This is a genomic window from Rhizobium sp. BK275, from assembly GCF_014193555.1.
In the GTDB taxonomy this organism is placed as follows: Bacteria; Pseudomonadota; Alphaproteobacteria; order Rhizobiales; family Rhizobiaceae; genus Rhizobium.
In genome coordinates this window covers 335,467-389,835 of the sequence record NZ_JACHZL010000004.1, presented here as the reverse complement: position 1 = coordinate 389,835, position 54,369 = coordinate 335,467, and the positions used below count along the sequence as shown (strand labels likewise).

The 54,369-nt window shown below is 59.8% G+C and carries 62 protein-coding genes, 1 tRNA gene and 1 pseudogene (2 of these 64 cut by a window edge); 25 read left to right on the top strand and 39 right to left on the bottom strand.

The window, feature by feature from the left end:
• The 3 genes from FHT82_RS15405 to FHT82_RS15395 form a co-directional block, all read right to left on the bottom strand.
• A protein-coding gene (locus FHT82_RS15405; RefSeq protein WP_183732147.1) for an NAD(P)-dependent oxidoreductase crosses the window boundary here: on the bottom strand, window positions 1–872 show its 5' portion. It extends 490 nt beyond the left edge of the window; only the first 872 of its 1,362 coding nucleotides appear in the window; its start codon is at window positions 870–872; its stop codon lies beyond the left edge, outside the window.
• 446 nt (window positions 873–1,318) lie between these two features.
• Window positions 1,319–2,314 (bottom strand): sensor histidine kinase, encoded by a 996-nt coding sequence (locus FHT82_RS15400; RefSeq protein WP_183732784.1) that lies wholly within the window; start codon window positions 2,312–2,314, stop codon window positions 1,319–1,321.
• Window positions 2,315–2,508: 194 nt separating this feature from the next.
• Complete coding sequence (locus FHT82_RS15395; protein WP_183732144.1) at window positions 2,509–3,303, bottom strand: response regulator; 795 nt, start codon at window positions 3,301–3,303, stop codon at window positions 2,509–2,511.
• Window positions 3,304–3,578: 275 nt separating this feature from the next.
• On the opposite strand from FHT82_RS15395, the gene FHT82_RS15390 reads away from it, so the two are divergent.
• Together FHT82_RS15390 and FHT82_RS15385 are read left to right on the top strand one after the other, a co-directional pair.
• Window positions 3,579–3,785, top strand: coding sequence for a NepR family anti-sigma factor (locus tag FHT82_RS15390; RefSeq protein ID WP_183732141.1), 207 nt, complete (start codon window positions 3,579–3,581; stop codon window positions 3,783–3,785).
• A 10-nt stretch (window positions 3,786–3,795) separates the two neighbouring features.
• Complete coding sequence (locus tag FHT82_RS15385) at window positions 3,796–4,350, top strand: RNA polymerase sigma factor (protein ID WP_183732138.1); 555 nt, start codon at window positions 3,796–3,798, stop codon at window positions 4,348–4,350.
• 108 nt (window positions 4,351–4,458) lie between these two features.
• Here the strand turns inward: FHT82_RS15385 and FHT82_RS15380 are convergent, their stop codons facing one another.
• The 7 genes from FHT82_RS15380 to hemP form a co-directional block, all read right to left on the bottom strand.
• Window positions 4,459–4,860 carry a hypothetical protein gene (locus tag FHT82_RS15380; protein WP_183732135.1) on the bottom strand — a complete coding sequence of 134 codons (402 nt, stop codon included), beginning with the start codon at window positions 4,858–4,860 and terminating at the stop codon, window positions 4,459–4,461.
• Between the two features lie 108 nt (window positions 4,861–4,968).
• Window positions 4,969–5,313 (bottom strand): DUF883 family protein, encoded by a 345-nt coding sequence (locus tag FHT82_RS15375; protein ID WP_183732132.1) that lies wholly within the window; start codon window positions 5,311–5,313, stop codon window positions 4,969–4,971.
• A gap of 133 nt (window positions 5,314–5,446) precedes the next feature.
• Window positions 5,447–6,241, bottom strand: a complete 795-nt coding sequence (locus FHT82_RS15370; RefSeq protein WP_183732129.1) for a heme ABC transporter ATP-binding protein — start codon at window positions 6,239–6,241, stop codon at window positions 5,447–5,449.
• Between the two features lie 10 nt (window positions 6,242–6,251).
• Window positions 6,252–7,361 carry an iron ABC transporter permease gene (locus FHT82_RS15365; protein WP_183732126.1) on the bottom strand — a complete coding sequence of 370 codons (1,110 nt, stop codon included), beginning with the start codon at window positions 7,359–7,361 and terminating at the stop codon, window positions 6,252–6,254.
• A gap of 2 nt (window positions 7,362–7,363) precedes the next feature.
• Entirely contained in the window at window positions 7,364–8,293 is a 930-nt protein-coding gene (locus FHT82_RS15360) for an ABC transporter substrate-binding protein (protein WP_183732123.1), read from the bottom strand.
• Window positions 8,294–8,304: 11 nt separating this feature from the next.
• Complete coding sequence (locus FHT82_RS15355) at window positions 8,305–9,354, bottom strand: ChuX/HutX family heme-like substrate-binding protein (protein WP_183732120.1); 1,050 nt, start codon at window positions 9,352–9,354, stop codon at window positions 8,305–8,307.
• Between the two features lie 20 nt (window positions 9,355–9,374).
• Complete coding sequence (gene hemP, locus FHT82_RS30680) at window positions 9,375–9,560, bottom strand: hemin uptake protein HemP (RefSeq protein WP_183732116.1); 186 nt, start codon at window positions 9,558–9,560, stop codon at window positions 9,375–9,377.
• Between the two features lie 180 nt (window positions 9,561–9,740).
• Between hemP and FHT82_RS15345 the strand changes: the two genes are divergently transcribed.
• From FHT82_RS15345 to FHT82_RS15325, 5 genes are all read left to right on the top strand, one after another.
• On the top strand, window positions 9,741–10,187 hold the full coding sequence (locus FHT82_RS15345) for a hypothetical protein (protein WP_183732113.1): 447 nt from the start codon (window positions 9,741–9,743) through the stop codon (window positions 10,185–10,187).
• A 55-nt stretch (window positions 10,188–10,242) separates the two neighbouring features.
• Window positions 10,243–11,610: an energy transducer TonB gene (locus tag FHT82_RS15340; protein ID WP_183732110.1), complete on the top strand. Its 1,368-nt coding sequence runs from the start codon at window positions 10,243–10,245 to the stop codon at window positions 11,608–11,610.
• A 107-nt stretch (window positions 11,611–11,717) separates the two neighbouring features.
• Window positions 11,718–12,125, top strand: a complete 408-nt coding sequence (locus tag FHT82_RS15335; RefSeq protein WP_183732108.1) for a DUF2325 domain-containing protein — start codon at window positions 11,718–11,720, stop codon at window positions 12,123–12,125.
• Complete coding sequence (locus tag FHT82_RS15330; RefSeq protein ID WP_183732105.1) at window positions 12,122–12,394, top strand: hypothetical protein; 273 nt, start codon at window positions 12,122–12,124, stop codon at window positions 12,392–12,394. The genes FHT82_RS15335 and FHT82_RS15330 overlap by 4 nt, the downstream gene beginning before the upstream one ends.
• Window positions 12,395–12,404: 10 nt before the next feature.
• Complete coding sequence (locus FHT82_RS15325; RefSeq protein ID WP_183732102.1) at window positions 12,405–12,719, top strand: antibiotic biosynthesis monooxygenase; 315 nt, start codon at window positions 12,405–12,407, stop codon at window positions 12,717–12,719.
• Between the two features lie 70 nt (window positions 12,720–12,789).
• Here FHT82_RS15325 and FHT82_RS15320 read toward each other — a convergent pair whose 3' ends face one another.
• Window positions 12,790–13,161, bottom strand: a complete 372-nt coding sequence (locus FHT82_RS15320; RefSeq protein WP_183732100.1) for a DUF423 domain-containing protein — start codon at window positions 13,159–13,161, stop codon at window positions 12,790–12,792.
• Window positions 13,162–13,163: 2 nt separating this feature from the next.
• Window positions 13,164–13,553 carry a group II truncated hemoglobin gene (locus FHT82_RS15315; protein ID WP_183732097.1) on the bottom strand — a complete coding sequence of 130 codons (390 nt, stop codon included), beginning with the start codon at window positions 13,551–13,553 and terminating at the stop codon, window positions 13,164–13,166.
• Between the two features lie 247 nt (window positions 13,554–13,800).
• On the opposite strand from FHT82_RS15315, the gene FHT82_RS15310 reads away from it, so the two are divergent.
• From FHT82_RS15310 to FHT82_RS15290, 5 genes are all read left to right on the top strand, one after another.
• Window positions 13,801–14,364, top strand: a complete 564-nt coding sequence (locus tag FHT82_RS15310) for a TetR/AcrR family transcriptional regulator (RefSeq protein WP_183732094.1) — start codon at window positions 13,801–13,803, stop codon at window positions 14,362–14,364.
• A 20-nt stretch (window positions 14,365–14,384) separates the two neighbouring features.
• Window positions 14,385–14,726: an SMR family transporter gene (locus FHT82_RS15305; protein ID WP_183732091.1), complete on the top strand. Its 342-nt coding sequence runs from the start codon at window positions 14,385–14,387 to the stop codon at window positions 14,724–14,726.
• Window positions 14,727–14,910: 184 nt separating this feature from the next.
• The gene (locus tag FHT82_RS15300; RefSeq protein WP_183732088.1) at window positions 14,911–15,696 is read left to right on the top strand and encodes a ThuA domain-containing protein; all 786 of its coding nucleotides are present in this window, start codon (window positions 14,911–14,913) and stop codon (window positions 15,694–15,696) included.
• A gap of 9 nt (window positions 15,697–15,705) precedes the next feature.
• Entirely contained in the window at window positions 15,706–16,749 is a 1,044-nt protein-coding gene (locus tag FHT82_RS15295) for a Gfo/Idh/MocA family oxidoreductase (RefSeq protein ID WP_183732085.1), read from the top strand.
• Between the two features lie 209 nt (window positions 16,750–16,958).
• Entirely contained in the window at window positions 16,959–17,798 is an 840-nt protein-coding gene (locus tag FHT82_RS15290) for an aspartyl/asparaginyl beta-hydroxylase domain-containing protein (RefSeq protein WP_183732082.1), read from the top strand.
• A 182-nt stretch (window positions 17,799–17,980) separates the two neighbouring features.
• Here FHT82_RS15290 and FHT82_RS15285 read toward each other — a convergent pair whose 3' ends face one another.
• The 6 genes from FHT82_RS15285 to FHT82_RS15260 form a co-directional block, all read right to left on the bottom strand.
• Window positions 17,981–18,376, bottom strand: coding sequence for a DUF1236 domain-containing protein (locus tag FHT82_RS15285; protein WP_183732079.1), 396 nt, complete (start codon window positions 18,374–18,376; stop codon window positions 17,981–17,983).
• A 238-nt stretch (window positions 18,377–18,614) separates the two neighbouring features.
• Window positions 18,615–19,727, bottom strand: coding sequence for an ABC transporter permease (locus FHT82_RS15280; RefSeq protein ID WP_183732076.1), 1,113 nt, complete (start codon window positions 19,725–19,727; stop codon window positions 18,615–18,617).
• 1 nt (window position 19,728) lies between these two features.
• Window positions 19,729–20,853 (bottom strand): ABC transporter permease, encoded by a 1,125-nt coding sequence (locus FHT82_RS15275; RefSeq protein ID WP_183732073.1) that lies wholly within the window; start codon window positions 20,851–20,853, stop codon window positions 19,729–19,731.
• On the bottom strand, window positions 20,850–22,589 hold the full coding sequence (locus FHT82_RS15270; RefSeq protein WP_183732070.1) for an ATP-binding cassette domain-containing protein: 1,740 nt from the start codon (window positions 22,587–22,589) through the stop codon (window positions 20,850–20,852). Before FHT82_RS15270 ends, FHT82_RS15275 begins: the two co-directional genes overlap by 4 nt.
• Window positions 22,586–23,593, bottom strand: a complete 1,008-nt coding sequence (hlyD, locus tag FHT82_RS15265) for a secretion protein HlyD (protein ID WP_183732068.1) — start codon at window positions 23,591–23,593, stop codon at window positions 22,586–22,588. Before hlyD ends, FHT82_RS15270 begins: the two co-directional genes overlap by 4 nt.
• On the bottom strand, window positions 23,590–24,279 hold the full coding sequence (locus FHT82_RS15260) for a CerR family C-terminal domain-containing protein (RefSeq protein WP_183732065.1): 690 nt from the start codon (window positions 24,277–24,279) through the stop codon (window positions 23,590–23,592). Before FHT82_RS15260 ends, hlyD begins: the two co-directional genes overlap by 4 nt.
• Window positions 24,280–24,455: 176 nt before the next feature.
• On the opposite strand from FHT82_RS15260, the gene FHT82_RS15255 reads away from it, so the two are divergent.
• Window positions 24,456–24,737, top strand: coding sequence for a hypothetical protein (locus FHT82_RS15255; RefSeq protein WP_183732062.1), 282 nt, complete (start codon window positions 24,456–24,458; stop codon window positions 24,735–24,737).
• 63 nt (window positions 24,738–24,800) lie between these two features.
• On the opposite strand, the gene FHT82_RS15250 is transcribed toward FHT82_RS15255, so the two are convergent.
• The 6 genes from FHT82_RS15250 to FHT82_RS15225 form a co-directional block, all read right to left on the bottom strand.
• On the bottom strand, window positions 24,801–25,688 hold the full coding sequence (locus FHT82_RS15250; RefSeq protein WP_183732059.1) for an SDR family oxidoreductase: 888 nt from the start codon (window positions 25,686–25,688) through the stop codon (window positions 24,801–24,803).
• Complete coding sequence (locus FHT82_RS15245; protein WP_183732056.1) at window positions 25,688–26,473, bottom strand: hypothetical protein; 786 nt, start codon at window positions 26,471–26,473, stop codon at window positions 25,688–25,690. Before FHT82_RS15245 ends, FHT82_RS15250 begins: the two co-directional genes overlap by 1 nt.
• 57 nt (window positions 26,474–26,530) lie before the next feature.
• Complete coding sequence (locus FHT82_RS15240; RefSeq protein WP_183732052.1) at window positions 26,531–27,118, bottom strand: protein-S-isoprenylcysteine O-methyltransferase; 588 nt, start codon at window positions 27,116–27,118, stop codon at window positions 26,531–26,533.
• Window positions 27,119–27,291: 173 nt separating this feature from the next.
• On the bottom strand, window positions 27,292–27,873 hold the full coding sequence (locus tag FHT82_RS15235) for a hypothetical protein (protein WP_183732049.1): 582 nt from the start codon (window positions 27,871–27,873) through the stop codon (window positions 27,292–27,294).
• Between the two features lie 157 nt (window positions 27,874–28,030).
• The gene (locus tag FHT82_RS15230) at window positions 28,031–28,153 is read right to left on the bottom strand and encodes an ABC transporter (RefSeq protein ID WP_113298940.1); all 123 of its coding nucleotides are present in this window, start codon (window positions 28,151–28,153) and stop codon (window positions 28,031–28,033) included.
• A gap of 167 nt (window positions 28,154–28,320) precedes the next feature.
• On the bottom strand, window positions 28,321–28,914 hold the full coding sequence (locus FHT82_RS15225; protein WP_183732046.1) for a L,D-transpeptidase: 594 nt from the start codon (window positions 28,912–28,914) through the stop codon (window positions 28,321–28,323).
• A gap of 224 nt (window positions 28,915–29,138) precedes the next feature.
• On the opposite strand from FHT82_RS15225, the gene FHT82_RS15220 reads away from it, so the two are divergent.
• Complete coding sequence (locus FHT82_RS15220) at window positions 29,139–29,894, top strand: SDR family NAD(P)-dependent oxidoreductase (RefSeq protein ID WP_183732043.1); 756 nt, start codon at window positions 29,139–29,141, stop codon at window positions 29,892–29,894.
• A gap of 163 nt (window positions 29,895–30,057) precedes the next feature.
• On the opposite strand, the gene FHT82_RS15215 is transcribed toward FHT82_RS15220, so the two are convergent.
• A complete protein-coding gene (locus tag FHT82_RS15215; protein ID WP_183732040.1) occupies window positions 30,058–30,354 on the bottom strand; it encodes a hypothetical protein in 297 nt (98 codons plus the stop codon).
• 10 nt (window positions 30,355–30,364) lie between these two features.
• The gene (locus FHT82_RS15210) at window positions 30,365–30,703 is read right to left on the bottom strand and encodes a hypothetical protein (protein ID WP_246698141.1); all 339 of its coding nucleotides are present in this window, start codon (window positions 30,701–30,703) and stop codon (window positions 30,365–30,367) included.
• A gap of 242 nt (window positions 30,704–30,945) precedes the next feature.
• Between FHT82_RS15210 and FHT82_RS15205 the strand changes: the two genes are divergently transcribed.
• Window positions 30,946–31,419, top strand: a complete 474-nt coding sequence (locus FHT82_RS15205; protein ID WP_183732037.1) for an Hsp20 family protein — start codon at window positions 30,946–30,948, stop codon at window positions 31,417–31,419.
• Window positions 31,420–31,472: 53 nt separating this feature from the next.
• Window positions 31,473–31,721 carry a hypothetical protein gene (locus tag FHT82_RS15200; protein ID WP_183732023.1) on the top strand — a complete coding sequence of 83 codons (249 nt, stop codon included), beginning with the start codon at window positions 31,473–31,475 and terminating at the stop codon, window positions 31,719–31,721.
• Window positions 31,722–31,817: 96 nt separating this feature from the next.
• Here FHT82_RS15200 and FHT82_RS15195 read toward each other — a convergent pair whose 3' ends face one another.
• Window positions 31,818–32,501, bottom strand: coding sequence for a hypothetical protein (locus FHT82_RS15195; RefSeq protein WP_183732021.1), 684 nt, complete (start codon window positions 32,499–32,501; stop codon window positions 31,818–31,820).
• Between the two features lie 78 nt (window positions 32,502–32,579).
• Window positions 32,580–32,729: a hypothetical protein gene (locus FHT82_RS15190; protein WP_183732018.1), complete on the bottom strand. Its 150-nt coding sequence runs from the start codon at window positions 32,727–32,729 to the stop codon at window positions 32,580–32,582.
• A gap of 328 nt (window positions 32,730–33,057) precedes the next feature.
• Here FHT82_RS15190 and FHT82_RS15185 point away from each other — a divergent pair, with 328 nt between their 5' ends.
• Both FHT82_RS15185 and FHT82_RS15180 read left to right on the top strand, forming a co-directional pair.
• Window positions 33,058–34,242, top strand: a complete 1,185-nt coding sequence (locus FHT82_RS15185) for a succinylglutamate desuccinylase/aspartoacylase family protein (protein WP_183732016.1) — start codon at window positions 33,058–33,060, stop codon at window positions 34,240–34,242.
• A gap of 429 nt (window positions 34,243–34,671) precedes the next feature.
• Entirely contained in the window at window positions 34,672–35,994 is a 1,323-nt protein-coding gene (locus FHT82_RS15180; protein ID WP_183732013.1) for a virulence-associated E family protein, read from the top strand.
• 453 nt (window positions 35,995–36,447) lie between these two features.
• Here FHT82_RS15180 and FHT82_RS15175 read toward each other — a convergent pair.
• A pseudogene (locus tag FHT82_RS15175) lies at window positions 36,448–36,573 on the bottom strand (DUF982 domain-containing protein); the annotation flags it as partial.
• A 927-nt stretch (window positions 36,574–37,500) separates the two neighbouring features.
• Here FHT82_RS15175 and FHT82_RS15170 point away from each other — a divergent pair.
• On the top strand, window positions 37,501–38,226 hold the full coding sequence (locus FHT82_RS15170; RefSeq protein ID WP_183732010.1) for a hypothetical protein: 726 nt from the start codon (window positions 37,501–37,503) through the stop codon (window positions 38,224–38,226).
• A gap of 49 nt (window positions 38,227–38,275) precedes the next feature.
• Here the strand turns inward: FHT82_RS15170 and FHT82_RS15165 are convergent, their stop codons facing one another.
• From FHT82_RS15165 to xylF, 6 genes are all read right to left on the bottom strand, one after another.
• Entirely contained in the window at window positions 38,276–39,397 is a 1,122-nt protein-coding gene (locus FHT82_RS15165) for a type I restriction enzyme HsdR N-terminal domain-containing protein (protein WP_183732007.1), read from the bottom strand.
• Between the two features lie 156 nt (window positions 39,398–39,553).
• The gene (locus FHT82_RS15160; protein ID WP_183732005.1) at window positions 39,554–40,573 is read right to left on the bottom strand and encodes an NYN domain-containing protein; all 1,020 of its coding nucleotides are present in this window, start codon (window positions 40,571–40,573) and stop codon (window positions 39,554–39,556) included.
• Between the two features lie 84 nt (window positions 40,574–40,657).
• Window positions 40,658–40,734 (bottom strand) — tRNA-Arg (locus tag FHT82_RS15155).
• 189 nt (window positions 40,735–40,923) lie between these two features.
• Window positions 40,924–41,706, bottom strand: a complete 783-nt coding sequence (locus tag FHT82_RS15150) for an ATP-binding cassette domain-containing protein (protein WP_183732002.1) — start codon at window positions 41,704–41,706, stop codon at window positions 40,924–40,926.
• A 14-nt stretch (window positions 41,707–41,720) separates the two neighbouring features.
• Window positions 41,721–43,031, bottom strand: a complete 1,311-nt coding sequence (locus FHT82_RS15145) for a sugar ABC transporter permease (protein ID WP_183731999.1) — start codon at window positions 43,029–43,031, stop codon at window positions 41,721–41,723.
• A 256-nt stretch (window positions 43,032–43,287) separates the two neighbouring features.
• Window positions 43,288–44,328, bottom strand: a complete 1,041-nt coding sequence (gene xylF / locus FHT82_RS15140) for a D-xylose ABC transporter substrate-binding protein (RefSeq protein WP_183731996.1) — start codon at window positions 44,326–44,328, stop codon at window positions 43,288–43,290.
• A 227-nt stretch (window positions 44,329–44,555) separates the two neighbouring features.
• On the opposite strand from xylF, the gene FHT82_RS15135 reads away from it, so the two are divergent.
• Window positions 44,556–45,779, top strand: a complete 1,224-nt coding sequence (locus FHT82_RS15135; RefSeq protein WP_183731993.1) for an ROK family transcriptional regulator — start codon at window positions 44,556–44,558, stop codon at window positions 45,777–45,779.
• Window positions 45,780–46,019: 240 nt separating this feature from the next.
• On the opposite strand, the gene iolG is transcribed toward FHT82_RS15135, so the two are convergent.
• Entirely contained in the window at window positions 46,020–47,012 is a 993-nt protein-coding gene (gene iolG / locus FHT82_RS15130) for an inositol 2-dehydrogenase (protein WP_183731990.1), read from the bottom strand.
• A 219-nt stretch (window positions 47,013–47,231) separates the two neighbouring features.
• On the opposite strand from iolG, the gene FHT82_RS15125 reads away from it, so the two are divergent.
• Window positions 47,232–47,510, top strand: a complete 279-nt coding sequence (locus FHT82_RS15125) for a hypothetical protein (RefSeq protein ID WP_183731987.1) — start codon at window positions 47,232–47,234, stop codon at window positions 47,508–47,510.
• Between the two features lie 125 nt (window positions 47,511–47,635).
• Here the strand turns inward: FHT82_RS15125 and FHT82_RS15120 are convergent, their stop codons facing one another.
• Window positions 47,636–48,520 carry a Hint domain-containing protein gene (locus FHT82_RS15120; RefSeq protein WP_183731984.1) on the bottom strand — a complete coding sequence of 295 codons (885 nt, stop codon included), beginning with the start codon at window positions 48,518–48,520 and terminating at the stop codon, window positions 47,636–47,638.
• A 278-nt stretch (window positions 48,521–48,798) separates the two neighbouring features.
• Window positions 48,799–49,248: a hypothetical protein gene (locus FHT82_RS15115; protein ID WP_183731981.1), complete on the bottom strand. Its 450-nt coding sequence runs from the start codon at window positions 49,246–49,248 to the stop codon at window positions 48,799–48,801.
• Window positions 49,249–49,405: 157 nt separating this feature from the next.
• On the opposite strand from FHT82_RS15115, the gene FHT82_RS15110 reads away from it, so the two are divergent.
• On the top strand, window positions 49,406–49,966 hold the full coding sequence (locus tag FHT82_RS15110) for a putative glycolipid-binding domain-containing protein (RefSeq protein ID WP_348647614.1): 561 nt from the start codon (window positions 49,406–49,408) through the stop codon (window positions 49,964–49,966).
• On the opposite strand, the gene FHT82_RS15105 is transcribed toward FHT82_RS15110, so the two are convergent.
• The gene (locus tag FHT82_RS15105; RefSeq protein ID WP_183731976.1) at window positions 49,963–50,973 is read right to left on the bottom strand and encodes a LysR family transcriptional regulator; all 1,011 of its coding nucleotides are present in this window, start codon (window positions 50,971–50,973) and stop codon (window positions 49,963–49,965) included. The genes FHT82_RS15110 and FHT82_RS15105 overlap by 4 nt on opposite strands.
• Before the next feature lie 270 nt (window positions 50,974–51,243).
• On the opposite strand from FHT82_RS15105, the gene chvE reads away from it, so the two are divergent.
• The 3 genes from chvE to mmsB all read left to right on the top strand — a co-directional run.
• Window positions 51,244–52,308, top strand: a complete 1,065-nt coding sequence (chvE, locus tag FHT82_RS15100) for a multiple monosaccharide ABC transporter substrate-binding protein (protein ID WP_183731973.1) — start codon at window positions 51,244–51,246, stop codon at window positions 52,306–52,308.
• Window positions 52,309–52,401: 93 nt separating this feature from the next.
• On the top strand, window positions 52,402–53,940 hold the full coding sequence (gene mmsA, locus FHT82_RS15095; protein ID WP_183731970.1) for a multiple monosaccharide ABC transporter ATP-binding protein: 1,539 nt from the start codon (window positions 52,402–52,404) through the stop codon (window positions 53,938–53,940).
• A protein-coding gene (mmsB, locus tag FHT82_RS15090; protein ID WP_183731967.1) for a multiple monosaccharide ABC transporter permease crosses the window boundary here: on the top strand, window positions 53,937–54,369 show its start. It continues 776 nt past the right edge of the window; the window shows 433 of its 1,209 coding nt (coding positions 1–433); it begins with the start codon at window positions 53,937–53,939; its stop codon lies beyond the right edge, outside the window. Before mmsA ends, mmsB begins: the two co-directional genes overlap by 4 nt.

Genomic DNA, 54,369 nt, shown 5'->3' with positions numbered 1-54,369 from the left:
ACGGCGGCGTCGATTGCCGTCATGCCGCCGCCGAGAACGACGACACGGCGGCCGATGGCGATCTCGCCCTTGTTGCCGGCCTGACGCAGCGCGGCGATGAAATCGACGGCGTCATCGACTTCAGGCAGATTTTCGTTGTCGACGCGCAGCGCATTGACGCCGGCGAGACCGAGGCCGAGGAAGACGGCGTCATACTGGCTCTGCAGGTCGGAGAGGGAGAAATCGCGGCCGAGCTGCTCACCGTGCTTCACTTCGATGCCGCCGATCGAAAGGACGTAATCGACCTCCTTCTGCGCGAAATCGTCGACCGTCTTGTATGTGGCGATGCCATATTCGTTGAGGCCGCCGGATTTCGGCCTGGCGTCGTAGATCACGACCTCGTTGCCCTTGACGGCAAGGCGATGGGCGGCTGCGAGACCGGCGGGACCGGCGCCGACAACGGCGATCTTCTTGCCGGTCGGTTCAGCGCGCCGGTAGAACTGCTTGTCGGCGGCCATTGCCGCATCCGTCGCATAGCGCTGGAGGCGGCCGATTTCGACGGGGCGTTCTTCGGCCGTGTTGCGCACACAAGCCTGTTCGCAGAGCTCTTCGGTGGGACAGACGCGGGCGCACATGCCGCCGAGGATATTCTGGTCGAAGATGGTCTTCGCCGAACCCAGGGGATTGCCGGTCGAAATCTGGCGGATGAAAAGCGGAATGTCGATCGAGGTGGGACAGGCCGTCATGCACGGCGCGTCATAACAGAAATAACAGCGGTCAGCGGCGACCAGCGCTTCGTGGTTGTCGAGGCGCGGATGAAGATCGGAAAAATTAGCCTCGTACTCGGCGGAGGAAAGCCGGCCGGCACGAATCCCAGTTTCCAGACGTTCCATTGAAGTTCCCTCTTTATTGGTAACGACCAGTGAGGGAATCGTAACTCAGGTTCAAAAATTTATCAAACGGTAAAATTTTGGCAATTTTCTTTCCTTCCTACACTATAACTTATTGATTTTATTCAATGTGAGGATTCTTTGAGCAATCTCTGCCTTCCCATTGAATGGACCGGAGCGACACTCGGATTTCGGGTTGCGGAAAAAAATTGACAAAAGTCGAATTTTTTTTCGAACCGGCGGAACCAAAGTTAACGAGCGTAGTTAATGCGATATCCGGATGATGACCGCATCGACCCAACATGCGCGCCCCCAACCCATCATTCGGACGAACTCACGGTCCCCTCCCGGTGAGTGGAAACAGCCAGTGCGCCGCCCTCGCACCGGCTGTTTTTCCGTCTGGGCCTTAAGCAATTCCAGCAGCAAAAGCGTGCAGCGGTTCTGCGTCCTCAGCTGCGCTTCAGGATTTCGAATTCCGTTTCCGGAACCCTCAGGTGGTATTCAATGCGACCGGGGACGAGCGTCAGTTCGGCCTTGCCGTTGACGGAGGAGGGCACGACACGCTCCAGCACCGTGCGGCCGAAGCTGTTTTCGCTGAATTCGTGCACATCGGCGCTGTTCGGGAGTGTCTCCACCCATGCCAGTTCGATCGCCCTGCGGCCGGAGATGTCAGCTTCCCGGCAGTTCAGGGTGATTGACGTCGCACCACCGGCAATCGCGCCATAGGAGGCGGAATTGACGATGAGCTCATGCAACGCCAGGCCGAGATGCACGGCGGCGTTCGGCGTCAGATGGGCGTTGATGCCATAAATCGGCATGGAGCCTGCAGTTTCCGGCCAATAGGGGGCGAACTGCTTTTCGGCGAGTTCGAAGAGGAAGGCTCCACGCCAGCTGGAGTCGGTGATCAGATCCTGAGAGTTGGAAAGCGACTGGAGGCGTCCCCGGAACTTCATCAGGAAAGCGTCGAGCGAAAGAGTATTGCGGGCCGTCTGGGTGGCAATACCCTGGATGATGGCAAGCAGATTCTTGGAGCGGTGGGAAAGCTCGCGCAGAAGAGATTTCAGCACCTTTTCGCGATGGCGGCTTTCCGTGACCTCGGAAATGACGGAGAGCAGGCCGTAATTGCCGCGCCCGCCGGTACGTTGAACTTTCAGTTCGAATGTCCTGACTTCGCCGTCGATCGCAACATCGACCTCGGCATTGCTGGAGGCGCCGGTCTCAAGCACCCTCCGCTTCATCACGGCAAGGGATTTGCCGTGTGTTTCACCAAACAGCGAACCGTCATCGCCGCCGGCGACAAAACGCTTCTGGAAATAAGGGAGAAGATTTTCGGCATAGAGGATGGCGAGGCCTGTATCCTGATACAGGATCGAGATAGCGGCGCTGGCGAGCGCGCGCTCCATCACGGCCGCCTTGCCTTCGGTAGTGAAAGGCGTTCCGGACAATGGTCCAGTCGTATTCACGCGGCCGCCTTTCTTCAGTCCCTTCGAACACATGGAGGGATGTCAGCCCTCCCGACAAACCTGCCGGTCATTCTAGAAGCAAGCGCTGCAAAAACCGTTAAAGCTACCAACACGCTCCGGCAGAGCCGGAACGCATCGTTGCCGGAAATGGTTCCGGCGCGGCCGAAATTCATGCTTCAGGCTGCCACGCGGGTCGTTTCGTTGAAGAAAAGCGCCTGGCTGATCAGGGCCTTGACCATGTCGGGGTTGAAAGGCTTGGTCACGAGGAAGGTAGGCTCCGGCCGCTCCCCGGTCAGCAATCTCTCAGGGAAGGCGGTGATGAAGATCACCGGAACGCTCGATGTCTTCAGGATATCGTTGACGGCGTCGATACCCGAACTGCCGTCGGCAAGCTGGATATCGGCCAGCACCATGTTCGGCTTCGTCCTGTTGTAGAGCGCGACCGCTTCCGTGTGAGTGCGGGCGATGCCGGTGACGCGGTGGCCGAGGCTTTCGACCATCTGCTCGATATCCATGGCGATCAGCGGCTCGTCCTCGATGATCATGATATCGGTCGCGACCTGGCGCGAGATTTCATGCGAGGCCTTGTCGAGCAGTTGCATGGTTTCCTCGTCGCTGATTTCTAAAATGTCCGCGATCTCGGAGACGCGGAAATTCTCGACTGAAGCGAGCAGGAAAGCCTGCCGGGCGAGCGGCGAAACCTTGGAAAGGTTCAGCGTCGCGCGCTGTTCCCAGGCATAGGGAGAGGAGGGTTCGGGAATCTCGACTGCAGTGGAACCAAACAGTTGCGTAAACAGTTTGTAGAGTGCGACGCGGTCATTCACGGTATCCGGGAAAATGGAGAGATCGGCGATGATCGCTTCCAGGACGGCGGCGACATAGGCGTCGCCAGAAGTTTGGGTACCGGTAAGCGCGCGGGAATAGCGACGCAGATAAGGAAGGTGCGGCGCAATTCGAGTGGAAAGTGTCATTAAAAACTCCCGTCTACAGGCCAGTAAATGGTCTCAATGACCTGACAACGCGATCTTCATAAAAAAGTTCCGGAAAATGAGGAACTATTTTTGCAGCATCGCATTATCCTAGCCGACAAATGAAGGGCGTTACATTTTGACCCATGTGAAGGGGATGGATCTGTTGCATCAACGGTTTGAAAGAACCGACTTGATCGGTCGGGTGTCCGTTCCATTTGATTTTCACAGCAGACTTTGCCTTTCATCCCGAGAAACAGGCAAGAAGTGATCAGTTGATGACGACACAAAAGACAGAGGCACTGGACGAGCGCCAGCAGGAAGTGCGGGCGAGCGACATACTGGATCCGAACAATCAGATCGGCGTCAGGTTGCGGTCACTCTATGCTGCCGCCCAGGAGGAAGCTATTCCCGATCGCTTCCTCGACCTGCTCGAAAAGCTCGACCGGGCCGAAATGATGGCTTCCGCAAAGATGGCCGAATAGGAATACCCGCATGGAAAAAGCGCAACCGAGCTTCAAGCGCGAACTCCTGGCGGCCCTGCCGAGCCTTCGCGCTTTTGCCATATCCCTGATCGGCCGGCACGACCGCGCCGACGACCTGGTTCAGGATACCATCATGAAGGCCTGGGCCAAGCAGGACCATTTCGAGATGGGAACGAACATGAAGGCCTGGCTCTTCACGATCCTGCGCAACGAGCTTTACAGCCAGATGCGCAAGAGCGGCCGCGAGGTGCAGGACAGCGACGGTTTGTTTACCGAATCCATGGCGACCCACCCGTCCCAATATGGCGCGCTCGACCTGCAGGACTTTAAGAAGGCGCTGGATCAGTTGCCGCCGGATCAGCGCGAAGCGATCATTCTCGTCGGCGCTTCGGGCTTCTCTTATGAGGAAGCGGCGGAAATCTGCGGCTGCGCCGTCGGTACCATCAAGAGCCGCGTGAACCGCGCGCGTCAGCGTCTGCAGGAGCTGCTGCAGATTTCCGGCGAGGCGGATTTCGGTCCGGATGCCACGTCGGCGCCGTTGACGTCGAAGGCCTTCGCCTTCTGATCAAAGTGTTTCCTGGGAGGAAGGATGGCCGGCAGCCCTATCGGGCGCCGGCTTTTTATATGCAGCGGGGCAAGTGGCTGCCTTCCTCAAAGGGGAGACGTGGCGGGTTTAGTCGTCCCGCCTCGAACCCACCAGATTGGCGGCGACAAGAGCGGCCACGATGCCGGCGGTCAGCAGCGGCTGGGCGCGGACAAGGCCGAGGCCGACGGTTGCCAGAGATTCCAACGCGGCGCGGCGTTCGCGGGCGCGGCGGGCTTCCCGGGCATTGATGATCGCCATGATAACGAAGACGACGATCGCGATCAGCAGCGCGCAGGCCGCCAGAAAGAGGGCTGCGCCGATGGCGCCGTAGATGCCGGCCAGCCAGATCGCTCCGGCGGTGACGGCAAGCGCATAGGCGGTCAGCAGAAAAAGCAACGCAACGGCGACGAAGATGCCGTTGCGCTTGGTGCGTTCCACCGTGCGGTGGACGCTCGTGCCCACGAGCAGGCTCAGGATTGGGAAGAGCATCGAGCCTCCTAAAGCAATTCCAGCAAAAGTGCGCAGCGGTTTTGCGTCCGGAATTGCGTTAAAACAAACAGATAGAGTATTTCCGTTTTCTAAAAGAGCGGGAATACTCTAGCGGCGAGCGAGCATGGCGACGAGCAGGCCGAAGGCGGCAGCGGCGCCCACCGTTGCCAGCGGGTGACGGCGGACCGTATTGCGCACTTCGCCGGCGCTACGCAGGTAGCGCTGCTGCAACTCGTTCAGCAGGTCCTCGCTGCGGCCGAGAATGTCCTCGAAGCTCGCGGATGCCTGTGAGCGCAGCGTTTCACCTCGATGGCGGGACGTCTTGCCGAGAACATGGGTCAGTTCGGCGAGTTCGTCGCGCAGGGCTTCGATCTGGTCCTCGATGCTGGTTTCGAGATTGTGGAGAGCGCCGTTGCGGCGACTGCGGCTGGACTGGAAGAAGGAATAGGCCATGACTGTCTCCATAGCTGGGCGCAAAAAATGCCGCCCGGTTTCTCACGGGGTCAGCACCATCGATGGCACGGAAGAGAGCGCCCGGCTTTGACCCAAATCATTGCGGACAACGCATTTGGATTGGAAAGGTTCCTCAGCCGGCGGGAAGCGCGCTGTGCGCAAGCACGAAGGGCGTGCCATCGACAGGCACCTTGTTGACGCGCAGCGGGCAGCCGAAGACGGACTGCATGGTTTCGTCCGTCAGCACCTCACGCACATTGCCGGACGCTGCCAGCCGGCCGGATTTCATCAGCACGATCCTCTCGGCGAAGAGGGCCGTCAGGTTGAGATCGTGCATGACGGCGATGACCCCGCCGCCGCGTTCGCAGAAATTACGCGCGAGCGTCATGATCGTCAGCTGGTGGCTGATGTCGAGGCTGGAGACCGGTTCGTCGAGCAGCAGCCAGCAGGGCTTGCCGTCCACGACCGGCTCGGCGATCTGGCAGAGCACGCGGGCAAGCTGCACGCGCTGCTGCTCGCCGCCCGAGAGTTCCTGATAGAAGCGCGCCTCGAAGCCGCCGAGATCGACTGATGCAAGCGCCTTTGCGGCTGTCTCATCGGCCTGATCGGCGTGCAGGTTGAGGCCGGAGGTCAGGCCCATGCGGACGATCTCGCGCACCGTGAAGGGAAAGGAGATGGCGCTCGCTTGCGGCAGGACCCCTCTGACGGAAGCGAGCTGCCAGGGTTTGAGCGCGCGTACCTCTTCGCCGTTCAGTCGTACGGAACCGTCATAGGCGAGTTCGCCGGAAACGGCTTTCATCGTCGTCGTCTTGCCGGAGCCGTTAGGGCCTGCAATGGCAGTCAGTTCGCCGGCCTTCGCAGTGAAGGCGACGTCGTGCACGATGGTCTTGCCGGAAAGGCGCACGCTGACGCCGGAAACTTCGATCATCGCAACACACTCAAAGGGCCAGGCGCGAGCGTTGCCGCAGCAGGATCCAGAGGAAGAAGGGGCCGCCGACCGCAGCGGTGATGATGCCGATCGGCAGTTCGGCGGGGGCGACGATGGTGCGGGCAAGTACGTCGGCGAAGATCAGCAGCGAGCCGCCGAGCAAGGCCGAGGCCGGCAGCAGGAAGCGATGATCCGGGCCGATCACCATGCGCAATATATGCGGCACGACGATGCCGACGAAGCCGATGCCGCCGCTGACGGCGACGGAAGCGCCGGTGGCGGCCGCAACCGCTACAATGGCGATATTCTTCAGCCGCTGGACGGGTACGCCCATGTGAAAGGCCGCGGCTTCGCCAAGGGTGATCGCGTTCAATCCGCGGGCCATGAAGGGCAGCGTGGCAAAGGACAGAAGGATGATGGGGCCGGCTGCTGATATCTTGATCCAGGTGGCGCCCGCAAGCGAGCCCATGCCCCAGAAGGTGAGGTCGCGCAGCTGCTGGTCGTTGGCCATATAGATCAGCACGCCGGTCAATGCGCCGGCCAGGGCGCCGAGTGCGATGCCGGCGAGCAGCATGGTGGCGACGGAGGTCCGGCCATTGCTGGTGGCGACCCGGTAGAGCAACAGGGTGGTGGCGAGGCCGCCGCCGAAGGCTGCAAGCGGCAGGGCATAGATGCCGAGTGCAAGGTAGGGAGGCGCTGCGATCGTGCCGCCGAGCACGATCATGACGACTGCGCCAAGACCCGCGCCCGAGGAGACGCCAACGAGGCCGGGATCGGCCAGCGGGTTGCGGAACAGGCCCTGCATGACTGCGCCGGAGACGGCGAGCGATCCGCCGATCAGGAAGCCGAGGATGGCGCGGGGGAGGCGGATATCGAAGATGATGATCCGGTCGCGGGCGCTGAGTGCCGTTTCGGAGCCCGTCATGTTTCTCATGACATCGAGAACGGAAGCGTCCGACGCCCCCGTCGTGATGGAAAAGAGCAGGGCGAAGACGGAAGCCACGACGAGGAAGGCGATGCCCGCGAGGGCGAGGTTGGTTCTATCGCCCGCCTGCCTGCTTCTGCGGAACGCCACAGAGAAGGATCGCCTGTTTTCCATCATGGCTTCCGGAACGGCCATCGTCAGCCCCCGTAGATCGCCGCGTTGAGTTCACGAACGGCGCTTGCCGTGCGCGGGCCGAAGCCCAGCAGATGCATGCCGTCCATGCGGATGATCGCCTTTTTTTCGCCGGCCGGCGTCAGCGCGATCGATGGTTGGGCAAGCAGATCCTCGTTCCTGGTGCTGGCACCATCGCCGCGGTTCATCATCAGGATTACGTCGGGCTTGGCGCTGATGATCGCCTCATCGGTGAGCGGCTTGTAGCCGGGGAATTCGCCGACAGCATTGATGGCGCCGGCAAGCTTGATGATGCCATCAGCAGCAGTGCCGGTGCCCGAAGCCATGATGCGGCCGTTCTGGGCACTGAGGACGAAAAGAACGCGCTTGCGCTCCGCCTCGGGGCGCTTTCCGGCGTCTGCGACGGCGGCGTCGAGATCGGCGCCGACCTTTTCTTCAAGCGCCCTTGCCTTATCCTGAACGTTCAGCAGCGTGCCGACGCGATCGATCTTGGCGATGATGCCGTCGCGCGTATAAGCGTTCGGCACGGTCTCGAAGGGCACGCTGGCATTCTTCAGGACGTTCAGCGCTTCCTGCGGGCCTGAGCCCTCGACGGCGATGATCGCCGTCGGGTTCATGGCGAGAATGCCTTCCGGCGAAAGCGCGCGCATGTAGCCGACGTCGGGCAGCTTCAAGGCGGCCTCCGGATACGTGCTCGTCGTATCGCGGGCGATCAGCCTGCTTTCCTCGCCGAGCGCGTAGATGACCTCGGTGACGTCGCCGCCGACCGAAACCAGCCGCGAGGTGTCGAGCTTCTTCTCCTCAGCCTGGGCGGCGCGCACGAAAGCAAAGCTTTTGCCAGCCGGTGCTGCCGGGATCAGCGGCAGGGCCATGACGGCCGCCGTCAGGGCCAGTTCCCAGAGGCGGATCCGGCGCAGGTTGTTACGCATCTTCATCGCTCTGATCCTTATGCGGCGACGCTTGTTGCCCGCGGCAGGTTTTCCATAATCTCACGCCATTCGGCATTCTCGTCGGAGCCTTCCTTCCGCTTGCCGAAGAACTGGATGATCATGTTGCCATCAGCATCATAGGCTTCGAGCGAGGTGACGTGGCCGTCCTTGGTCGGCTTGCGCACGGCCCAGGTCTCGGCAATGTGGTCCTGGCGCAGATGCAGGTGGAAGGTCTCATCCATGATATTGATCCATGGACCCATCGGCTGGACGTTGAAGATCGGCCCGGCATGGATCTGCACGATGCCGTTATTGGCGACGAAGCACATGATCGGCAGGCCTGATTTGACAGAGGCATGCATCATGTCAGCCGTCGCCGTGTTGTCGAGCTTCCAGGCATAGTCGTCTCCGACGGTGCGCACAGCGGCCTGGCGGCCGATCTTCAGGCGCCTCAGCATGCCGAAGAATTCATGCGTGTCGGTCATCTTGCTCCAGTTGTCGCGCAGCTCTTCGCGGCTGACATTGCCGTCCTCGTCAGAAGCGGAGGACGCTTCTGCCTCGACGATTTCCTGCGACTGGTCCTCGAGCTTCAGGTCGGCGACGATGCGGTGATAGGCTTCGACGTTTGACGCCGGGCGCAGGTGGATCTTATGGACGGCGTTGCCGGTCTTGTCGAAATACTGGAGGCTGAGGCGTTCGGTGTCGCCGTCCTTCTTGGTGACGGCAAAGGCGTGGACCCAACGGCTCGGGAAGACGCGCAGATCGATGTTTTCGCCGAGCACGATCGCATTGTGCTCGCCGACCTTGATGTTTTCGTAGACACCGATCTTCTCGTGTACGGCGCTCTCGTTGCGCGACAGGGCCATGACTTCACCGAGGTCTGCGACGCGCTCCAGGAGTTTTGCGGCGCTGGCATCGATTCTGACAGCGCTGATGCCGACTTCGGCGGCGACGAGGGCCGCCTCGGAGATCTTCAGCTGCGCGGCAATATCGCGCTCGCGCATCTTCGGATTTTCGGCGCGGAATGCGCGGATTTCGGATGGTGCCGGTCTGGTCTGCTCGGTCATGTTCTACCCTGCTTATCAAGCTACTTGTTGAGAATGAGTTTGCCCTGACGGGTGATCTTCAGGCGATAGATCACGCCATCGTGCCGAATCATGATCTCGTTGGTGCCGGCAAAAAGATCGCCGCTTTCGAGAACGCGGATCTCGGCCACCGCAGGATCGTTCCGCAGTGGTGCGAGCTTAAAGGTATCTGGCTTTTCAACCATCATTTCGGTTGGCTTATTCCGTGATTGCGGGGGTCAAGATCCCGGTTCCGGTGACAATTATCTTGACTCTCATACTCATAGTTTTTTAAAGACGCAATAATTGAAGACAAAAGCAGTCAAGTTTTTGATGCTGCTGTTTGAAGCCGCCTGACGGTGGTCAATTTGATTTATGGAGAGACGATAATGATGGGTCGGTTTGCTGCGATTGCGGCCGGTGTGCTGTTTTCGGTTTCGGGCGTGGCACAGGCCTATGCGCAGGACGCGGCAGCTGCCACCAAGCTCCCCGGCGCCAAGCTCGATGTCGAGCTCAATGCGCTGGCGCCCTCGCAGAAGGGCTGCATGATGACCTTCGTTGCCGAGAACAATCTCCAGGCGCCGATCAACAAGGTTTCCTTCGAACTCGCCTTCTTCAACGACAAGAATGCCGTCGACCGTATCACCGTGCTCGATTTCCGCGATCTGCCGCAGGGCAAGAAGCGCGTGCGCCAGTTCGATATGCCTGGTGTCAAGTGCGAGACGGTTACGCGCATCCTCATCAACGATACGCCGGTCTGCGATGGGCCGGCCACCGGCGAATGCATGAAGGGTCTGGTGACCCGCTCGCAGATATCAGTTCCTTTCGAAGGCTAAGACCCAGGCCGGGATGAAGCCCGGCGCGCATGTTTCAGGCTGTCCGAGGCGCAAAATGGCTATTTCAGCGAAGTCCAGATCGAGACACGTGCTCATCGAGGAGGAAGGCGCTGGCGAGAGCCTGAACGACAACAATCCCGGCATGCATCCCGGCCACGAGCTGTCCGATCTGCGCAATGCGCAGCGCCAGCCGGCGGGCGAGCAGGTTATTCATTACGCGCGCTTCGCGCAGATCTCGTCTTTTCCCGATCATCCGGAAGCAGCGCCTGCCGCTCCGGTCACGCCGTTACCGATGGATGCGGCAGTAGAGAAGCAGGAGGATGAGAAGGCGCCGGTGCGGCGGCGTGTGGCGCTGACGTGCATCGGATCATTCTTTTTCCACGCCGGTTTGGTGGTTGCTCTTACTATATTCGCTCCGCAACCTTCGTTTGAGGCGATTGAAGATGCCGGCGAAGCCGTTAGCGTCGTTGTATACGGCGATTCCGATCTGACGCAGCAATTGGCGGGTGACCCCGATTTGGAAGTTAAGCCTGAGGAAATTGCCGCAGAAGAGGTTGAGCCGGATACGGTTCAAACAGCTACGCAGACTACCGAACTTCAGCCTACGGAAACAGAGCCAGAGCAGACGCAGCCAGTGGACGCCGAACCTGTAGAGGCCGTGCAGCCTTCGCAAGAAGTCACACATATCTCGCCTGAGATGGCTGTAGCCGCAGAACCAGAAATTCTTGTTTCCGCAAATCCTTCGGAGACATTCGTGGCTCAACCTATGGCTACCACGGTGCCCGAACAGCCTCTCCCGGATGAGATGCCGACGGCGGTAATGCCAGAGCATGCCGAAACGGCCGCAGTCCAGCCGACCGAAGTTCAAACGGTAGAAGTTCAGCCAGAGGAAGTGAAGCCGGTAGAAACTGCTGAAATTTCCCCAGAGCCGGAACAGAAGCCTTTACCGACGCCGAAGCCGAAGCTCGAGAAGCCAAAGGTCGCGGAGAAGAAACAGCCTAAAAAAAGAGTTCAGCCCACTGGTGGAAAAGAAGGCTCGGATCGCCAAGAGTCGACTAAGGGAGTCAGCTCGGGGCAGGACGCCCCAGAAACCGATGGCACGTCAGTCGCCGCTGGCAGAGGCGACGGCATGGGAAGTGCTGCCGTAGCCAACTACCCCGGTAAGGTACAAAAGCGTATTCGCCGCTCGGTTCGGGTACCTAACGAATATAAGGAGATGAAGGGAGTAACTGTGAGCGTCCGGTTGACTATCAATGGTACCGGTAGAGTGGATGCGCTTTCCATCGCCCGGAGCTCGGGTATTGCAGAGTTGGATAGGGTTGTTCTCGATGGCGTACGCCGAGCCGCACCTTTTCCTCCCCTACCGTCGGAGTGGGGTAAGGCGACCTGGTCATTTACCCAGAGCGTCGAGGTTTCGAGATAATATGATAAAAATAATCAACTTTATACTTTACTACAAAAATCAAGTTTAATAAGGTCCGTTCGCACACGCAGGAATCGTGTGACGATCAACGAGCGAACGGGTGGTAAATGGCTCGAAAGGCGAAGAAGGGGGCGAACCGGGAGATCCGCGTTCAGGCCGATCAGGAGACGAAAGAACCTTCCTCCGGACGCTCCAAGCTGGATGGCCGCAGTTTCCTCTATGTCGGCGGCCGTGATTGCCAGGTGGCGCATCTGCGCCAGATCGCCAGCAATTTCGGCGCAGAGCTCATCCATCACGATGGCGGGCTTCGCGAAGCCGTTTCCCGCATCGATACGGTGCTTCCTTCGGTCGACTGCGTGTTCTGCCCCATCGACTGTATCAGCCATGATGCCTGCCTGCGCGTGAAGACCGGCTGCAAGAAGTTCGGCAAGGCTTTCATCCCGCTGCGCAACGGCAGCAAGTCCAGCCTGGAACGTGCGCTGAACACGATGAACGAACGAGACAATTCCCGATGAATGATGGGCGCCCTGACGGGTTCACGATGATCGGCCTGCATAAGCTCGCCGCTCACGGCGGCGACGGCCTCGTGCCGGAGCTGTATGAAGTTTTTCTGGAAAATGCCGCGCGCCAGCGCAGCTATCCCAATGTAGTGCTGTTTCCCGCCTGGGAGGCGCGCATGCCCGGTGAAGCGGCTGCAAGGCCCATTGGCGCGAATGCTGCCAATGGCAATAATATCGTCGCCTTTCCGCTTTATGCGGAGCGAGCGAACAAGAAAAAGGCGTGAGGAGCTTTCCATGTATATCGCGATGAACCGCTTCAAGGTCGCAACCGGCGCCGAGGGCGATTTCGAGACTGTCTGGCGCAATCGCGATTCCAGCCTTTCCGAGGTTCCAGGCTTCGTCGAATTCCGCCTGCTGCGCGGCAAGGCCAATGCGGAGGAGGGCTACACGCTGTTTTCCTCGCATACGCTCTGGCGCAGCGAAGAGGATTTTCTGAACTGGACGAAGTCGGAGAATTTCCGGGCTGCGCATCGCAATGCGGGGGAGCGCAGGGAGATGTACAAGGGGCCTCCGGTGTTCGAGGGGTTTAATGTGGTGGAGGGTATTTAAGGGCCGGTACCCGGTACTTGTGGGGTGCCGTCGCGGCTTGTTCCTCCTTCTCCCCAGCGGGGAGAAGGGATTACGCCCGCACCCGCCAAAACGCACTCGCGGAAACTGCCAGCCAGCCCAGCATCATCGCCCAGCCGCCCGTCGGCGCGGCATAGGGGAAGAGGCTCCTGCCGGTAAAGCGCAGGGTGACAAGATCGCCGGCAAAGAGCAAAGTCCCCACGATCATCAGCAAACCGGCCAGCCAGGCGGTTTTGATTTTGCCGGCACCAAGCGCCAGTGCCAGAAGGGCAGGGGCGTGGGCGAGGCACATGGCGGATGCCGAGGCGGCCAGATGCGCATCACCGCCGCCGTGAGCGGCGAGGGCTGCGAGCGCCACGCCTGCGAAGCCGAACAGGCCGGCGAAGAGGAAGAGCACCGGCTCCAGACGCGCGTTCAGGCTCATGACTATTCCTTGTTCTGCATATGATGGGCGAGGCGCTCGACCGGCGTCCAGATGAGGTCGCGCAGCGCCTGGCTGGCGATGGTTTCATCCAGTGCTTGGCGGAAGCAGAGCAGCCATTCGTCGCGTTCGACAGGGCCGATCTGGGCAACGAAATGACGGCTGCGCAGGCGGGGATGGCCGCGCTTGTCGGTATAGAGCGGCGGGCCGCCCAGATAACCGGTCATGTATTCGTAGAATTTCTCTTCGCTGCCTTCGAGGCTTGGCGGGTGCACGGCGCGCACGTTTTTCGCCTCCGGCAGCGCGTCCATCAGCTCGTAGAAACGATGCGTCAGTGCCCGGACGGTCGGATCGCCGCCGATTGCCTCGTACAATGTAATGACTTCTTCAGGCACGAAACCATCCCTAAAATACCCACCCCGGAGCGGCGGCGTCCCCTCCGTCGCTCCGGGTTTTTGTTCAAGCATCGGAATATCCGAAAACCGCTTCGCAGTTTTCGGTCCTGCCCTCTAGATGCACCCGATCAAAAAGGATCGCAACTGTCATCAAAACGCCGCGTCATTTCGCGCATAATCCCTTGCAGGGCAGGGTCTCCGGCAGATTCTTCTTGACAAAACCGTCCGGACGGTATCTTTATAATCCATGTCAAACGCTCATCATCGCAAGAAACAACCCGTGCTCGTGCGTCAGCAGTTGCTGGAGGTCGCCGCGCGTCTTGCCGGTGAGAGCGGCATGAGCGCTGTCACGCTCGATGCGGTCTCGGCTGCGTCGGGTGTCAGCAAGGGCGGGCTGCTGCATCACTTCCCCACGAAGAATGCCCTACTGGACGCCCTGTTCGAAAGCCTGCTGGAGAAGTTCGACGCCGATATAGACGAGTTGATGCGCGGCGATCCGCTGCCGCAGGGACGTTTCTCCCGCGCCTATCTGCAGGCGGTGTCCGGGCTGAAGGATCGCCCCGACGATTCCAGAAGCTGGACGCAGGTAACGATCGCGCTGCTTGCCGAACCCCGGCTGCGCCTGCGGTGGCGCCAATGGGTGGCGGCAAGAGCCGAGGAATATATCGGCACCGACTCCGCGCTCGACACCCTGATCGTGCGTTTTGCCGCCGACGGTCTGTGGTTCGCAGATACGTTGGAAAGCCATGATATCGGTGACGCTCTGAGGCGAGAGCTGATTGCCCGCCTCATCGAGCTGACCCACAAGTAGAACACGAAGGAAATACCGCCATGAACCCGGCTGCCGTCTATGGGCTGCTCGTTGCAGCCATCGTGCTGGAAGTGATCGGCACGACAGCGCTTCAGCTTTCCCAGCAGTTTACCCGCCTCGGGCCGACGGCGCTCGTCGTTGCCTGTTATGGGGCTGCCTTCTACTGTCTGTCGCTGACGCTAAAACACATCCCTGTTGGCATCGCCTACGCGATCTGGAGCGCTTTGGGAATCGTGCTGATTTCCTCTGTCGGTCTCGTGTTTTTCAAGCAGCGGCTGGATACGCCCGCCATCATCGGCCTCGGCCTGATCATCTCGGGCGTGGCCGTCGTCAACCTGTTCTCCAAGACCGTTTCCCATTGATGTGAAAAGGGGTTTTTCCGGGTCGCTAAGCCCGGAAAAATCCCCTTTGTCAAAATACCGACAAAGGTCTATGTCTTCCTCTGATGCGGAGGAGGGACTGCTTTGGCTGCCCATCTTTCCAAAGCGCTTTGAATACCTGCCTTCCTGCTTGCCAAAAATCCAAAGGTTCCAGAGGAGTACCACCATGGCCATCCGCACCGTCGTATGGGGAGAGAACATCCATGAGACTACCAATGAAATCGTCCGGAGCATCTACCCCGAAGGCATGCACACGACCATTGCCAAGGCGCTGAACACCGATCCGGCGATTTCGGCGACGACGGCGACGCTGCAGGAGCCCGAACATGGCCTCACGGAAGCCCGGCTTGCCGAGACCGACGTTCTGACCTGGTGGGGTCACAAGGATCACGGCGCGGTCTCCGACGTCGTCGTCGAGCGCGTCGCCAAGCGTGTCTGGGAAGGCATGGGCCTGCTGGTGCTGCATTCCGGCCATTTCTCGAAGATCTTCAAGCGGCTGATGGGCACGCCCTGCGCGCTCAAGTGGCGCGAGGCGGGTGAGCGCGAGCGGCTGTGGACGATCAACCAGCGCCATCCGATCGCAGCCGGCATCGGGGAGCATTTCGAGCTTGAGAACGAGGAGATGTATGGCGAACAGTTCTCGGTGCCGGAGCCACTGGAAACGGTGTTCATCTCCTGGTTCCAGGGCGGCGAAGTCTTCCGCTCGGGCCTGACCTGGCGCCGCGGTGCCGGCAATATCTTCTATTTCCGCCCCGGCCACGAGACCTATCCGACCTATCACGATGCGAATGTGCAGAAGGTGCTGATCAACGGCGTGAAGTGGGCCTATAACCCCGAGGGTGCATTGAAGAGCATCAGCGATGCTCCAAATGTGCCGGTAGAAAAAGCACTGGAGCCGATCGTCGAACGCGGCCCGAGACTGCATCAGGCCGGCGAAGCCGGTTACCGCTGAGGAGCATCCATGCGACTACTCGTTCTTGGTACGGGCGTGATGGCAAAGAACCAGCTCGCCCACTTCATGAATATCGACGGCGTGAAAGTGGTCGGCGCCGTCGACACGGATTCTGACCGGCTTGCCGCATTCGCCGATAAGTTCAATATCGAAAAGCGGTTTCTGACGCTGGAGGAGGCGATCGCCTGGGGCGAGTTCGATGCGGCGACGAATATCACGCCCGACCGGATTCACCACCCGACCACCATGGCGCTGATTGCCGCCGGCAAGCATGTGCTTTGCGAGAAGCCGCTGGCGGAGAACTATCCAAAGGCGCTTGAGATGACGGAAGCGGCCGAGGCCGCCGGCGTCATCAATATGGTCAACCTCACCTATCGCAACGTCGCGCCGCTGCAGCGCGCCCGTGAGATGGTGCTATCAGGCGAACTCGGCACCATCCGCCATGTCGAAGCTTCCTATCTGCAGAGCTGGCTGGTGTCGCGCGCCTGGGGCGACTGGCGCACGGAATCGACCTGGCTGTGGAGGCTTTCCACCGGTCACGGTTCGAACGGCGTGCTCGGCGATGTCGGCATCCACATTCTCGATTTCGCCGCCTATGGTGCTGCGACCGATATCGACCACGTCTTTGCGCGGCTCAAGACCTTCAACAAGGCGCCGGGCGGCCAGATCGGCGAATATATGCTCGATGCGAATGACAGCTTCACCATGTCGGTCGATTTCGCCAATGGCGCGCTCGGCGTCATCCATGCCAGCCGCTGGGCGACCGGGCATCTGAACGAGCTGAAGCTGCGCATCTATGGCGAGAAGGGCAGCCTCGAGGTCATACACCGTCCAAGCGGTTCCGAATTGCATGGCTGCCTTGGCGACGATGTCGAGACGGCGACCTGGAAGCCGGTCGAGGTGCCGCCGGTTCCAACCAACTATCAGCGCTTTGCCGAGGCCGTGGCTACGGGCGTGCAGCTCGACCCGAACTTCCGTCATGCGGCAAACCTGCAGAAAGTGCTCGACCTTGCCATGGTCACCGAACGCGAACGCCGCGAGCTGAAGGTCTGATATTCTCCCCGTATCAGTCATCGAGATCGTTACCGCCGCCCTTCGTGCGCGGCGGTAACATGCGGCAATTGACCGCTAAAACCTGTACTTAAGTGTACTTGAGCCACGCCCGGCACCATCCATATTTGTTCAATGGTCAGCGCGCAAACGTCGTGTCGGCTCTTGCGCAGCAGGCCATGCAATTTCCTTGAGCCCCCAATGGAAAATCCATGACTGACGGTATCGCCAATACAACTCTTCCCGAAAAATCCGCATCCACTCCCCAAACGCAGGGCTTTGCCACTGCCGGGATCGCCCCTATGGATCGCCCCAGCGCCATCACGCGCTTTTTCATGGGCATCGTCGCCTGGGCCGAAGGCCTGAACTTCAAATATGCGAAGCTCGGCAATCCGCCGGTTTATGACAACGCAGTCTTCCCGTGGGCGAAGGAGGTCGAAAAGGCCTGGCCGCAGATCCGCGCGGAACTCGACCGTGTGCTGGTGCGCCAGAGCGAGCTGCCGAGCTTCCAGGAAATCTCCACCGACGTGCAGACCATCTCCAAGGATAACAGATGGAAGACCTTCTTTCTCGTCGGGTTCGGCGTGAAGTCGGAGCAGAATATTAGGGCTTGTCCGGAAACCTGGAAGGCGGTGCAGAAGATCCCCGGCCTGAAGACGGCGATGTTTTCCATCTTCGAGCCCGGCAAACACCTGCCGGCCCATCGCGGACCCTATAATGGTGTGCTGCGCCTGCATCTCGGCATGATCGTGCCTGAACCTGCCGATAAGCTCGCCATCCGCGTCAAAGACCAGATCTGCCATTGGCAGGAAGGCAAGGCGCTGATCTTCGACGACGCCTATGAGCATGAAGCCTGGAATCACACGGACAAGACGCGCGTCGTTCTCTTCATCGATTTCGTCAAGCCGTTGAAATTTCCGGCACGGCTGATCAACTGGACCTTGCTCAATCTTGCGATTTTCACGCCGTTCATCCGCGAAGGGCTCGATAATCACAAGGAATGGGAAAAGAAGTTCTATGCGCAGGCGGAAGCGCTCAGGAATCGCGGATAAGAGGGGCCTGCGGGCCTCACTGCTTGCTCTACGTCATCCTCGGCCCCTGTGCCGAGGATCTGCTGATGTTGACGATAAATGCGACGGCTTAGATCCTCGGGACAAGCCCGAGGATGACGAGGGCGGGGTCGGCAACCGCGTCAACAAGCAGAAAGCCCCGCAAAAAACGGGGCCAACTGCTATTATTCGATCACCTGAACCACACGATGGGTCTGCGGCTCGACGATCACATGGCGATTGTTGATGACCGTATAGGCATAGCGCGGATTATCCGGCACCGGGATCACCTGGACGTCTGCGGGCAGCGGCTTGCCGACCACGATCGGCTGCTGCACCACCACTGCTGACGGCGGGGCCGGCTGCTGCTGGACGTAGGTCACGACCTCGCGCGGCGGCGGATCTACCACAGCACCGGCTACACCGCCTGCCACGCCGCCGATTGCAGCGCCCACGGGGCCGCCGACAATGGCGCCGGTGATTGCGCCGCCGGCAGCACCCGTCACGGCTCCATCGGCCATCGCATTCGTGGCGAGGGACGAGAGCGCAAGCGCGCTCGATACAAGAATGATCTTGTACATTTTGCTTCTCCTTAGCTCTATGTCTTTGTTTCACGCAATTCCGGGCGCAAAACCGCTGCGCACTTTTGCTGGAATTGCTTGATGTTTTCACGCAACTCCGCACGCAAGAAAGCTTCGCGTTTCTGCTGGAATTGCTTTGGTTTGCATTGAGGTAACGAGCCCATCCTGCCGATGTTCCGGCCGGAGAAGCGTTTCGGAGTCACGGTTTGGAAGCGCAGTTCACATAGTGTGAGGTGGGCTATTCCAACCTGCGGCGGAACAGCCAGGCGGCGGCACCAAGCGTCGCGCAGGCAATCAGCGCCAGAGGAATGGTCTGGTTCAACACCTCGGCGGCGGGGATATCCTTCAGGAAAACGCCTTTGACGATGATGAGGAAATAGCGCAGCGGGTTGATGATCGTCACCGGCTGTAGCCAGTCCGGCATGTTCTCGATCGGCGTTGCGAAACCCGAAAGCAGCATGGCCGGCACCATGAACAGGAAGGCGCCGAGGATCGCCTGTTGCTGTGTCATCGACAGCGCCGAGATGAAGAGGCCGAGGCCGGCGACGGAACCCAGATAGAAGATCGAGCTGCCGTAGAGCAGCAGGACCGATCCGCGCAGCGGCACGCCGAAGATGAAGACCGCCGCCAGGATATAGAGCGTCATGTGGAAGAGGCCGATCATCATCGGCGGAATGAGCTTGCCGATGAGGATTTCATGGACGCGCAACGGTGAGACCATCAGCTGGTCGAAGGTGCCGAGTTCCCTCTCGCGGGCGATGGAGAGGGCCGTGACGATGAGGCCGATCAGGAGCGCGATACTGGCGATCAGGTTCGGCACCATGAACCATTGATAGGTGAGGTTGGCGTTGAACCAGTTGCGCGGCACGGTCGCCACCGTCGTCGCCATGGCGCGCTGGCCTGCCGGCGTTTCGGCTGAAAGCGTCATGCCGATCTGGGTGAGATAGCCGGAGACGATCTGGGAAGCGTTGGAGCGGCGGCCGTCGAGGATGATCTGCAGATCGGCTGATATACCGGCCTCGATATTGCGGGAGAAATCGGGGCCGATTTCGATGGCCGCGATCACGGCCTGACCGTCGATCGCTTCGCGGATATCGGTCTGGCTATCGGCGGCCTCGATGCGCCGGAAGGTTGGGGAACCCTGGATGCGCTGGATCAGTTCCTGCCCCCAATGGCCGCTGTCGCGGTTCAGCACCATCACATCGACATTGCGCACTTCGAGCGTTGCCGCATAGGAGAAGATCAGGAGCTGCATGAGGGGCGGCACGATCAGCACGAAGCGACCTTTGGGGTCGCGCATCACGGCGAGCAGTTCCTTTGTTATGAGGGCTTTCAGCCGCGTCCACCACATCTCAGCCGATCCTCTTTCTGGTGCTGCGGGCAGCCAGCACAAACATGATGCCGCCGATCGTGAGCATGACGGCAATGGAGCGCGCGAACATCGGCCAGATATCGCCTGCCAGGAACACCGTCTGCAGGCTGGGGATGAGGTAGCGGGCCGGCACGATGATGGTGATCCACTGGATGATCCGAGGCATCGAATTGATCTCGAAGAGAAAGCCCGAGAGCAGGAAGGCCGGCAGGAAGCCGCTGGTCAAGGCGATCTGCGAGGCGAGGAACTGGTTCTTCGTCGCCGTCGATATCAGCAGGCCCTGGCCAAGCGCCGGGATCAGGAAGGCGGCCGACAGCGCGTAGAGGGCTGCGACCGAGCCGCGGAAGGGCACGCCAAAGAGGAAGACCGCCAGCAGCACGCAGAGCGTCATCGAGGCGAGACCAAGCAGGAAATAGGGGAGGATCTTGCCGGCCAGCAGTTCGGCCGCCGTCACCGGCGTCGCCATCATTGCCTCCATCGTGCCGCGCTCCCATTCGCGTGCGACGACGAGCGAGGTGAGCAAGGTTCCGACCAGGGTCATGACGATGGCGATGGAGCCGGGGACGAGGAAGTTGCGGCTCGTCAGCTCCGGATTGAACCAGAAGCGCTGCTCGATGGAGATTGGGGGACCCGCCGCAACCGTTTCGGACCGCCGCTGCCGCTCCCAGTTGGCGACCGCGCCTTGCGCATAGTTCTGCACGAAATTGGCGGTGTTCGGGTCCGAACCATCGACGAGAACCTGGATCTGCGGGCGGTTGCCGGCGGCATAATCAGTCGCGAAATCGGCTGATATGACGACGATGCCGCGCACCTTGCCGAGCACCAGATCATTCTCGAACATGCGCCGGTCGCGGCCAACAGTGACGGAGAAATAGCGCGAGGCCTGGAAGCTTGCTGCAAGATCCTGCGTCAGCGGCGTTGCCTGCTCCAGCACGAGGGCGATGCGGGTGCGGGTCGTATCCAGCGATACGCCATAGCCGAAGAGGAAGAGCAGGATCAGCGGCAGCACGAAGGCGATGAGAATGGTGCTGGGATCGCGGATCGCCTGATAGCTTTCCTTGCGCACGAGGGCGGCGAAGCGACGGGCTCTGGAGGAGGTGCTCATGCGACTTCCCCCGTTTCGGAGTCCTGAACCAGTGCGATGAAAGCATCCTCCATCGTCGGATCCGGTTGTTCCTTCGTCGCCACGCGCGCCTTGAGTTCGTCGGGCGAGCCGAGGGCGATCGAACGGCCGCGATAGATCAGCGAGATTCGGTCGCAATATTCGGCCTCGTCCATGAAATGCGTCGTCACCAGCACCGTGACGCCCTTTTCGACGAGCCCATTGATATGCGTCCAAAATTCGCGCCGCGTGATCGGGTCGACGCCCGATGTCGGCTCGTCGAGGAAGAGGGCGCGCGGCTCGTGCATGACGGCGCAGGCGAGCGCCAGGCGCTGTTTCAGGCCGAGCGGGAGGTCCTTCGCCGAATAGCCCGCGTGGCGGCCGAAATCGAAGATCCCGGTCATCAGCTCTATGCGTTCGCGGCGCCGACTGCCGGAGAGGCCGTAGACGCCGGCGAAGAATTCGAGGTTCTGCATGACGGTGAGATCGCCGTAGAGCGAGAATTTCTGCGCCATGTAGCCGAGCTGGTTGCGGGCAACGGCGGCATCCTTGCGCAGATCGAAACCGGCGACACGGCCTTCGCCCTCCGTCGGCTTCAACAGGCCGCAGAGCATCTTGAAGGTGGTGGACTTGCCCGCACCATTCGGCCCGAGCAGGCCGAAGATCTCGCCGCGGCTGATATCGAAGGTGATCTTGTCGGCGGCGGTGAAATCCCCGAAACGCTTGGTCAGGCCACGGGCCTCGATGACGGGACGGTCGCCCGTTTCGCTCGGCGACCCCTGAGCCTCCGCAAGTTTCGAGCGCCCGCCGGGGCCGCCGCCCAGCATATCGATGAAGGCGTCTTCGAAACGGGGAGGAGTGGGCGTCAGTTTTGCCTGACTGCCGTTGCCGCCGATATCAGGGATCTCATCCTTTGATGTCACGAGGCGGATGGCATCGCCCTGGATGACGCCGTCGATGACGCCTTTCGTCTGCAGCAGCTCGGCCAGCACCTGCCGCCTGCGGCCGGCAACACCAGACACCTTGAAGACGCGGTCTTCCACGCGGCCGGTCAGGTCATGCGGCTTGCCGGAAAAGAGCAGCTTGCCCTGATTGAGCAGCAGGACATGATCGCAGGCCTCGGCCTCATCCAGATAGGCGGTCGACCAGAGAACGCCGATGCCTTCCTGCGTCAGGTTCTCAACCATCTTCCAGAGATCGCGGCGCGAGATCGGATCGACGCCGACACCCGGCTCGTCGAGCAGCAGCAGGCGTGGCTTCTTCAAAAGCGCGCAGGCAAGGCCGAGCTTCTGTTTCATGCCGCCTGAAAGCTTGCCAGCAAGGCGTGTGGTGAAGCGCTTCAGGTCGGTGAAGGTCAGAAGCTCGTCGAAGGCGCTCGCGCGCTCGCGCTTCGGCAAGCCACGCAGATCGGCATAGAGATCCAGATTTTCCTGAACCGACAGATCCTCATAGAGGCCGAAGCGCTGCGGCATGTAGCCGATCGAGGCCTGGATGGCGGCCGGGTTCTTGACGGTATCGAAGCCCAGCACCTCGACCGTGCCGCTGTCCGGCAGCATGAGGCCGGTCATCAGCCGGATCAGCGTCGTCTTGCCGGCGCCATCGGGGCCGACGAGACCGGTGATCGAGCCGCCCCTGACCTCGCCGGAGACGGTATCCAGTGCAGGCGGGCCATCGCCGAAATGCTTGGCGACATCGGTCAGCCGGACCAGTACCTCATGCGTTTGCGGGGAAGGGCTCATCGCGCGGCCAGTGCGGGAAAGCGCACGGTGACCGGCATGCCCTGGCGCAGATCGGGGCCGGGCTTGTCGATGACGATGCGCAGGCGATAGACGAGGTCGGTGCGAAGCTCGGGCGTCTCGACCGATTTCGGCGTGAATTCGGCCACCGGCGAAATGAAGCCGATCGTGCCGTCATAGGGCTTGTCGGGTTGCGTATCCGAGGTCACTTGAACCTTCATGCCGGGATGCAGGCGGCCGAGATCGCCTTCGGAGACATAGCTGCGCACCCAGACCGGCTCTGTCAGCGAGAGCACGAAGACGGTATCGGCCGGCGAGACGATGGCGCCGGGTTCCCGCACGCGGGACAGGATGACACCGTCATTCGGGGCGAGCAGTTCGGTATCGGCAAGCGAGATGCGGGCGGCGGCCAGCGAGGATTCCGCGGCCTTCAATTGCGCCTCGGCATTGGCAATATCTTCCACGCGGCTGCCCTCCTGCAGGAGTTTCAGCGCTTCATTGGCGGAATCCGAACGTGCGACGGCCATCGAGCGGTTGGCGGTCGCCTCATCGAGATTCGCCTCTGATATCGTGCCCTGGGGACGGAGTTGGCGGGCGCGGTCATAGGCAATGTTGGCATTGCGCAGCGCGGCAAGGCTTTCATCATAGGCGGCCTGGGCTTGGGCGATCTCCGTCGGGCGCGGACCGGCTTTCAGCTTGTCGAGCGTTGCCTGCAGGGCCGCGACATTGGCTTGCGCCGAGGCAGCGGCCGCCTGAAAAGGCGCGGCATCGAGTTTGCCGAGCACCTCGCCGCTTTTGATCATGTCGCCTTCATCGACGGCAAGCGAGGCAATCCGGCCATTGACGCGGAAGCCGAGAGAGACCTGGCGGATGTCGACATTGCCGTAGAGCGCGAATTCCTTGCTCTTTTGCGGCAACCAGCCGAGCTTCTGGGGCAAGCCGTACCACCAGGCAGCGGCACCGGCGGCAACCAGAATAATGATGGCAAGGGAGAGTATCCGTCTCATCGGGTATTTCCTTTCGCCTGATGCAGCTGGCCGACAAGTTCTGCAACGAGATTCCGCAGGGTCTGGAGTTGTTCAGGGCCGACCGACTGCCACTCCATCTGGGCGAGAACGGCGGCGTGGGCGAGACGGAAAACCATGATGTTGCCGACGAAGGCGAGGGTGCGCAGCCGCACATGTTCGGAGGCCGGGTCTTCGCGCAGGATGGTGCCGATCATCTGCCGCGCCATCTCGATCATCGGGCGCATCAGGCCCTGATAGACACGGGCGAAGGCCTCGGTCGGTTCCATCTGTTCGCGGATGATGAAGCGTGCCCAGGGCTCGGATTCCTTGCTGACCAAAAGGCCGACCATGGTCGTGGCCATATCCGTCAGAAAGAGCCGTGCCTGCTCTTCGCTAAGCCCCTGTCCAGCGGCAGCCAGTTCCATGAGATGAGTACCAATGCGCTGCCGCAGGCCGCCGATATGGCGCTCGATGCGTGTCACCAGATATTCAGCGGTTGCGACATAGAGCCCTTCCTTGCCGCCGAAATAATAGGGAATGGCCTGCAGGTTGACGCCTGCAGCCTCGCTCAGCTGGCGCGTCGAGGTGCCGTCGAAGCCGTAGCGGCCGAAGACATCGAGGGCTGCGGACAGCAGCTTTTCGCGGGTGATTTCGGCGCGGTTTGGTTGCGGTTGTTCATCAGTCATCGCTCATGTATAGCGCATGTCGCGATTTCAGTCAATCGAATGAATGTTTGTCTTGTCAGGCCGGTCCTGATGTGCATGAGGGTTGGGGGCGCGAGCCGCCATTATATTTGGCTTTACTGCCGCGCATTGCCGTTTTCGTACTTCCGAAAAAGCTAATATTCTGGCTGAATGGGCTGATGGGAAACCAGCGCGTCAGCATCGGACGACATGCCTGGAGAGCGCTCGTCACCGGCGCTGCTCTTGCTCTTTCCGTGACCATATCCAGCGCCGACGATGGCCGGGCGCAAAAGGGCGGCCGTCTGCGCAACGAGGTCGTGAAGCCGGCGCCTCACAACGGGCAGTTGACCGCGCCGCACCTGACGATGGACTGGTGGCTTCGGACCGAACGCGGTGCATCGCAAGGCGACAATAAGGAGAGTTTGAAGCAGGTTTTCACGCGCCAGGAAGAGCGGCAGTGATGCAGGCTGGCGCTGCCGATCTTGTCGTGACGCCCGTGGCGCGCCTCTGCCGGTGCGATTGGCTTACTTGATGCCCGTCCCCGATCCATGCGGGCTCGGATCTTTGCTTCGGCGCTGGACCAGGCCGATCAGCCGGCGTGCAGCCGCTGATGGCAGAATCCTGGCGATAAAAGCAGTCAGCTTGGCGGAGAAGCCGGGAACGACGAGGCTGCGCCCGGACTTGAAGCCGCGCCAGGCCTGTTCGGCGACATAATCGGCCTTCAGCTTCGGCAATACTTTGAAGAGAGCGGCGCGATCCGCGCCGGATTTTTCAAGAAAGTCGGTCGATACCGGCCCGGGTGCCACGCATGTCACGGTGACGCCGAAGCGGCGAACTTCCTCATGAAGGGAAGCCGAAAAGGAGCGCACGAAACTCTTGCTGGCATAGTAGAAGGCCATATAAGGCCCCGGCGTAAAACCCGCGACGGAGCCGAGATTGAGCACGCCGCCACGCCGGCGGGCGACCATTCCCGGCAGGAAGCGAAGGGTCATGTCGGCGAGCGTCCGGATATTGAGATCGATGATTCCGAGCTGATCGTCTGCCGGCAGCGAAGTTGCCGCGCCGCGCAATCCGTATCCGGCGCTGTTGACGAGGACATCGCAAATCAAACCGTTGGCTTCCAGAAAGGCTTCCAAGCGTGCCGAGGCGTCCGATGCCGTGAGGTCGAGTTCGACCGTGAAGGCTTCTCCGCCGGCCTGTTTCACATCGGCGGCGGCCGCCGCCAGCCCCTCGGAAGAGCGGGCGACGAGCACGACGATATTGCGTTCACGCGCGGCAACCCTGGCAATTGCCCGCCCGATGCCGCGGGAGGCGCCGAGGACGACCACAACAGGGCGAAGCCCTGTTTCCTTGTTTTCATGCAATTCCGGACTCAAAACCGCTGCATGCCCCTCGTCGAATTGCTCCGCCATTATAGAGAGCCTCCCGCGATCGACGTGCGGGCGGAAATTCCGTCCTGGCCGAGCCCTCGTATCTCGTCGGCGACCGCGCCGTTCAAGATCCTCTCGAACCGCTCCAATGCCCGGGCGATGCTGGCTCCATCCATAACCCTGTGGTCATAGTGGATGCGGACGGTAACCGATCCGTTCTCATCAATCGGCCCGTAATTCATGAGCGTGGTCACGGGACTGAGCGGGTTAAGGGATTCCGCGCCGAGGCCCGAATAGACCGACAGCTGGAAGGTGCCGAAATAGCGCGCCCGTTTTCGCCCTATATTGAGCCCGAGCCACATGAGCGACCACCTGAGCAGGGCCGGTGCGCGCGCAAGCTTCAGCGAGCGGCGAAATTCCTTGATCTCCAGGACGGGGCGTGACCTCGCCTCGCGGATCTGCATTTCCAGCTCGGGGATGGAGCGGTCTTCGGGGGCCTTGATCGTGCTCAGGAGAACGATCCGCTCGCCTTCATAGTCACGCTCGTGGGCAATGGAGGCCACGCTTGCCGGATATTCGTAGAGCTGATGGCGTGGAAATTTGATGTAAGCGCGCCGGAGATCCGGGATCTCCTTCGAGAGGAGGGCGTATCCTTTCAGGAAAAGCGCGGTCCAGGAGGGGCGGGGATTGGACGTTCGCCTGGCATCGAGAAGGGGGCGGATGTTCATCTGCCGCTGAACGGTCACGCGCGGTATGCCGATCGAAAATCTCATGAGATCTCCAACCAGCCGCCTTGCTGCGGAAAGCCTGATTGTTCGTCCCTTCATCTTACTCCCCCCTCATCTTTCTCCCCCCAGAGATTCAAAGTGTCAGAGCGTCGCGCCCTAATAGAGATAAGGGATGATGCGCTTGGTCTTGTCCATATAGGCGCGGTATTGGGGGCCGAAGACATCCAGCATCATACGCTCTTCCTTATCGACGCGCAGAAAGAACAGCACGGCGAAACCGACGATGCCCGCCAGGCCTGCCACCCAATTCGGCAGCAGAAAAGCCTGGGCAAGCCCCATCAGGAGGAACGAGGTGTACATGGGGTGGCGGACATGCGCGTAAGGCCCGGCGCAGATCAATTCGTGCTTCTGGCGGATTTCGAGCGTGATGGACCAGTTTCGTCCGAGTTGCTTGTGCGTTCTTCGAAAGACCCACATTGCGAGGCAGAAAATTGCCGCCCCGATCACGACCGCCCACAGAGGCAAAGAATGGTCGGCTGCCTTGGGAATACCTGTCGCGACGTAAAATGCCGGCACGATCGCCAGCCCGGCAAGTGCTGCGGCCAGTGCCACTCTTTCCGAGACGCTGCGCCGGCTGCTGGCGACGGGCACGCGCCTGCCGCGACGCTCGAACGGGTATCGAATGATGTACCAGGCAATAATTCCGAGGACCCAGACGATCTCGCCAATGATATTGACTGACACGTTCAAGTCGGCACCAGAACCTTTCCACGATCCGGCTTCCGCGATCGTCAACGGTTGAGACTACAGCATCGGCCCGAAAATCGGAATCGATTTTCGGAAAGCCCGTGCGTAGATTCAAAGAGGTAGAGCGTCCTTTGTGCGTCCGAATGGACGCACGGCGCTCTATGCCCGCTTCAGGTATTCATCTCCCGCAGATTTGTAACGAATTGCTGCGGTCTCATCCAGATGCCGGGTGTCTTATAGCCCATGTGTTTTGCTATATCCGCGACGAAGGCGTTGCAATTGTAGACCGTCGCCTCCCAGAGACGGCTTCGCGCCTGCAGCTTGCGTATATAGGCAACCGTATCGTTATATTCGGCATCGGTCAGCATCACGCGCCAGCTCGCCGAGCGGTATTGCTCCTCCAGGTCGCCGTCCGTTGCGCCGGTCGAGGCGGGAACCGGAACGAAATGGCCGAGGACGTAAGCCCCCGGATCGGGTGAAGCCGGGGCAAGACCTGCCACCTCCGGATTGATCATGTTGCCGTTTTTGTCCGCGCGCCCGAAGACGACGTAGGTATGGCCGTAGGTGAGCGCATAACGCGAGCGGAACTCGATGAAATTCCGACCTGATCTGCTCTGATTCGTCGCTGATTTCGTCAGGTCGCGGCTATCCGATGTATAGTGCGGCAGGGGGCTTTTATCTTCCGTCTGGCACGACGATGCCACAATTGCCAAAGCAACGACCAGCCACAGGCGGCCTCTTCCAAGCGCCATTACCACGCTCCATATGCAAGCTCTGCCCGAGGCGGATTCGACGCCGGCAGATATGCCATTCTTTCGCCCTGAATTGCAGGCGGGGCCAATCCTGGGCGGTTTCGGATGTCAAGAAAAGGGAAGGGCTGAAAGAGCCCTTCCTTAGAGTTATGCGAACTTACTTGTAGACGGCTGTTGCCGCAGGCGGCGGAGCTTTCCCCTTGCCTTTGCCAATCGACCCGCAGGCACTCAGATTGGCCACCGCAAGTACTGCGAGGATGACGAATAAAATTCTGCTCATCAACAAGTCCTCTCCTCATCTTGGCATGGCCCAGGACAGGCTATGCCTCAAAGTTTGACGATAATCAGCACCTTGGACAGTGCGGGAGTGATGCAACGTGCAACGAATCTACATTAGCAGATACTTACTGGTGTGGCCAATCCGGCAATTTCGAATGGTAAATGCCATCAAATGACCACCACCCGCGTTCCGACACGCGTGCGCGCGTAGAGATCGACGATGTTTGCATTGGTCAGGCGGATGCAGCCGTTCGAAACGGCATTGCCTATCGACCAGGGAGCATTGGTTCCGTGCAGCCTGAACAGCGTATCCTGTCCGCCCTGGTAGAGATAAAGGGCGGCCGCACCCAGCGGATTGTCCGGTCCGCCCGGCACGCCTTCGGCATATTGGGCGAGATGCGGCTTGCGCGCGATCATGTCGTCGGTGGGCTTCCAGGATGGCCACTCGGCCTTCCGGCCGATCGTCGCCTCTCCCTTGAAGCTCAATCCTTCTTCCCCGACCGCGACACCATAGCGCGTGGCAAGGCCATCGGCCTCGACGAAATAAAGATAGCGCGCCCCGGTATCGACGACGATGGTTCCGGGCGGCTCACTTCCCGAATAGGCGACCTCTTGGCGCCGATAGCGGGGATTAACGTCCGGGTCGCTGCCGAATACGCGATAGCCGAGCGGCGGGCCATCCGTCGTGGTGCTGCATCCCGAAAGCATCAGAGCCAGGCTGCCCAAAACGAAGCCCCGGCGTTTAACGGCTCGTCCGTTCATTTCCATCTGCCCAAGTCGTTCTCCCAAGTCGTTTCGCTCCCTCAGTCCTGACGATGCCCGATCGGCAGCGTGCCGATGAACCGGGTTATTCGAATTTTGCGGATTATGTGCTTGTTGGGCGGACAAGGTGCGCAACTTGAAATAGCGTGTCCCTCACTCGCGAAACCCCTTGCATGAATCATGCGTTTGGTCTGAACATTAGCATATTTAAATGGATGGAAACGATGAAACTTTGCCTGGAGGGAAAAGTCGCTGTCGTGACGGGGGCAGGTTCCGGAATTGGGGCCGCTGTTTCCCGGCAGCTCGCTGTCGAGGGGGCCGAGGTCGTTGTTGCCGATATCAATGCCGATGCCGCGCATGAGAGTGCCGACGCAATTCGGGCGGAGGGGGGACGTGCGCGCCCGTTTGTCGTCGATGTGAGCGAGCCGGCAGCCGTGCAGAGCCTTGTCGACTTCACCGTCGAGACATGCGGCAGCCTCGATCTCGCCGTCAACAATGCCGGGATCGATGGGGTGCGGGCGCCGGTTGCGGATTGTCGGCTCGAAGACTGGCACAGAGTGATGAACGTCAACCTGAACAGCGTCTTCTATTGTGTGAAATACGAGATCGGCGCGATGCTGAAGCGGGGCCGGGGCGCAATCGTCAACATGTCCTCGACGCTCGGCACCGTCGGTCTGCCGACCGCGGGAGCCTATACCGCCGCCAAGCACGGGGTTGTCGGACTGACGAAAGTGGCGGCGATGGAATATGCGCGATATGGCATCCGGGTAAACGCCGTCGGCCCCGGCTGGATCGATACGCCCCTCCTGTCGGAGCATCTCGAAATGGCGAGCACGCGCCGCATGGCGGCGCTCCAGCCGATGGGCCGGCGCGGGACACCGGACGAAGTGGCAAATCTCGTCTGCTTCCTGCTGTCGGAACAGGCGAGTTTCGTTACCGGTGCCCACTACCTCGTGGATGGGGCCTATACCGCGCATTAGAGCGCCGTGCGTCCGTTCGGACGCACAAAGGACGCTCTAACTCTTTGATTCTACGCATCAGGCTTTCCGAAAATCGATTCCGATTTTCGGGCCGATGCTGTAGAGCGCTTCCGGCTTAAGCGGAATCGGCGGAAGCGCTCATGCAGTCACATTGATCGCGCGCTCAGTGCAGGATCGACGCCTTTGCCTTGCGGTCGACCAATGCTTCCACGATGCCGATAAGGCGCGCCGCGCGTCTAAGGACTTCGACACCCGCATCGTGGACCGCGATGTCGTAGCTCATTCGGTCCATGCATCTGGCGATCTCCATCAGCTTCTCACCGAGATCGGCGTGATGCAGCCGGTCAGCGGCGCGCGCAAGCCGGCGCAGACATTCCTGATATCTCGATGCGAGAACAAGCCTTTCGGTGATCGGGTTGCCTTCCACAGCGGGCGGAGACTGGGATGTCTTCTGTCGCATTCCGCTCTCCTTATCCGAAGGTGCCGGTTGGCTTGCGGGCTGGCCCCTGCCTTCTCATGGTGAAATCCTGCCGGCCCCTATCCAGGGATTTCAGGGCAGCGAGAATGTCCCGGTAGCGGATCGAGCAGGGAACACCGGGAGGGTGGCGCAGCTCGGGACAGGATTCGACCGCGTGAAGGTCGGACGCCCACGATGCGAGGATCGCGCGCTTCTCTTCGGTCGTCATCCTGTCCGAAGCGAGGACTTCGTCCGGATGCGAAAAATGCTGATGGGGATGCAGGATATGTGACGCCGAGATGGCATCGAGGGTCTTGGCCGAGTTGACCGATGTCTTGCCTTCGATAGTCATGTTCGATCTCCTAAAAACTTTCGACAGGTGAAGAAAATCTCCAGGCGGATAAGAGATTGTTTCGGTGTTTTCGGGGTTCAAGTGGACCGCTGCCGAACGTTCAAAAAAATTTTCGAAGCCCCTTGAAAGGCAAAAAAAGCCAAACCAAATCGATATTCGCCGGCAGCCCAAAGGGGGCCGGAAGCCGGGGACGCAGTTTCCGACGCGTCTCCTTTCCAACTCGCTTTACGGAGGATTTGGTCATGAGAAACGAATTCGACTTCGCACCCTTCTACCGCTCGAGCATCGGCTTCGACCGCGTATTCAACCTTCTGAACAATCCACAGCGTCTGCAGGCCATCGACGCATGGCCGCCCTACGATATCGTCAAGTCCGGCGACGCCGATTACCGCATTCAGATGGCGGTTGCAGGTTTCGCCGACGGCGACCTCGACATCACCCAGGAACGCAACGTGCTTGTGGTAAAAGGCCAGAAGGCCGAGGACAAGCAGGGCGACTATCTGCATCGCGGCATTGCCGGGCGCTCCTTCGAGCGGCGTTTCGAGCTTGCCGACCACGTTCGGGTCGAGAACGCTTCGCTGACGAACGGCCTTTTGACGATCGAGCTGAAGCGCGAAATCCCTGAAGCGATGAAACCGCGCAAGATCGCGATCGGCGCCGCGGAGGGTTCTGAGGCGCCGATGCAGATGATCGAAGGCGAGAAGAACGTCGCTTAACCGGAGGGGAGGGAGGAGCCGGCGCCATCTGACGGCGCCGGCTTTTGAACGACATGAAAACGATCGATGTTCGAAAACCGCAGCCGTTCGACGCGCACGATCTTTCGGTATGTCAGCCTGTTTTCGATATCATTGTGAAAGAGGCGGGCGTCGATAAGGCCTCGGAAGAGGCCGCGCGGATTGCCGCAATCTTGGTGGAGCTTTATCGGCAAGGCGTGCGCGATCCCGAGCATCTGCGGATCATGGTGGAAGCCGCGCGAGGTCTCTTCGATCGCCAGCGGGGCGCCAACGCAATCGCGTGACCTGGCTGGCGTGTAGAGCAATATCGAAGGCCGCCTTGCCCAGGTTCTGAACGAGATCGGTATGGATGTCGGCCACCGCCGCCAATTCCGATCCGTTCAACCCTCGCCGTCACCCAGCATGTGATCCGCCAGCCTGTAGCAGTGGCTCGCCTGATAGGCGTTCCGGCCGCGGTTCATATGTGTCAGGTTGAATGCCCGGATCGCCTGCAGCGCGCGGGGCGTCGCCATAAATTTGCCGATCGAGGCGAAGCCGCGGACCTTGACGCCGAAAATGTCCTCGCCCCTCGGGAAGACATAGCTGACGTCATCAGGCGTCATGACACAGCGCTCGAGGAAATCCTCGTCCACCTGGCCCTGATCGAGCGAGTGATCGGTGGTGAAATCGGAAAGATGCACCAGGAACAAGGCGCGGATGTCCTCACCATCAGCATAGAGCGAGAAGAGCTCCATCCAGCTTGCATTGACGCGAATGAGCGCCTTGCCGGGTGTCGACGGCAGGCAGGAAACCGACCAGTAGTGCCGCTCCGTCCGGCGCGGGATCGGGATGCAGTCGCTTCCGTAGCGCCTGAGAATATCCAGAACTTCTTGTGCCTGCGGCCGGCGCAGCAGCTTTTCGAACCTGGCGACGTATTTGAGACGCAGTTCCAGGGATTCCGAGCGCTCCTCGGCGTCGCGCAGGAACGTCTCGCCCCGCATCCAGTTGCGCTGCTGCTCAAGATCGAGAAACCGGCGCAGGCCGGCAATGGTCTGGCGGCGCGGCGCGCCTATGTCATCTACCATGAAAACAATCCCAGGCTCCGCTTCCGAACAGCGCCTCGCCTTGTCGCGGTGACTGCTCTCAATGGAAATCAGCAGCTACTAATAATAGCCGCCGATATTGCCGCGAACGGGACCAATCCCCAGCGGAGTTGCGTAGGTCGTGTTGTCGCCGCCGGTGCCGGTGGTTGCGCACCCTGAAAGGCTCAGAAGCGCGATCGTTACCGCGGCCAAAAGGTATTTTACAGGCATGACATTGTCCCCCTTATCCGTCACAGCGCAGGCCTTCAGGGCCAGAACACGAATATTCACCAAACCATCGGCATCGGCAACTGCGGCGAGTACCTATTCGATGAAATTGTCTCAACGATATCGGGGCTTGGAATAAGTCGGTTCACTCTCGGCCCGATAGGCCTCTGCGGTTCGCATCCGACCGCTCCGATCCGCTTGGACTTGCGAACTCGGCAGCGTGCCCTAATTTTCAGCAGCATACCCTGGGTTGAAGACGTGCGGAACTTTGCGACCGATGCGCATGCCATTGTTCTAACTGAACTTTTCAAATCACAGAGGGGCTTCCATCATGTCGGACAAATCGAAGAACGGCATCGATCGCCGTGATTTCATGATTGCATCACTGGCAACGGTCGGCGCGTCGGCTGCTCTCGCCGTCAGCGCGGATGGCGCTGATGCCGAGGACACTGCTTCCGCTCCAGCATCGGGAACGGTCTATACCGGCGATACAATCGAGGGGAAAAAGGTCGTGAGCGCGCTCGACGTCGACGACCTCGAGCCCGGGCAGAAGCACTTCCTGTATTTTCAGGGTGCGCAGATGCCGACGGGGCAATCCTGGTACGTGTCGGTGACGGTCGCCAAGGGGGCGAGACCCGGCAAGCGCGGCATCCTGACCAGCGGTGTACATGGCGACGAAATGAGCAACATCCATACGGTCCAGACCGTGATGAACCAGCTCGATCCGGCGCAGATGTCGGGCACGGTCATGGCGGTCACCGACGTGGCGCGCCCGGCCATCGAAAGCATGCAGCGCAGGTGGCCCAATCAGGGCAGGGGCGTCGATCTGATCGATATGAACCGGGAATGGCCGGGAAACGAGAACGGTCTTACCGCGCCCAGCCGGCATGCCGGGCTGCTGTTCAACCGGCTGCTGCGGCCGAACGCCGATTTCGCGATCGACTTCCACACCGGAACAACCGGGTTCGAAGTCACCGCATTCAACATCGGCGGCATGGATGTGCCCGAGGTCAAGGCCATGGTGGAACTCTATCCCGTCGGCCAGATCTTCGACAACCATGTCTATCCCGGTGTCCTGCACAATGCATTCATGGACGTGGGCATCCCCTCCTTCACGCCGGAGATCGGTGCTGCCCGCGTTCTGGACCTCGAGATGATCTCGCTCTTCGTGGAAGGCACGATGAACGTGCTGAAGCATCACGGTATCGTTGCCGGGCCGATGGGCCGGACGGGCAAGGACGTGACTGTCTTTACCGGCAACAGCGCCTTCCCGATCCTGGCGACACAGGGCGGGATCGTCGAGCATCTGGTCAAGCTCAACGACAAGGTCGCACCCGGACAGAAGGTGGCCATTCAGCGCAACAGTTTCGGCGAAGTGGTTGCGGAATATACAAGCGGCGTGGCCGGAGAGATAACGGGCCAGCGCAGCGACGCCATGTCCGAGCCCGGCAACCCCCTGGTCTTCATCCTCTTCCACAAGGCGGCGCTGGAGGGCGCTGAGGCCTATCCCGAATAATCTGCCGTTTCCGCATATCGGTTCCTGGCTGAAAAGACCTCGCCAATCCTGCCGGCCGCGCAGGACGCGCTGACCGCCGATGAGGCGCGAAGGGGCTGACCGGCCGGCTGTTGCGCCATCCATCCGGCTCTGGGCGTCGAGCCTTGTCTCGCAGCGCGATTCTATCTGCCAACCGTTTTGCGAATAGGTCTGGCTATGTCCTCAGCCTCTCCGGAAACGAGACATCAGCAATGTTCGGTCGCATCATCCGCCAGCACCCGTGGCCCCCTCATCCGCCTGCCGGCACCTTCTCCCCGCTGGGGAGAAGGCATTTGCCGCAACGTCTCCGTTCCCTTCTCCCCAGCGGGGAGAAGGTGGCCCGAAGGGTCGGATGAGGGGGCCACGGGTGCCGACAGATATCGTTACCCCCCATCCCACGCGGAAAATCTCATGCCACAAATGACTGCACACGAGCCGCCGCGCGACTGGCTCGCCATGCTCAAGACCAATGACAAGGGCAATCCCCTTCCGGGCCTCACGCTCAACTGGACCGTGATGCTGGAACACCACCCCGACGCGCGGGGAATGCTCGCCCTCGATGAATTCAGCGGCCGGACGATGCTGCTGCGCCGGCCGCCGTGGGATGTGCGGCAGGGCGACTGGAGGCCTCGTGTCGTCGGAAACAACGACCTTGCCGAAATGGTGGAATGGCTGGAAGGGTTCGGCCTGACGCCGAAGGTTTTCAACATCAATCCCGTTATCGACAAGGTCGCCGGCCGGCATTCCTATCACCCCGTGAAAGACTGGCTGTCGTCGCTGCCGGCATGGGACGGAACGCGGCGTGTCGACACGTTCCTGACCCGTTATCTCGGTGCCGAGGACACGCGGCTGAACCGCGCCTTCGCGCGCAAGTGGCTCTCCGCGCTTGCCAGACGCGTCTTTCAGCCGGGGTGCCAGTTTGACCACGTGCTGACCCTGCAAGGCAGGCAGGGCCTCGGAAAATCGTCGTTCGGCTGGGCGCTCGTTCCGATCGCGCAATGGGTGACCGACGGCGTGACGGTGGGCGAGGGCGCGCGCGAAGTGATCGAGAACACGCGTGGGCGCTGGATTGTCGAGCTTGCGGAGCTTGCTGGCCGGTCGACTCGGGAGATCGAGACGATCAGGAAGTTCATCACGGTTCGCGTCGATACCGCGCGCGGGGCGTATCAGCAGAGGCCCGACGACGTGCCGCGCCAGTTCGTGTTCTACGCCACGACGAATGCCGACGAGTTCCTGACGGATACGACGGGCAATCGCCGCTGGTGGCCGGTCAGGCCCACGGCGATCGATATGGCGGCTATCCGGGCCGATCGCGCGCAGATCTGGGCCGAAGTCATGACGATCTACGAGCATGAGCCGCTGTGGCTGGACGACCCGGCATTGGAGGCCGACCTCGAAGCCCTGCACCAGGGCGTGATGGATTTCGGCCCCACCTACGAGATCATCCGCGACCTGATCCCTGATGGCGACATGATGGTGCCCTGCGCGGACATGCGCAGGCTCTTGACCGGCGGAAGCGAGGATGCCAGCCGCCTGCCCACCGGCTGGCGCGCCAACCTGCAGAGGGCGCTTGTGGGGCTCGGGTTCGAACCGGGCTCGAAGCCTGTCAATCGCCGTGGGCGCACTGTGCGCGTCTATCGTCGCGGCGATGCGGACGCCCAGCCCTGGGCGAGATGGATCGGTGGCCGCATCGAGTTCGAGCACGGTCCGCGAAGACGGGAGGCGAACTTTTAAAATATGTTCTGCGAGTGCACGACGCCGCCCTTCGGGGCGGCTTTCTTTTTTGGGCGAGCTCGCGGGACGGCCGACAGCGGTTACGAATGCACACGCAGATATTGTAACCTCAATTCTCTAGCCTTCTCAATAGGTTATGGGCGCTATTACGCAATTACCAAGATAATGGTGAAATATGGTGGAGAGGCAGAATGACGTTCCGGTGCGCCGTTTCATATCTTCATGAGAAGTTGGAATGCATCGTAAACTCGCAATTCTGTAATATTTTCCCCTAAGATACTGAATTCATTGCATGAACGCTATTACGAAATCTGCCGGCAAATGCAGTAATTACACAAGTGGAGATCGCCGCATTCCCTCGAAAGCAAAGCCGGCAAGGGGCGGTTAGCAGCTTGGAACTGACCACGGGGCGACGGGTTCTGCGCAGCTCGTCAGGCCGGAGGAGACGGCAGTTCAGTGAAGCACGGTGATGGCGGTAATCCCGGCCTCGGCTGCAGCGCGAATGATCGCCGCTCTCAATTCCCCGGGCTCGGCGGTGCCGTGGACGACATCCAGACAGACCTTGATCGCCGCAAGAGATTCCTCCCGGTCACAGCCTGTAAAATCCTGTTTGCCTTCTCCCGGCCAGCCAGGTTCACGTCATTTGTATTTCGGTTGATATTCGTGACCGATCTTGTCCGCTGGCGTTGGAACCTAAGTCTTCATACCGAGTTAAAAGCCGGACCGTGCGGCCGGGGGACTGATTGAGCCCTAACCCCCACTAAAGTCGGCTGTGCGGTCCGCCTGCATCAATCGCTCCGCGCCAGTCGTCTTCAGTCCGGTTTTGATCGCCCGGCTCCCCGTTCTCCGTTGACACCGCAGAGGACGCCATGAATTCTATGTTTCGGGCTATCGCTGCAGGGTGATCGTGATGAGAAGAGTTCGGACACTTATGATCGCTGGCCTGGTTATCGGATTGGAAATCCTGGCTTCATCGTGCACGACGCACCGAAGCTCGAATAGCGCCGATTTCCAGTATCAGCCTGGGCATTCGAGGAACCCGGCGTGCCGCCAGGGGTTCAGGCCGACCAACGCGCTGTCCTGCAGGTATTGAGCTGGGGCATAGTAAGGTGGCCCGAGCTGCATTGTCACGAGAGTAAGGCCGGCAAGGGGCGGTTGTCGCTTCTGTAACTGACTTTGGGCGCGACGGGTTCTGCATGGCTCGTCAGGCTTGCTGGTCAGGAGACGGGCAGTTCAGTGAAGTACGGCGATGGCGGTAATCCCAGCCTCGTCTGCGGCGCGAATGATCGCCGCTCTCAAACCCCCGGGCTCAGCGGTGCCACCCCATGACGCAATACTCCCGATGGGATGGCGTATTGTTAACGATGCAAGGGGTGTGCCAAGGGCTGAGGTGTATCCGGAATAGGCATAGCAGAGAGGTTCCGCCGGCTTGAGCTGAGTTTACACTCGTAACGGCTTAGATATTCTGATGGGCAATCTATCGACAACAAAAGGTCTACAATATCGATGCAATATGAGCTCATCTCAGATGGCGAGTACGAGGCTCTACCTGTTGACCCCTTGAAAAAATTTGTTGCGCTTGAGCAAATTTGCCGCCGCAACATGACGGCTCTTATAACAAATGAAACGCCTGGGCAGTTCGATGAGCTAGTCCGTATGCAATACATGACGATTGTAGCTGCGGCTGCAGAGGAACTCGGGATCGAAGGTCTGACATATCAGGACAATAGTTCGTCAGTATTCGATAACCTTCAAGAGTTCCTTCGCCAGACAAGCGGGGTCGTTGCGAAGATACGACTAAGGGGAAGCTCCGGTAGAGACGCCCACTCTGTGCGACTCGCGAATAAGACGAAAGGGATTATCGAACACGAACTTGGCAAGCTACGAAACGCGGTTAACAACGGTGATCTAGACGATAGGAAGAGACAGAAGCTACTGGCGAAGATTGAAGAGTTCCGCACCGAGTTGCACAAGGAGCGCTTAGCGTACGGCGCTGCGATGGCCGCACTGGCCATTCTCGGCGCGGGGCTCGTTGGAACAACGTCTTTCTTAGCGGATGCGCCGGATGCCATCACGACCATTACGAAACTGATCGGTCAAGATAAGGAGCATGAAGAAGCCGAGCAGTTGCGTCTTGGAGAGCCTTCGAAACCTAAGGCTATTTCCGCTCCGGCCAAGACAAGCCGCCTGCCCGCCGCTCGCGAATGGAGCGACGATGATATTCCCTTCTAAGCGAGGCCGGAAAAAGCAGAATACACCATGTACCCTATGCCGGTCTGACTTATCTTCCAACGAGTAAACGCAGATCGGCTACGCCACCAATGTCTAGCTCGAAACGGACCTTGCCAAATCCGGGGAACTCAGTGTGGTAATCTGCGAATGCATAGTAGTCGCCCTTCACCTCGCCATTAGCCAGGAACATTCTAGCTTTGATGTAGGTGTCGAGTTTGACGTCTAGGGCTACCGGGATCGCGTCGCCAAACATGGGTGGAAACTTTGTCCCCTGGCGGACATTAAGATCGGCCGTTGATTCAAAGATGCTTGGCTTCTCTAGATCAATGGAAACGAATTCGTCGCTCGTGGCAAAGATCATCTTGTCCAACCCAATCAACTTCATGGCAGCATCGTTGTTCTTAGTGGCGCCTATGAATGTAACCTTGGCTACAATCTTGCCTTCCTGGTCTCTCTCCACAAGGCCGTCTCCGACGCGCAGTTCGAAGTTCCGCTGTAATACATCCATTTGCTGATCAACTTGAGCGAAGAAAGGCTTCAATTGCTCGGTCATGTCGACATCATCGACGAAAATCCGGTATTCCCAATGGCTCATACCGTAAGTACCGTCTCGAATTTGAACGGATGATCCTAATCCATCTGCCAATTTCAAACTCAGATCGTAAGTCTTTCGGCAATGGCGCGCCAAGTTTGAAGGTCCCAATATATTCTCAATTTCGTGGAAGCGTTCGTTCAATTGCTCCACGGCAAGCTCGACGATCGGCGCAGCGTTAGCTCCGCCAAGGGTTTCATAAACGTGAAGCTGCAATCCGTTGCAGAGAACGAAGTATTCAGCTCCGACTTCAGCATGTGCGGCGTAAGAATGAGCTTGCTCCATGTCGTTGCGAGATAGCTCAATGTCCGCTGCTTTTGCTTCGATGATGAAGCTCCCACGCGCACCCAAAACGCCGGCGCGGTAATCGGGAAATCCGAGGGGAATGTCTTTCTTTTTGCTTTTTCTTCCAATGAAGTAGTATGGATAATTCAGTTTCTCTTCAAGTTTGAGATAAACATCTCCTCCTGAGGTATATCCAAGCGCGTGGATTATGGGGTCAATGATATGAAATCGGACTTCCGCCTCGTTGTACCTCGCGGCGGCATATATGACTTCTTGGCTAACTATCTCGTGCATGGTGATTCCTCGCTGCCGCTATCATTAGTTCTAAATGAACTGGCAACAAGCGAATTTGTGATTGCTGGTCAATCTGCTAGGCTGGTTACCCTGCCGAAGGGTGCCGGGAGTAGCCGCCTAGGGTGGGCGCCGAAACCGTCCGTTGGTCAGCCATAATCATTTGTCGTATAATTTCCACCATCTCTTGTTCGCGTCACTTCCCGCAATTCTAATCCAGGGATAGCTACTATTGTGCCCGTTGAAGTGTATCTCGCACATGCCGTCGCGAAGCACATAAGGGAGATTTCCTTTTACGCTTCCATCAGAAATTCGTTGACGAAGTTCGGAGAGGTCGTCTGTGGCGTAATAACCACTATATATATTGTAGGCGTCCTCATCTGCCATTTTCCAACTAAGGCCAAGGTTTCTTAGAAGGAATGTCAGATCCTTATCAGCAATCTGATCTCTTTTTGTAACGTCGATGACTTGAATCTCATCACGCGGAACAGGGGCTGCGTCTAACACTTGTTCCAACTCGTTCGCGCACGGCGGGGCAGTCAAAATAATGTACCCATCGCCTCTAACCCGGCACAGCCTTGGATAATGTTCTGACAGACTAATCTGTGTCCATGTAATTGAGCGAATTTCTCTGTCAGGACTTCCTGTCGCGACATGCAATACCCGTTGCCCCTGATCTCTCAGGTAGGATAACAACGGCACAAAATCACGATCGCTGGATACTAAACCAAGATATTCATGTTCGCGCATGGCCGCGTGTTTAATCATTTCGACTGCTAAGAGAACATCAACTCCACTTTCAGAACGGATTTTCATTGGTTCGCCACATTGCGAGCACGAGACCGAGGTCTGTTTTGCTACACGCTCAGCGAAATTGAAGAAGAGGCCGGGTTTTGAACCGTATTCGTCGATAATACGCTCCACGAACTTTGCTTCTTGTCCGTTCGACTTCGATACAGAGCCAAAAATATAGCAGCCCGCCAATTCACCTGTCGTCTCGTCGAAATAACCTTGCCTAGTTTCAGTGACAAGAGATTCAGCAAGTGCGTCCCACTTGACGTCGATGTCGAACATCTTCGACTGGTTGCGTGCATTGATAACGACATTCCAGAAATCGACGAATAGCTTGATGCGTCTTTGTCCAGATTGAACTACCCGAATTGTTTCTTTAAGCGGCATTTTCAACATCCAAACGCAATTTTGGTGCTGGCATTCGCCAGAACTCGAGAATTCCTGACGCATTTATTACTTGGAAAGAACATATGGCGCACCCGACAGGATTCGAACCTGTGACCTTTGGAATCGGAATCCAACACTCTATCCAGCTGAGCTACGGGTGCATGCCTGACGATGTGACTCGTCGTCCGATGGGTGGTTCTTAGCCTAGCTTTGGCTCTGCTTCAATCGCGAAGTTCAGGGAATTTCTGGCACTTGGCTTTTAAAGTGATTTCGGCCGCACGCTGTTGCCCAAATGAAAACTCCGCCGGCCCCTTCGGGCGGCGGAGTTTCTTTGTCGAGCAATCGATCGATCACATCTGCATCGCACCAGGGCCGGGGATGGCCTTGGGGGGCACCTTGCCGAGGATGATCATGCCGAGGACTTCGTCCTTGGTGACATCTTCGGTGCGGGCGTGGCCGACGACCTGGCCGTTTTTCATCACCGAGACACGGTCGGCGAGGTCGAAGACGTCGTGGATGTCGTGGCTGATGAGGAAGATGCCGATGCCTTCCTTTTTCAGCTGCTTGATGAGTTCGCCGACCTGCGCCGTTTCCTGCGGGCCAAGGGCTGCCGTCGGCTCGTCCATGATCAGGATGCGGGCGTTGAACAGGATGGCGCGGGCGATTGCCACCGACTGGCGCTGGCCGCCGGACAGTGCCTTGACCGGCTCCTTGAAGCGCTTGAAGTTGGGGTTGAGGCGGCCCATCACTTCGCGGGCGGAGGCTTCCATCGCGACATCGTCGAGCGTGCCCCAGCGGGTCTTCAGCTCGCGGCCGAGATAGAGGTTGGCGGCGGCGTCGACATTGTCGGCGACGGCGAGCGTCTGGTAGATCGTCTCGATGCCGAATTTCTTGGCATCGCGCGGATTGCGGATGTCGGCCGGTTCGCCATTGATCAGGATCTCGCCCGCGTCACGCTTGTAGGCGCCGGAGAGGATCTTGATCAGCGTCGACTTGCCGGCGCCGTTATGGCCGAGAAGGGCCACGACTTCACCGGGATAGAGATCGACCGAGGCATTGTCGACCGCGTGGATGCCGCCGAAGGCGATCGAAATGTTCTTCAGTTCGACAAGGGGAGTGCGTTGTTCAGCCATGGTTCGTACTCCTCTTACTTCGCACGGGAGCGATAGACAGTGTCGAGCCAGACGGCAATGACGAGCACCGCACCGACGACGACGTTCTGGATGGGCGTATCGACATTGGCGAGGCCCATGCCCGACTGCAGCGACTGCATGACGAGCGCGCCGAGCATGGCGCCGGCAATCGTGCCGGTGCCGCCTGCCAGAGACGTGCCGCCGATGACGGCTGCGGCAATCGTGTAGAGTTCGTAGGTCGTGCCCTGCGAGTTGGCGGCGGCGTTGAGGCGCGCCGTCGAGATCGCAGCGGCAACGGCTGCGAGGAAGCCCATCAGCGCGAAGATGCGCACCGTCACCCAGCGGGTCTTGATGCCGGCGAGTTCGGCGGCTTCCGGGTTGCCGCCGATTGCGAAGACGTAGCGGCCGAAGCGCAGGCGGGTGGCGATGAAGGTCATGACGATGCCGACGAGGACGGCGATCAGCACGGGTACGGCGATGCCGTAGGGGATCATCAGGCCGGTCTCGGGCACGGTGATGTTGTTGGCCTCCGCATAGCGCTTGGCGATTGCCGGCGGCCAGTAATAGATCGTCGACACCCAGATCGCGCCGAGCACCAGGGCACAGCCGAGAACGCCGAGGACATATTCGGCCCAGAGCGGGCGGCGCGGGAAGTTGAAGCGCCGGCGCTGATGGCGCGAGCCGATGATCGAGACGACGATCAGCACGCAGGCGGCCGCGCCGATGATCCAGCTCCAAGTGGCGCCGATCGCGCCTTCGGCGCCGCCGCCCATGATGCGGAAGGTGGTGTCGAGCGGCGCGACCGTCTGGCCGCTCGTGACATACCAGGCAAGGCCGCGCCAGGCGAGGAAGCCGCCCAGCGTGACGATGAAGGAGGGCACACCCATGAAGGCGATGATGACGCCCTGGAACATGCCGATCGCCGAGCCGACGAGGAGGCCGCAGATCAGCGTGATCACCCAGGTGAAGGAATTGTCGAAGCCCAGATATTGCGGCAGGAACTTCGCCTGGACCACGCCCATGATCATGGCGACGAAGCCAAGGATCGAGCCGATCGACAGGTCGATGTTGCGGGTGACGATGACCAGCACCATGCCGGTCGCCAGCACCGCGATTTCGGTCGTCTGGACCGAGAGGTTCCAGAGGTTTCGCGGCGTGAGGAACAGGCCGCCGGTATAGAAGTGGAAGCCGATCCAGATGACCAGCAGCGCGGCGATCATGCCGAGAAGCCGGGTGTCTATTTCCGTTGCCCGCAGGAAGCGGGTGAAGGGACCTTCAACTGCCGTGCGCGGACCCGACGATGTCGATTGGGTGATGTCTGCCATGGGTTTGCCGTTTCCCCCATTTGTTTGGGCGCGGGCCGTTTCCGGATGGGATGCCGGCCGACGATCGCCCTGTTCTTGATGTGACCACCGGGACGCTTCCGAAAATAGCCGATCACAACGGCACCATTCTGGCAGGGAATCAAAGCATCCGCGATGCGCGCGAGAACGGAGAAGCGCCACTGAGCGGGCTTCATCCGCATCCGGCGCCGCAGCGGAGGGCCGCTGCGGCGCCGGTATTCAAATCAGCGAGCAAGGATCAGTCGCAAGCCTTGACGGAGCCGGCCTTGACGCCCTGGCAGGCTTCAGCCTTGGAGATCCAGCCGGCGTCGATGACGACGTTCAGGTTGTCCTTGGTGATGGCGAGCGGGGTCAGGAAGATGGACTGCATCTTCACCTTCTTCGGGCCGCCGTCGAAGGTCTGCACGCCTGCTACCTTGTCGAGCGCCGTGCCGCCGGCGAGATCGAGAGCGATTTCAGCGGCGCGCTTGCCGAGTTCGCGGCTGTCCTTCCAGACGGAAACCGTCTGCGTGCCCAAAGCGATGCGGTTCAGAGCAGCCTTGTCGGCGTCCTGGCCGGAAACCGGAACGGAACCGGCCATGCCCTGTGCATCGAGAGCAGCGACGGCGCCACCGGCGGTGCCGTCGTTCGAAGCGACGACAGCATCAACCTTGTTGTTGTTGGCGGTCAGGAACTGCTCCATGTTGCGCTGGGCATTCTGCGGCAGCCAGCCGTCGGTATAGGCTTCGCCGACATTCTTGATCTTGCCGGCGTCGATGGCAGGCTTGAGGACTTCCATCTGGCCTGCGAACAGGAAGTCGGCATTCGGGTCGGAAGACGAGCCCTTGATGAAGACGTAGTTGCCTTCCGGCTTTGCCTTGAAGACTTCCTGCGCCTGCAGGCGGCCGACTTCCTTGTTGTCGAAGGTGATGTAGAAGGCAGCCGGGTTTTCGATCAGGCGGTCGTAACCGACGACCGGGATGCCTTCGCTGGCGGCCTTTTCGACTGCCGGGCCGATGGCGTCGGAGTCCTGGGCGAGAATGATGAGGGCGTTTGCGCCCTGCGAGATCAGCGATTCGACGTCGGTCAGCTGCTTTGCAGCCGAAGACTGCGCGTCAGCGGAAATGTACTTTGCGCCCTTGGCTTCCAGCGCCTTCTTGATGGCGGCTTCGTCGGTCTTCCAGCGCTCTTCCTGGAAGTTCGACCAGGAAACGCCAACGACGAGGTCGGCAGCCATGGCAGCCGTATGCACGGAAACGAGGATGGCCGCCCCGGCCATCAGCTTGTAAATCGACTTCATAATTGTCCTCCCGAGTGAATTGCAGCCGGCCCGGCCTCAGCCTCCTCCGGCCACCGCGAAAGCCTGTCCAGAAAGGTTCGGATTTTTTTCTCGACAGTCGAGAAATTTACTGTCAGAGATTTTTTCAACTGTCAACACCGCACTACCGGCTTAATTTCCTTTGACGAAAGCGGCCGGAGATGCTGTGGCAATGAGGGGCGGAACGAACGGGGAAGAGGCGGCGATAAATGCTGACCAAGTCGAGCACGGAGCTCGTACGGCAGAGAAACAGCGTGCTCGTGCTCGCCACTCTCCGCCGCCACGGGCCGCTTGCTCACACCGAGATATCCGATCACACGCGGCTGTCCTCCGCGACCGTTTCTGCGATCACCGCCGATCTGGAACGAGCGCAGATCATCGAGAAATCCGAGCAGCAGCCTGCCAGCGGGCGAGGGCGTCCGCGCGTGCTTCTGCGCCAGCGGCGCGACTGCGGCTATCTCATCGTCGTCATCATCTCCTCGGATGCCGTGCAATATTCCCTCGTCGATTATTCGGGCAAGCTGATCGATCGCTTCAGCGAGGAGAGGTCGCATGATCCTGATGGGGCCGCCCGCTTCGTCACCGGCGTGCGGGAAGGGCTTGAGCGCATCCTGTCGCGCTCGCGCATCGAGCGGGAGAAGGTGCTGCTCATCTCGATCAGCAGCAAGGGGCTCGTCAATTCCTCCGAGCCGGTCCTCGTCTGGTCGCCGATCTTCGGCAGCGACCAGATCGATTTCGAATCGGCTCTCAGGCCGGACTGGAAGGCGAAGGTCATCCTCGACAACGAGACGCTGCTGGTGGCCGCCGCTCTCGGTGCGCGCGAGGAGAATGTCAAAGGCGCGGATTTCCGCTCGCTGGCGGCCCTTTCGCTCGGGCACAGCATCGGGCTCGGAATCGTCAGGCGGACGAGCCATGGCGGGCATGACGTCTCCGCGCCCAATTTCGGGCATATGCTGCACATGGCCAATGGCGGGCTTTGCCGCTGCGGCACGCGCGGCTGCATCGAGGCCTATGCCGGCTTCTACGCCATCCTGCGCACCGCCTTCGAAGTGCCGCTCGACACGATCCCGGCAAAGTTCGTGCCGCTGGCCGAGCTCGACAAGATCGCGGCGCGAGCGCGGCAGGGGCACCGCATCTCCGGCTTTGCCTTCCGGCAGGCGGGGCTTGCGCTCGGCAACGGATTGTCACGCATGCTGAGCCTGACGGAGCGCATGCCGATTGCCATCACCGGGGTCGGCACGCGCTATTACGATCTCTTGCGGCAGGGGATCGAGGAGGGGCTCGGCCAGTCCCATGTGGTGCGCATGGAGGGCATGCCGGAGCTCCGGGTCGTCGCGGACGAACAGATTCTCGTCTTTGAAGGACACCTGAACCGGGCGCTCTCCGTCATCGATGAGGATATTGTTGTGGCGGGCGTTCAGGGCGGGGATTGAGGGTGAAAACCCCTCCCCAACCCCTCCCCACAGGTGGGAGGGGCTTAAATTGCCGCACTCGCTTTCCAAACTTTCGACGTTCCTGAAGAAGCGAGGCGTTGCGGCCGGGTTAGTCCCTCCCCCTTGTGGGGAGGGGTTGGGGAGGGGCCTTTTTGAGGTCCGCCCTCACACGCATCAAACGAGAAATGGCCGGGCTCCTCACCCGGCCATCTCATTGTGGCGACCGTCGGGAGAGGGCGGTCAGCCGATCCTGATGAGCTTGCCTTCCTTGACGGACTGGACGGCGGCGTCGGCGAGCGCGAGCGCTGCCAAGCCATCGGCACCGGACGGAGAGATCTTCGAGCCCTTTTCGATCGCGGCGATGAAGCTGGCGATCTCGTTGGCATAGGCCTCGGTGTAGCGGGTCATGAAGAAGTCGTGCAGCGGCGGGCGGGTGTAACCGTCGGCGTTTGCGACTTCGATCGAGACCGGGCGCTGGTTTTCAGCCGAGACGACGCCCTTGGAGCCATGCGCCTCGATGCGCTGGTCGTAGCCATAGGTGGCGCGGCGCGAGTTGGAGATGATGGCCTGTTTGCCGGAGGCGGTCTGCAGGATCACCGAGACGCTGTCATAATCGCCCGCTTCACCGATCGCCTTATCGACGAGGACGGCAGCGGTTGCCACGACCGAGACCGGCTCTTCGCCGAGCAGGAAGCGGGCCATGTCGAAATCGTGGATCGTCATGTCGCGGAAGATGCCGCCGGAGCGCTTGATGTAATCGACCGGCGGAGCGCCGGGATCGCGCGAGGTGATCGTCACCATCTCGACATCGCCGATCTTGCCGTCGTCGATGACCTTGCGGACGGCCATGAAATGCGGGTCGAAGCGGCGGTTGAAGCCGACCATCAGCTTGGCGCCGGTTTCTTCCACGACCTTGATGCAGGCTTTTACGCGCGCAACATCCAAGTCAACAGGCTTTTCGCAGAAGATCGCCTTGCCGGCTCGGGCGAAGCGCTCGATCAGGTCGGCATGCGTATCGGTCGGCGTGCAGATGACGACGGCGTCGATATCCTTGGCGGCCTCGATCGCCTCGATGCTGCGCACCTCGCAGCCATAGGCGGAAGCGATCGCTTCGGCCGCCTGCGGGAAGGCGTCGGCAACGGCCACGAGCTTTGCATTGGCGTCGCCGCTGACGGCCTTTGCATGGACCTTGCCGATGCGGCCGGCGCCGAGAAGACCAAATCTTACTGTCATTTCTGCCTCCCTAGATTCGGAACAAATAAACCGAATTGATACAAGTTTGGAATTTTCATTCCATTTTCCGATTGCCGCGTCAAGCCCACAGCCCTTTCACATTTGTGAAATCCATCCTAAAGACAAGTAACGTCATCACAAGGGTGAGACGGGCGTCATCACAACAGTGAGACCGATCATCACAACAGTGAGACCGGTGATCACGACAACGGGACAGAGATGCAGCTTATCGATCCAAACCATTCGGCCTACCGGCACCTTTGGGTCCGTGTCCTCATCGTCGTTGTCTGCTTCGGATGGGCGATCGTCGAATTTACGACAGGCGATGCCTTCTGGGGCATGCTTGCCGGCGGCGCCGGCGCCTATTCCTTCTATATGCTGATCTGGGCCTTTGATCCCAAGCCGCCGGAACCTGCGGCAGCCGTCACACCCGATGACGATGATGGGGGCGGGGACGGGGACAAGCCGGCGATAGAAGACGAGAAGAAGGGCGAATAATAAAAGCGTGTCGCGATCCGTCGGAGGCGCGCCACGCTTAAGGTTGTTGTTTCACATTATCTATCGCAAAACCGATGCACGCCTTGGCGTGCCGTCAGCTTGATCTTTGGCGCATGTCCGTCCCGTCAGAGCGACAGTTCCTTGGCTTGCGCGTCGATCTTTTCGCAGGCATCGCCAAACGGATCGCGCATCGGCGCCAGCGGCGAAACGCCGAGCAGGAGAAGCGCTTTCAGATGCTGCCAGCCGCCGCTCAACATCGGCGCACAGGATGTCATGTCGGCGGGGTCCTCGTCATGGAGGCGCCTGTATTCTGCAAAATTGGGGAAGTCTTCGTGGTTGTTCTTCACGACGCGGAAGCTCTCGGCCGCTGCCCCTTCTGCAAGGATGACTTCATGCGTATCGAGCAGCACGGCATAGTACTCGACCGAGGCGTCGTCGGCCGGAATGACCGGTGCAATGGTCGTGCCGTTCACGAGGTCCTTCACGCGGATCAGAGCACCGTTCAGAAACAGCGCATGCCCTGGCGACAGGTAGAGATCGGAATGTGGCGTGCAGCTGCCCAGCGCATGGCGGGATACACGGATCGGCACGACGCTTTCATGCCAGCGCGCACCGCTCTTCCTGAAGGCCTGGCGGCCGACCCATTTGATCGCACGGGCATTGCCATCAGAAAGGGCAACGCGGTCGCCGACGCGCAGATCCTCGACGGGCTTTTCACCGCAATCCGTGAGGATCGCCGTTCCGCGCAGGAAACAATTTGCGCCGACGCCAGAACCACCGCCCCCACCGGAGCTGCCGCCTCCACCGGAGCCCCCGTGACCACCGGAACCGCCATGGCCACCGGAGCCGCCCCGTCCCCAAAGCCGCCCCAACGCACTTGCTGGGGATGCGGAAATTGCCGTGGCCACGGCTGCCGCGCCGGCGAGCCTGGCACTGACGGCAGCGGCAACACCTAGAAAATGTCTGCGCGCGGTATTGCGGGGCAGCTTCGGGTCTTCTGTGGATGACATGTTGGGTGTCCTCTGAAAACATTTGCACCGGCCTATGTTACAAGAGGTTGTATTTCGTTCAATTTCGCTAAATAGCGCTATGGCCTACCGAAAAGGGCGTAGGGACATGGTCTATTGTTCTGTAAAATTGCGCTGTCGCCGGCGCCAAAAGTCGGTGAACTATCTGCTATCAGAAGGCGAAAATTTCAACCTGACGCTATCAGGCCGGGTCGTCTGATCCGCCGCAAAGGCGGCTTGAACAACCGCGAAAACGCCAGTCGGCGGCAGAGGGGGAGGCTTCATATGCGCGGCAGTCGGCGCATCGCCTCGTCGATCAGCAGGTTGGCGATCGTCATGCGTCTGTTGGCATTGTTGCGGAAAGGTTGCGCCACGCCGTCGGGATGATTGGCCTTGGCGAAGGCGCGCCGCTTCTCGTTCAGTGTCTGCTGCGTATCGGCAGATGAGATCGCAAGTTCAGCGGCAATCTCTTCCGGTGCAATGCGGGCCAGATGCGCGGGCATGGCGGGTTCGGGCGGGGGAGGCGCCTCGATCGCGGGCTCCGGACCGAGATTGTCGAAATAGGCTTCGCCGACCCGCTGCGAGGCCGCCGACACACCTTCCATCACATCGAAAGCGAGGCCGGTGGTGAAGCCGGAAACGCGACGGGCGGCCGGCTCTTCCGCTTCACCGGCGTCTTCCTCTTGCAGTCGTTCGAGAACGGATTGGAATATCGATTGTCCGAACAGCATGCGCCTTCCTTTTCGAGCGGCGCATTAGACGGCGCCAACTTGGCGCCGGGCTGGATTCGAGGCAGGATCACGGGATCTCTCCGGAGCCGGGTGGCGCGGCAGAGACAGCATATGCGAATGAGAAAATGGGGTGTGGATGACAGGTTGGAAGCGGACAGTGCAATGGACCGATTGGAATGGAGATGGACTTGAAACTCTTTCCATCGTCCACAATCACGAGGGCGTGCTTGCGGAAGGTGTTGTGACCGGACACTTCGAAGCAAGCAAATACGCCCTGAAGTACCGGTTGGTGATAGACCCGCATTGGCTGGTGCGCGATGTCAGGGTCCAGATCGCCAATGGCCCACGCCTCCACATTTCATCTGACGGCTGCGGTCGTTGGGTCAACGGGGATGGCTCGGAGATTTCCGATTTGGCCGGGTGCATGGATGTCGATATTGCAGCGACACCCTTTACCAACACCCTGCCAATTCGACGGCTAAAGCAAAAACCGCGTGTCCCTGAGGAGATCAGCATTGCTTATGTTTCCTTGCCAAACCTGATCGTCGAACCTGTCCAGCAGCGATATACCAAACTTGATGAGAACCGTTTTCTCTATGAAGGTTTATCAACCGCATTTTCAGCTGAACTCGAGGTTGACGGCGACGGCATCGTGCTGGACTACCCAGGCGTTTTTAGAAGATTGCCATGCGAAAATCGGAACGAGGGAGGGCTCTAACCCTCGGCCTGCCGGACGCTCTCTTCCAGAATGAGATCGTAGAGCAGGCGGGCGCTCGGCGGCAGCGCGCGCTCACGCACGGTGATCATGCTGTAGGGCTTGACGTTGATCTCGAAGTCGATCGGCAGGATGCGGACGTCAGATGCGTTCGAACTCTGCGAGGAGAGAAACTGGGCGACGTCGATGGCAACGGGCGCGATCGCATCCGTCGCGCAGATCATTGCGCAGGTCAAAAGCAGCGAGGACGTGTTGACGACGTTTTCCGGAAGTTGAACGGCGCGCGACAGGAAGATGTCCTCGATCGTGCGGCGCAGCAGCGTGCCGGGCGGCTGGAACACCCAGTCGTAATCCCTGATCTCTGTGAGGCTGCTCGGTTTACTCTTCTTCAATAGGGGGTGGCTGCTGCGCACGATCAGGCAGGCCCTCTCGATGCCGATCTCGCGAACCTCGAAGAGACGTGGGTTGAGGTCATCGGGGATGCGGCTGATGATGAAGTCGTGGCGGGCGGCAAGAAGCTCGCGCGCCAGCACGTTGCTGGTCTCGACCTGGATGTTGACCTCGATGCCCGGGAAGGTCTTGCGCACTGTGTTGATGGCGGGGACGACGAGGCTCATGGCGGGTGCGGTGACGGCGCCGATGAAGACCGAGCCGCCCTTGCCGCTCTTCAACTCGCCGATCTCGCGGCTCGCCTCCCGAAGCTCCAGGAGGATCTTGCGCGCACGTCTGGCGAGGGCCTCTCCGAAGGTGGTGAGCACCACGCCGCGGGCTACCCGCTCATAGAGCGGGGCCTTCACGATCGATTCCAGATCGGACAGCATTCGCGATGCTGCGGGCTGGGAGATGTTCAGCACCTCGGCGGCGGCCGAAATCTGCCCGCTATCTTCGATTGCGACAATCATACGCAGGTGATTCAGCTTAAGTCCCGCCCGCAAATGGCCATCATCGCCAAAATTGTCGCTGTTAATATCGACATGTTCCAACGAAAATGGCTCAGAGATAATCGTCATGGTTGCGGCCTCCCCACGGCATTCCATCAAAAGTAATACTTTTTAACGATATACCAAATTTGTTATGCATATTACCAGTTATTCTATTTGACAGTTATAGGAATCCATACCAGTTTGCCGCCGTGTGCTGGTTGGCACTCAACACGTGTGAGATCGTGGAGGAGACCTACTTCGTTTCTCACCATCTGAAGTAACTATCCAATACGGAACCTGCCACAGTTTCGGGGCGGGCGATTTTTCGTCCGCGAATCTTTAACAAGGGAGAGAGAAATGAAATCCATTATCTCATTGATGGCTGCGGCTGCCTTCGGCGTCGCATCGTTCGTTATGCCGGCATTGGCGCAGGACAAGGGTCTGGTCGGCATCGCAATGCCGACGAAGTCCTCGGCTCGCTGGATCGACGACGGCAACAACATCGTCAAGCAGCTCCAGGCCGCTGGTTACCAGACCGACCTGCAGTATGCTGACGACGATATCCCGAACCAGCTTTCGCAGATCGAAAACATGGTCACGAAGGGCGCCAAGGTTCTCGTCATCGCTTCGATCGACGGCACGACCCTTTCGGACGTTCTCCAGAAGGCTCACGATGCTGGCATCAAGGTCATTGCCTATGACCGCCTGATCCGCGACTCTGCCAACGTCGACTACTACGCCACCTTCGACAACTTCCAGGTTGGCGTTCTCCAGGCTGGCACGATCGTCGACAAGCTCGGCCTCAAGGACGGCAAGGGTCCGTTCAACATCGAACTCTTCGGCGGCTCGCCTGACGACAACAACGCCTTCTTCTTCTACGACGGCGCAATGTCTGTCCTGCAGCCCTACATCGACAGCGGCAAGCTCGTCGTGAAGTCCGGCCAGACCGGCATGGACAAGGTCGGCACGCTGCGTTGGGACGCGGCAACGGCCCAGGCCCGCATGGACAACCTGCTCTCGGCCAACTACACCGACGCCAAGGTTGACGCTGTCCTGTCTCCATATGACGGTCTGTCGATCGGCATCATCTCGTCGCTGAAGGGCGTCGGCTACGGTACGGCTGACCAGCCGTTGCCGGTCGTCTCCGGCCAGGACGCCGAAGTTCCGTCTGTCAAGTCGATCATCGCCGGCGAACAGTACTCGACGATCTTCAAGGACACGCGCGACCTCGCAAAGGTCACCGTTCAGATGGTTGACGCAGTCATGTCCGGCAAGGAGCCTGAAGTCAACGACACGAAGACCTACGACAACGGCGTCAAGGTCGTTCCGTCCTATCTGCTGAAGCCGGTTGCCGTCGACAAGACCAACTACAAGCAGATCCTCGTCGACGGCGGTTACTACACCGAAGACCAGCTGAAGTAATTATGAATGGCCGGGACCCGCGTGATTGCGGGTTCCGGTCTTCGATTCTATGATCGTCGGGCCATTTTCGGTCGCGGCGTTGGGTTTTTAGTCATGGAAAATACAATCCTCGAAATGCGGAACATCACCAAGACGTTCCCGGGCGTGAAGGCGCTCGAGAATGTGAACCTCAGGGTTCGCCAGGGTGAGATCCACGCATTGGTGGGCGAAAACGGGGCCGGCAAGTCGACCCTGATGAAAGTGCTCTCCGGCGTCTATCCGGCAGGAAGCTATGAAGGCGACATCGTTTATGAAGGCGATGTGCGCAATTTCAAGGTCCTGAAGGATTCGGAAGAAATCGGCATCGTCATCATCCATCAGGAACTGGCGCTCGTACCGCTCCTGTCGATCGGCGAAAACATCTTCCTCGGTAATGAAAACGCCAAGAAAGGCGTCATCAGCTGGGAAGAGACATACAATCGCACCAAGCAGCTTCTGGCCAAGGTGGGCTTACGCGAATCTCCGAACACGCTCGTGACCGACATCGGCGTCGGCAAGCAGCAGCTCGTCGAGATCGCCAAGGCGCTGTCGAAGAGCGTCAAGCTGCTCATCCTCGACGAGCCGACGGCATCGCTGAACGAAAACGATTCAGACGCGCTCCTCAACCTGCTGATGGAATTCCGCAGGCAGGGCATCACCTCGATCATCATTTCCCACAAGCTGAACGAGATCCGCAAGGTCGCCGACCAGATCACGGTCCTGCGCGACGGCATGACCGTCAAGACGCTCGACTGTCATAAGGACGAGATCAGCGAAGACATCATCATCAAGAACATGGTGGGCCGTGACCTCGCCGACCGTTACCCGCCGCGCTCCGTGCCGGTGGGCGAGACGATCTTCGAAGTCAGGAACTGGAACGCCTTCCATCAGCAGCATCGCGACCGCCAGGTCCTGCACGATATCAACGTGAATGTCCGCAAGGGCGAAGTCGTCGGCATTGCCGGCCTGATGGGCGCCGGCCGTACCGAATTCGCCATGAGCGTTTTCGGCAAGTCTTACGGCCATAAGGTCAGCGGCGAAGTTTTCGTCGACGGCAAGAAGGTCGATACGTCGACGGTCCGCAAGGCGATCGACGCCGGTCTCGCCTATGTGACGGAAGACCGCAAACATCTCGGCCTCGTGCTGAACGACAACATCCTGCACAACACCACGCTCGCCAATCTGCTCGGCATTTCGAAAAATACCGTCATCGACGACATCAAGGAGATGAAGGTCGCGACGGATTATCGCTCGAAGCTGCGCATCCGGTCATCGGGCATCTTCCAGGAAACGGTCAATCTTTCGGGCGGCAACCAGCAAAAGGTCGTGCTGTCGAAGTGGCTGTTCTCTGATCCCGATGTTTTGATCCTGGACGAGCCCACACGTGGTATCGACGTTGGCGCAAAATACGAAATCTACACTATCATCAACCAGCTTGCCGCCGATGGAAAGGGCGTTCTGATGATCTCGTCAGAAATGCCCGAACTGCTTGGCACATGTGACCGCATCTACGTGATGAACGAAGGACGCATCGTCGCCGAACTGCCGAAAGGAGAAGCAAGCCAGGAAACCATCATGCGCGCTATCATGCGCTCAGGGGAGAAGAAACAATGACTCCTGTCAACCCGACAACATCAGAGGAAAGCAACGTCGTTTCGATTGCCGACTATATCCGCGGCAACATCCGCGAATACGGCATGCTGATCGCGCTCGTCGCAATCATGGCATTCTTCCAGTTCTACACTGGCGGTATCCTGTTCAAGCCGGTCAATCTGACGAACCTCGTGCTGCAGAACTCCTTCATCATCATCATGGCGCTCGGCATGCTGCTGGTGATCGTTGCTGGGCATATCGACCTGTCGGTCGGCTCCATCGTTGCCTTCGTCGGCGCGCTGGCGGCCATCTTCACCGTTTCCTGGGGCATGAATTTCTGGCTGGCGGGTCTGCTCTGCCTGATCATCGGCGGCTTCATCGGCGCGGCACAGGGCTATTTCATCGCCTATCACCGCATTCCGTCCTTCATCGTGACGCTTGCCGGCATGC

Bases quoted from the DNA above. Each gene is read 5' to 3' on its own strand.
- FHT82_RS15395 (WP_183732144.1), bottom strand. From the start codon at position 3,303: ATGACACTTTCCACTCGAATTGCGCCGCACCTTCCTTATCTGCGTCGC.
- FHT82_RS15390 (WP_183732141.1), top strand. From the start codon at position 3,579: ATGACGACACAAAAGACAGAGGCACTGGACGAGCGCCAGCAGGAAGTG.
- FHT82_RS15385 (WP_183732138.1), top strand. From the start codon at position 3,796: ATGGAAAAAGCGCAACCGAGCTTCAAGCGCGAACTCCTGGCGGCCCTG.
- FHT82_RS15380 (WP_183732135.1), bottom strand. From the start codon at position 4,860: ATGCTCTTCCCAATCCTGAGCCTGCTCGTGGGCACGAGCGTCCACCGC.
- FHT82_RS15375 (WP_183732132.1), bottom strand. From the start codon at position 5,313: ATGGCCTATTCCTTCTTCCAGTCCAGCCGCAGTCGCCGCAACGGCGCT.
- FHT82_RS15370 (WP_183732129.1), bottom strand. From the start codon at position 6,241: ATGATCGAAGTTTCCGGCGTCAGCGTGCGCCTTTCCGGCAAGACCATC.
- FHT82_RS15365 (WP_183732126.1), bottom strand. From the start codon at position 7,361: ATGGCCGTTCCGGAAGCCATGATGGAAAACAGGCGATCCTTCTCTGTG.
- FHT82_RS15360 (WP_183732123.1), bottom strand. From the start codon at position 8,293: ATGAAGATGCGTAACAACCTGCGCCGGATCCGCCTCTGGGAACTGGCC.
- FHT82_RS15355 (WP_183732120.1), bottom strand. From the start codon at position 9,354: ATGACCGAGCAGACCAGACCGGCACCATCCGAAATCCGCGCATTCCGC.
- hemP (WP_183732116.1), bottom strand. From the start codon at position 9,560: ATGATGGTTGAAAAGCCAGATACCTTTAAGCTCGCACCACTGCGGAAC.
- FHT82_RS15345 (WP_183732113.1), top strand. From the start codon at position 9,741: ATGATGGGTCGGTTTGCTGCGATTGCGGCCGGTGTGCTGTTTTCGGTT.
- FHT82_RS15340 (WP_183732110.1), top strand. From the start codon at position 10,243: ATGGCTATTTCAGCGAAGTCCAGATCGAGACACGTGCTCATCGAGGAG.
- FHT82_RS15335 (WP_183732108.1), top strand. From the start codon at position 11,718: ATGGCTCGAAAGGCGAAGAAGGGGGCGAACCGGGAGATCCGCGTTCAG.
- FHT82_RS15330 (WP_183732105.1), top strand. From the start codon at position 12,122: ATGAATGATGGGCGCCCTGACGGGTTCACGATGATCGGCCTGCATAAG.
- FHT82_RS15325 (WP_183732102.1), top strand. From the start codon at position 12,405: ATGTATATCGCGATGAACCGCTTCAAGGTCGCAACCGGCGCCGAGGGC.
- FHT82_RS15320 (WP_183732100.1), bottom strand. From the start codon at position 13,161: ATGAGCCTGAACGCGCGTCTGGAGCCGGTGCTCTTCCTCTTCGCCGGC.
- FHT82_RS15310 (WP_183732094.1), top strand. From the start codon at position 13,801: ATGTCAAACGCTCATCATCGCAAGAAACAACCCGTGCTCGTGCGTCAG.
- FHT82_RS15305 (WP_183732091.1), top strand. From the start codon at position 14,385: ATGAACCCGGCTGCCGTCTATGGGCTGCTCGTTGCAGCCATCGTGCTG.
- FHT82_RS15300 (WP_183732088.1), top strand. From the start codon at position 14,911: ATGGCCATCCGCACCGTCGTATGGGGAGAGAACATCCATGAGACTACC.
- FHT82_RS15295 (WP_183732085.1), top strand. From the start codon at position 15,706: ATGCGACTACTCGTTCTTGGTACGGGCGTGATGGCAAAGAACCAGCTC.
- FHT82_RS15290 (WP_183732082.1), top strand. From the start codon at position 16,959: ATGACTGACGGTATCGCCAATACAACTCTTCCCGAAAAATCCGCATCC.
- FHT82_RS15285 (WP_183732079.1), bottom strand. From the start codon at position 18,376: ATGTACAAGATCATTCTTGTATCGAGCGCGCTTGCGCTCTCGTCCCTC.
- FHT82_RS15280 (WP_183732076.1), bottom strand. From the start codon at position 19,727: ATGTGGTGGACGCGGCTGAAAGCCCTCATAACAAAGGAACTGCTCGCC.
- FHT82_RS15275 (WP_183732073.1), bottom strand. From the start codon at position 20,853: ATGAGCACCTCCTCCAGAGCCCGTCGCTTCGCCGCCCTCGTGCGCAAG.
- FHT82_RS15270 (WP_183732070.1), bottom strand. From the start codon at position 22,589: ATGAGCCCTTCCCCGCAAACGCATGAGGTACTGGTCCGGCTGACCGAT.
- hlyD (WP_183732068.1), bottom strand. From the start codon at position 23,593: ATGAGACGGATACTCTCCCTTGCCATCATTATTCTGGTTGCCGCCGGT.
- FHT82_RS15260 (WP_183732065.1), bottom strand. From the start codon at position 24,279: ATGACTGATGAACAACCGCAACCAAACCGCGCCGAAATCACCCGCGAA.
- FHT82_RS15255 (WP_183732062.1), top strand. From the start codon at position 24,456: ATGGGAAACCAGCGCGTCAGCATCGGACGACATGCCTGGAGAGCGCTC.
- FHT82_RS15250 (WP_183732059.1), bottom strand. From the start codon at position 25,688: ATGGCGGAGCAATTCGACGAGGGGCATGCAGCGGTTTTGAGTCCGGAA.
- FHT82_RS15245 (WP_183732056.1), bottom strand. From the start codon at position 26,473: ATGAAGGGACGAACAATCAGGCTTTCCGCAGCAAGGCGGCTGGTTGGA.
- FHT82_RS15235 (WP_183732049.1), bottom strand. From the start codon at position 27,873: ATGGCGCTTGGAAGAGGCCGCCTGTGGCTGGTCGTTGCTTTGGCAATT.
- FHT82_RS15230 (WP_113298940.1), bottom strand. From the start codon at position 28,153: ATGAGCAGAATTTTATTCGTCATCCTCGCAGTACTTGCGGTGGCCAAT.
- FHT82_RS15225 (WP_183732046.1), bottom strand. From the start codon at position 28,914: ATGAACGGACGAGCCGTTAAACGCCGGGGCTTCGTTTTGGGCAGCCTG.
- FHT82_RS15220 (WP_183732043.1), top strand. From the start codon at position 29,139: ATGAAACTTTGCCTGGAGGGAAAAGTCGCTGTCGTGACGGGGGCAGGT.
- FHT82_RS15215 (WP_183732040.1), bottom strand. From the start codon at position 30,354: ATGCGACAGAAGACATCCCAGTCTCCGCCCGCTGTGGAAGGCAACCCG.
- FHT82_RS15210 (WP_246698141.1), bottom strand. From the start codon at position 30,703: ATGACTATCGAAGGCAAGACATCGGTCAACTCGGCCAAGACCCTCGAT.
- FHT82_RS15205 (WP_183732037.1), top strand. From the start codon at position 30,946: ATGAGAAACGAATTCGACTTCGCACCCTTCTACCGCTCGAGCATCGGC.
- FHT82_RS15200 (WP_183732023.1), top strand. From the start codon at position 31,473: ATGAAAACGATCGATGTTCGAAAACCGCAGCCGTTCGACGCGCACGAT.
- FHT82_RS15195 (WP_183732021.1), bottom strand. From the start codon at position 32,501: ATGGTAGATGACATAGGCGCGCCGCGCCGCCAGACCATTGCCGGCCTG.
- FHT82_RS15190 (WP_183732018.1), bottom strand. From the start codon at position 32,729: ATGCCTGTAAAATACCTTTTGGCCGCGGTAACGATCGCGCTTCTGAGC.
- FHT82_RS15185 (WP_183732016.1), top strand. From the start codon at position 33,058: ATGTCGGACAAATCGAAGAACGGCATCGATCGCCGTGATTTCATGATT.
- FHT82_RS15180 (WP_183732013.1), top strand. From the start codon at position 34,672: ATGCCACAAATGACTGCACACGAGCCGCCGCGCGACTGGCTCGCCATG.
- FHT82_RS15170 (WP_183732010.1), top strand. From the start codon at position 37,501: ATGCAATATGAGCTCATCTCAGATGGCGAGTACGAGGCTCTACCTGTT.
- FHT82_RS15165 (WP_183732007.1), bottom strand. From the start codon at position 39,397: ATGCACGAGATAGTTAGCCAAGAAGTCATATATGCCGCCGCGAGGTAC.
- FHT82_RS15160 (WP_183732005.1), bottom strand. From the start codon at position 40,573: ATGCCGCTTAAAGAAACAATTCGGGTAGTTCAATCTGGACAAAGACGC.
- FHT82_RS15150 (WP_183732002.1), bottom strand. From the start codon at position 41,706: ATGGCTGAACAACGCACTCCCCTTGTCGAACTGAAGAACATTTCGATC.
- FHT82_RS15145 (WP_183731999.1), bottom strand. From the start codon at position 43,031: ATGGCAGACATCACCCAATCGACATCGTCGGGTCCGCGCACGGCAGTT.
- xylF (WP_183731996.1), bottom strand. From the start codon at position 44,328: ATGAAGTCGATTTACAAGCTGATGGCCGGGGCGGCCATCCTCGTTTCC.
- FHT82_RS15135 (WP_183731993.1), top strand. From the start codon at position 44,556: ATGCTGACCAAGTCGAGCACGGAGCTCGTACGGCAGAGAAACAGCGTG.
- iolG (WP_183731990.1), bottom strand. From the start codon at position 47,012: ATGACAGTAAGATTTGGTCTTCTCGGCGCCGGCCGCATCGGCAAGGTC.
- FHT82_RS15125 (WP_183731987.1), top strand. From the start codon at position 47,232: ATGCAGCTTATCGATCCAAACCATTCGGCCTACCGGCACCTTTGGGTC.
- FHT82_RS15120 (WP_183731984.1), bottom strand. From the start codon at position 48,520: ATGTCATCCACAGAAGACCCGAAGCTGCCCCGCAATACCGCGCGCAGA.
- FHT82_RS15115 (WP_183731981.1), bottom strand. From the start codon at position 49,248: ATGCTGTTCGGACAATCGATATTCCAATCCGTTCTCGAACGACTGCAA.
- FHT82_RS15105 (WP_183731976.1), bottom strand. From the start codon at position 50,973: ATGACGATTATCTCTGAGCCATTTTCGTTGGAACATGTCGATATTAAC.
- chvE (WP_183731973.1), top strand. From the start codon at position 51,244: ATGAAATCCATTATCTCATTGATGGCTGCGGCTGCCTTCGGCGTCGCA.
- mmsA (WP_183731970.1), top strand. From the start codon at position 52,402: ATGGAAAATACAATCCTCGAAATGCGGAACATCACCAAGACGTTCCCG.